The 56,717-nt window shown below is 65.9% G+C and carries 52 protein-coding genes (2 of these 52 only partly in view); 31 read left to right on the forward strand and 21 right to left on the reverse strand.

Annotated elements, in window-relative coordinates; translation table 11 throughout:
* The 5 genes from KZO25_RS14470 to KZO25_RS14490 form a co-directional block, all read right to left on the reverse strand.
* Window positions 1–556, reverse strand: partial view of an ABC transporter ATP-binding protein gene (locus KZO25_RS14470; protein WP_066445840.1) — the 5' portion only. It extends 191 nt beyond the left edge of the window; 556 of the gene's 747 nt are visible here — the first part of the coding sequence; it begins with the start codon at window positions 554–556; the stop codon falls past the left edge of the window.
* The gene (locus tag KZO25_RS14475; protein ID WP_066445838.1) at window positions 549–1,304 is read right to left on the reverse strand and encodes an ABC transporter ATP-binding protein; all 756 of its coding nucleotides are present in this window, start codon (window positions 1,302–1,304) and stop codon (window positions 549–551) included. Before KZO25_RS14475 ends, KZO25_RS14470 begins: the two co-directional genes overlap by 8 nt.
* A 264-nt stretch (window positions 1,305–1,568) precedes the next feature.
* Window positions 1,569–2,216: a hypothetical protein gene (locus KZO25_RS14480; RefSeq protein WP_223137495.1), complete on the reverse strand. Its 648-nt coding sequence runs from the start codon at window positions 2,214–2,216 to the stop codon at window positions 1,569–1,571.
* A gap of 217 nt (window positions 2,217–2,433) precedes the next feature.
* Window positions 2,434–3,465, reverse strand: a complete 1,032-nt coding sequence (gene pyrB, locus KZO25_RS14485) for an aspartate carbamoyltransferase (protein WP_066445833.1) — start codon at window positions 3,463–3,465, stop codon at window positions 2,434–2,436.
* Window positions 3,466–3,552: 87 nt separating this feature from the next.
* A complete protein-coding gene (locus KZO25_RS14490) occupies window positions 3,553–4,230 on the reverse strand; it encodes an IclR family transcriptional regulator (RefSeq protein WP_223137496.1) in 678 nt (225 codons plus the stop codon).
* 233 nt (window positions 4,231–4,463) lie between these two features.
* Between KZO25_RS14490 and KZO25_RS14495 the strand changes: the two genes are divergently transcribed.
* The 3 genes from KZO25_RS14495 to KZO25_RS14505 all read left to right on the forward strand — a co-directional run bounded on the left by KZO25_RS14495 (window position 4,464) and on the right by KZO25_RS14505 (window position 8,541).
* Window positions 4,464–6,812, forward strand: a complete 2,349-nt coding sequence (locus KZO25_RS14495) for a cytochrome P450/oxidoreductase (protein WP_223137497.1) — start codon at window positions 4,464–4,466, stop codon at window positions 6,810–6,812.
* A gap of 73 nt (window positions 6,813–6,885) precedes the next feature.
* Complete coding sequence (locus KZO25_RS14500) at window positions 6,886–7,941, forward strand: TRAP transporter substrate-binding protein (RefSeq protein WP_223137537.1); 1,056 nt, start codon at window positions 6,886–6,888, stop codon at window positions 7,939–7,941.
* Between the two features lie 165 nt (window positions 7,942–8,106).
* On the forward strand, window positions 8,107–8,541 hold the full coding sequence (locus KZO25_RS14505; RefSeq protein ID WP_066445830.1) for a hypothetical protein: 435 nt from the start codon (window positions 8,107–8,109) through the stop codon (window positions 8,539–8,541).
* A gap of 57 nt (window positions 8,542–8,598) precedes the next feature.
* Here KZO25_RS14505 and KZO25_RS14510 read toward each other — a convergent pair whose 3' ends face one another.
* Window positions 8,599–9,528: a LysR family transcriptional regulator gene (locus tag KZO25_RS14510; protein ID WP_223137498.1), complete on the reverse strand. Its 930-nt coding sequence runs from the start codon at window positions 9,526–9,528 to the stop codon at window positions 8,599–8,601.
* Between the two features lie 123 nt (window positions 9,529–9,651).
* On the opposite strand from KZO25_RS14510, the gene KZO25_RS14515 reads away from it, so the two are divergent.
* Both KZO25_RS14515 and KZO25_RS14520 read left to right on the forward strand, forming a co-directional pair.
* A complete protein-coding gene (locus tag KZO25_RS14515) occupies window positions 9,652–11,145 on the forward strand; it encodes an aldehyde dehydrogenase family protein (protein ID WP_223137499.1) in 1,494 nt (497 codons plus the stop codon).
* A gap of 39 nt (window positions 11,146–11,184) precedes the next feature.
* Entirely contained in the window at window positions 11,185–12,465 is a 1,281-nt protein-coding gene (locus KZO25_RS14520; RefSeq protein ID WP_223137500.1) for an NAD(P)/FAD-dependent oxidoreductase, read from the forward strand.
* A gap of 11 nt (window positions 12,466–12,476) precedes the next feature.
* Here KZO25_RS14520 and KZO25_RS14525 read toward each other — a convergent pair whose 3' ends face one another.
* Window positions 12,477–13,277, reverse strand: coding sequence for a helix-turn-helix transcriptional regulator (locus KZO25_RS14525; protein ID WP_262489034.1), 801 nt, complete (start codon window positions 13,275–13,277; stop codon window positions 12,477–12,479).
* A gap of 97 nt (window positions 13,278–13,374) precedes the next feature.
* On the opposite strand from KZO25_RS14525, the gene KZO25_RS14530 reads away from it, so the two are divergent.
* Both KZO25_RS14530 and KZO25_RS14535 read left to right on the forward strand, forming a co-directional pair.
* Window positions 13,375–15,096, forward strand: coding sequence for an FAD-dependent monooxygenase (locus KZO25_RS14530; RefSeq protein WP_223137501.1), 1,722 nt, complete (start codon window positions 13,375–13,377; stop codon window positions 15,094–15,096).
* Between the two features lie 2 nt (window positions 15,097–15,098).
* Complete coding sequence (locus KZO25_RS14535) at window positions 15,099–15,302, forward strand: DUF2783 domain-containing protein (RefSeq protein ID WP_223137502.1); 204 nt, start codon at window positions 15,099–15,101, stop codon at window positions 15,300–15,302.
* On the opposite strand, the gene KZO25_RS14540 is transcribed toward KZO25_RS14535, so the two are convergent.
* Window positions 15,295–15,750 (reverse strand): hypothetical protein, encoded by a 456-nt coding sequence (locus KZO25_RS14540; protein WP_223137503.1) that lies wholly within the window; start codon window positions 15,748–15,750, stop codon window positions 15,295–15,297. The genes KZO25_RS14535 and KZO25_RS14540 overlap by 8 nt on opposite strands.
* Window positions 15,751–16,139: 389 nt before the next feature.
* On the opposite strand from KZO25_RS14540, the gene KZO25_RS14545 reads away from it, so the two are divergent.
* Entirely contained in the window at window positions 16,140–17,027 is an 888-nt protein-coding gene (locus KZO25_RS14545) for a DMT family transporter (RefSeq protein ID WP_223137504.1), read from the forward strand.
* Between the two features lie 51 nt (window positions 17,028–17,078).
* Here KZO25_RS14545 and KZO25_RS14550 read toward each other — a convergent pair whose 3' ends face one another.
* The 8 genes from KZO25_RS14550 to KZO25_RS14585 form a co-directional block, all read right to left on the reverse strand.
* Window positions 17,079–18,299, reverse strand: a complete 1,221-nt coding sequence (locus KZO25_RS14550) for an MFS transporter (protein ID WP_262489035.1) — start codon at window positions 18,297–18,299, stop codon at window positions 17,079–17,081.
* Window positions 18,300–18,301: 2 nt separating this feature from the next.
* Window positions 18,302–19,519, reverse strand: a complete 1,218-nt coding sequence (locus KZO25_RS14555; protein WP_223137505.1) for a multidrug effflux MFS transporter — start codon at window positions 19,517–19,519, stop codon at window positions 18,302–18,304.
* A gap of 140 nt (window positions 19,520–19,659) precedes the next feature.
* Complete coding sequence (gene maiA, locus KZO25_RS14560; protein ID WP_223137506.1) at window positions 19,660–20,304, reverse strand: maleylacetoacetate isomerase; 645 nt, start codon at window positions 20,302–20,304, stop codon at window positions 19,660–19,662.
* Between the two features lie 19 nt (window positions 20,305–20,323).
* A complete protein-coding gene (locus KZO25_RS14565) occupies window positions 20,324–21,343 on the reverse strand; it encodes a fumarylacetoacetate hydrolase family protein (protein WP_223137507.1) in 1,020 nt (339 codons plus the stop codon).
* Window positions 21,344–21,448: 105 nt separating this feature from the next.
* A complete protein-coding gene (gene hmgA, locus KZO25_RS14570) occupies window positions 21,449–22,759 on the reverse strand; it encodes a homogentisate 1,2-dioxygenase (RefSeq protein WP_223137508.1) in 1,311 nt (436 codons plus the stop codon).
* A gap of 26 nt (window positions 22,760–22,785) precedes the next feature.
* Window positions 22,786–23,016, reverse strand: a complete 231-nt coding sequence (locus KZO25_RS14575; protein WP_114479251.1) for a DUF2783 domain-containing protein — start codon at window positions 23,014–23,016, stop codon at window positions 22,786–22,788.
* Complete coding sequence (locus tag KZO25_RS14580; protein ID WP_223137509.1) at window positions 23,003–24,739, reverse strand: FAD-dependent oxidoreductase; 1,737 nt, start codon at window positions 24,737–24,739, stop codon at window positions 23,003–23,005. The genes KZO25_RS14575 and KZO25_RS14580 overlap by 14 nt, the downstream gene beginning before the upstream one ends.
* A gap of 150 nt (window positions 24,740–24,889) precedes the next feature.
* Window positions 24,890–25,858, reverse strand: a complete 969-nt coding sequence (locus tag KZO25_RS14585) for an MBL fold metallo-hydrolase (RefSeq protein ID WP_066445797.1) — start codon at window positions 25,856–25,858, stop codon at window positions 24,890–24,892.
* Between the two features lie 373 nt (window positions 25,859–26,231).
* Between KZO25_RS14585 and KZO25_RS14590 the strand changes: the two genes are divergently transcribed.
* From KZO25_RS14590 to KZO25_RS14605, 4 genes are read left to right on the forward strand one after another with little or no spacing between them, the layout of a single operon-like run.
* Window positions 26,232–27,287, forward strand: a complete 1,056-nt coding sequence (locus tag KZO25_RS14590) for a TRAP transporter substrate-binding protein (protein ID WP_223137510.1) — start codon at window positions 26,232–26,234, stop codon at window positions 27,285–27,287.
* A gap of 24 nt (window positions 27,288–27,311) precedes the next feature.
* Window positions 27,312–27,863: a TRAP transporter small permease gene (locus tag KZO25_RS14595; RefSeq protein ID WP_066445788.1), complete on the forward strand. Its 552-nt coding sequence runs from the start codon at window positions 27,312–27,314 to the stop codon at window positions 27,861–27,863.
* Window positions 27,860–29,155 carry a TRAP transporter large permease gene (locus KZO25_RS14600; RefSeq protein WP_066445786.1) on the forward strand — a complete coding sequence of 432 codons (1,296 nt, stop codon included), beginning with the start codon at window positions 27,860–27,862 and terminating at the stop codon, window positions 29,153–29,155. The genes KZO25_RS14595 and KZO25_RS14600 overlap by 4 nt, the downstream gene beginning before the upstream one ends.
* A gap of 51 nt (window positions 29,156–29,206) precedes the next feature.
* Window positions 29,207–29,710 carry a MarR family winged helix-turn-helix transcriptional regulator gene (locus KZO25_RS14605; protein WP_410505413.1) on the forward strand — a complete coding sequence of 168 codons (504 nt, stop codon included), beginning with the start codon at window positions 29,207–29,209 and terminating at the stop codon, window positions 29,708–29,710.
* An 18-nt stretch (window positions 29,711–29,728) separates the two neighbouring features.
* Here the strand turns inward: KZO25_RS14605 and KZO25_RS14610 are convergent, their stop codons facing one another.
* From KZO25_RS14610 to KZO25_RS14620, 3 genes are all read right to left on the reverse strand, one after another.
* Window positions 29,729–30,253, reverse strand: a complete 525-nt coding sequence (locus KZO25_RS14610) for a DUF1566 domain-containing protein (RefSeq protein ID WP_223137511.1) — start codon at window positions 30,251–30,253, stop codon at window positions 29,729–29,731.
* Window positions 30,250–31,089 (reverse strand): IclR family transcriptional regulator, encoded by an 840-nt coding sequence (locus KZO25_RS14615; RefSeq protein WP_223137512.1) that lies wholly within the window; start codon window positions 31,087–31,089, stop codon window positions 30,250–30,252. Before KZO25_RS14615 ends, KZO25_RS14610 begins: the two co-directional genes overlap by 4 nt.
* Window positions 31,090–31,248: 159 nt before the next feature.
* On the reverse strand, window positions 31,249–32,040 hold the full coding sequence (locus tag KZO25_RS14620) for an enoyl-CoA hydratase (RefSeq protein WP_223137513.1): 792 nt from the start codon (window positions 32,038–32,040) through the stop codon (window positions 31,249–31,251).
* A gap of 95 nt (window positions 32,041–32,135) precedes the next feature.
* Here KZO25_RS14620 and KZO25_RS14625 point away from each other — a divergent pair, with 95 nt between their 5' ends.
* A complete protein-coding gene (locus KZO25_RS14625; RefSeq protein WP_223137514.1) occupies window positions 32,136–33,380 on the forward strand; it encodes an amino acid deaminase in 1,245 nt (414 codons plus the stop codon).
* Here KZO25_RS14625 and KZO25_RS14630 read toward each other — a convergent pair.
* Together KZO25_RS14630 and serA are read right to left on the reverse strand one after the other, a co-directional pair.
* Window positions 33,377–34,279 carry a DMT family transporter gene (locus KZO25_RS14630; RefSeq protein WP_066445767.1) on the reverse strand — a complete coding sequence of 301 codons (903 nt, stop codon included), beginning with the start codon at window positions 34,277–34,279 and terminating at the stop codon, window positions 33,377–33,379. The two genes, KZO25_RS14625 and KZO25_RS14630, sit on opposite strands and share 4 nt — an antisense overlap.
* Before the next feature lie 159 nt (window positions 34,280–34,438).
* Complete coding sequence (gene serA, locus KZO25_RS14635) at window positions 34,439–35,689, reverse strand: phosphoglycerate dehydrogenase (RefSeq protein ID WP_066445763.1); 1,251 nt, start codon at window positions 35,687–35,689, stop codon at window positions 34,439–34,441.
* A 277-nt stretch (window positions 35,690–35,966) separates the two neighbouring features.
* Here serA and KZO25_RS14640 point away from each other — a divergent pair, with 277 nt between their 5' ends.
* From KZO25_RS14640 to tssM, 18 genes are all read left to right on the forward strand, one after another.
* Window positions 35,967–36,266, forward strand: a complete 300-nt coding sequence (locus KZO25_RS14640) for an exodeoxyribonuclease VII small subunit (RefSeq protein WP_066445761.1) — start codon at window positions 35,967–35,969, stop codon at window positions 36,264–36,266.
* Window positions 36,253–37,140, forward strand: a complete 888-nt coding sequence (locus KZO25_RS14645; RefSeq protein WP_223137540.1) for a farnesyl diphosphate synthase — start codon at window positions 36,253–36,255, stop codon at window positions 37,138–37,140. Before KZO25_RS14640 ends, KZO25_RS14645 begins: the two co-directional genes overlap by 14 nt.
* Before the next feature lie 51 nt (window positions 37,141–37,191).
* Window positions 37,192–39,096, forward strand: coding sequence for a 1-deoxy-D-xylulose-5-phosphate synthase (dxs, locus tag KZO25_RS14650; protein ID WP_223137515.1), 1,905 nt, complete (start codon window positions 37,192–37,194; stop codon window positions 39,094–39,096).
* A gap of 641 nt (window positions 39,097–39,737) precedes the next feature.
* Window positions 39,738–40,247, forward strand: coding sequence for a type VI secretion system contractile sheath small subunit (gene tssB, locus KZO25_RS14655; RefSeq protein WP_223137516.1), 510 nt, complete (start codon window positions 39,738–39,740; stop codon window positions 40,245–40,247).
* Window positions 40,248–40,324: 77 nt separating this feature from the next.
* Window positions 40,325–41,806 (forward strand): type VI secretion system contractile sheath large subunit, encoded by a 1,482-nt coding sequence (tssC, locus tag KZO25_RS14660; protein ID WP_223137517.1) that lies wholly within the window; start codon window positions 40,325–40,327, stop codon window positions 41,804–41,806.
* A 15-nt stretch (window positions 41,807–41,821) separates the two neighbouring features.
* Window positions 41,822–42,253: a type VI secretion system baseplate subunit TssE gene (tssE, locus tag KZO25_RS14665; protein ID WP_114479268.1), complete on the forward strand. Its 432-nt coding sequence runs from the start codon at window positions 41,822–41,824 to the stop codon at window positions 42,251–42,253.
* 74 nt (window positions 42,254–42,327) lie between these two features.
* Window positions 42,328–44,091: a type VI secretion system baseplate subunit TssF gene (gene tssF, locus KZO25_RS14670; RefSeq protein ID WP_223137518.1), complete on the forward strand. Its 1,764-nt coding sequence runs from the start codon at window positions 42,328–42,330 to the stop codon at window positions 44,089–44,091.
* Window positions 44,055–45,077, forward strand: a complete 1,023-nt coding sequence (gene tssG, locus KZO25_RS14675) for a type VI secretion system baseplate subunit TssG (protein WP_223137519.1) — start codon at window positions 44,055–44,057, stop codon at window positions 45,075–45,077. The genes tssF and tssG overlap by 37 nt, the downstream gene beginning before the upstream one ends.
* Before the next feature lie 6 nt (window positions 45,078–45,083).
* Entirely contained in the window at window positions 45,084–46,490 is a 1,407-nt protein-coding gene (tagH, locus tag KZO25_RS14680; protein ID WP_223137520.1) for a type VI secretion system-associated FHA domain protein TagH, read from the forward strand.
* Between the two features lie 56 nt (window positions 46,491–46,546).
* Window positions 46,547–47,086 (forward strand): type VI secretion system lipoprotein TssJ, encoded by a 540-nt coding sequence (gene tssJ, locus KZO25_RS14685; RefSeq protein WP_223137521.1) that lies wholly within the window; start codon window positions 46,547–46,549, stop codon window positions 47,084–47,086.
* Complete coding sequence (gene tssK / locus KZO25_RS14690) at window positions 47,086–48,420, forward strand: type VI secretion system baseplate subunit TssK (RefSeq protein ID WP_223137522.1); 1,335 nt, start codon at window positions 47,086–47,088, stop codon at window positions 48,418–48,420. Before tssJ ends, tssK begins: the two co-directional genes overlap by 1 nt.
* A gap of 3 nt (window positions 48,421–48,423) precedes the next feature.
* Window positions 48,424–49,266 carry a type IVB secretion system protein IcmH/DotU gene (gene icmH / locus KZO25_RS14695; RefSeq protein ID WP_223137523.1) on the forward strand — a complete coding sequence of 281 codons (843 nt, stop codon included), beginning with the start codon at window positions 48,424–48,426 and terminating at the stop codon, window positions 49,264–49,266.
* A gap of 8 nt (window positions 49,267–49,274) precedes the next feature.
* Entirely contained in the window at window positions 49,275–51,887 is a 2,613-nt protein-coding gene (tssH, locus tag KZO25_RS14700; protein WP_223137524.1) for a type VI secretion system ATPase TssH, read from the forward strand.
* Window positions 51,888–51,890: 3 nt separating this feature from the next.
* A complete protein-coding gene (locus KZO25_RS14705) occupies window positions 51,891–53,498 on the forward strand; it encodes a sigma-54-dependent transcriptional regulator (protein WP_223137525.1) in 1,608 nt (535 codons plus the stop codon).
* Window positions 53,495–54,166 (forward strand): type VI secretion system-associated protein VasI, encoded by a 672-nt coding sequence (gene vasI, locus KZO25_RS14710; protein ID WP_262489036.1) that lies wholly within the window; start codon window positions 53,495–53,497, stop codon window positions 54,164–54,166. The genes KZO25_RS14705 and vasI overlap by 4 nt, the downstream gene beginning before the upstream one ends.
* An 11-nt stretch (window positions 54,167–54,177) precedes the next feature.
* The gene (tssA, locus tag KZO25_RS14715) at window positions 54,178–55,608 is read left to right on the forward strand and encodes a type VI secretion system protein TssA (protein WP_223137526.1); all 1,431 of its coding nucleotides are present in this window, start codon (window positions 54,178–54,180) and stop codon (window positions 55,606–55,608) included.
* Window positions 55,605–55,736, forward strand: a complete 132-nt coding sequence (locus tag KZO25_RS20050) for a hypothetical protein (protein ID WP_262489037.1) — start codon at window positions 55,605–55,607, stop codon at window positions 55,734–55,736. Before tssA ends, KZO25_RS20050 begins: the two co-directional genes overlap by 4 nt.
* Window positions 55,721–56,717: the start of a type VI secretion system membrane subunit TssM gene (gene tssM, locus KZO25_RS14720; protein WP_223137527.1), read on the forward strand. 2,666 nt of this gene lie beyond the right edge of the window; the window shows 997 of its 3,663 coding nt (coding positions 1–997); the start codon lies at window positions 55,721–55,723; its stop codon lies off the right edge, out of view. The genes KZO25_RS20050 and tssM overlap by 16 nt, the downstream gene beginning before the upstream one ends.

Here is a 56,717-nt window from a genome sequence, read left to right on the forward strand (position 1 = left end):
GCTCGACGATGCTGGGCGCCAACCCTTCGGTGGGCTCGTCGAGCAGCAGCAGCGGGGCACCGGTGCGCAGAGAACGAGCGATGGCAAGCATCTGCTGTTCGCCGCCGGAAAGCTTGGTGCCGGGGCTGTGCAACCGTTCACGCAGGTTGGGAAAAAGGTCCAGAGCCTGTTCCGTACTGAAGCCTCCATCATCGACTTGCTTCGGCAGTTCCAGATGCTCCTTGACGTCCAGGGTGGCGTAGATGCCGCGATCCTCGGGGCAGAAGGCCACACCGTGTCGAGCGATATGGAAAGGACGCAGGCCAATGGTCTCGGTGCCCTGCAGGCATATGCTGCCGCGACGACGTGGCACGATGCCCATGATCGATTTCAACGTCGTCGACTTGCCGGCACCGTTACGGCCCAGAAGGGTGACGACCTGCCCCGGCGGCACCTCCAGGTCGATACCATGCAGCACGTGGCTTTCGCCGTACCAGGCATGAAGATCGCGAATGGCCAGCATGGGCTCGGGAGTCAGCATGGGTTCGGAAGAGTGGATAGCGGCGGCATCAGTCATGGCGGGCGCCTCCGATATAGGACTCGATGACACGCGCATCCTGCGAGACCGTGGCGTAATCGCCCTCCACCAATACCTCGCCGCGGGCCAGTACGGTGATGCGGTCGCAGAGATCGGCCACCACACCCAGGTTGTGTTCCACCATCAGTACGGTTCTGCCCTTGGCAACGCTGCGTATCAGCTCGGCGGTTCGCCCCACGTCTTCGGTGCCCATGCCGGCGAGCGGCTCATCGAGCAGCATCACCTTGGGGTCCAGTGCCAGGGTGGTGGCGAGTTCCAGCGCACGCTTGCGCCCATAGGGGAGCTCGGCGGCGGGCGTATCGGCCCACTCCTCGAGACCGACATCTTCAAGCAATGCCATGGCACGCTGCCCTTGATGATCCAGGCGGTGGTGTGAGCCCCAGAAATCGTAGGATTCGCCGCGCTGTCGCTGCAGTGCCAGCTTGACGTTGTCCAGGGTTGTCAGCTTGCCGAAGACGGCGGATATCTGAAACGAGCGGACCATGCCCCGTCGGGCGATCTGGTCCGGCTTGAGCCGGGTGATGTCCTGGCCCTGGTAACGGATAGTCCCCGACGTAGGTACCAGGAACTTGCTGAGCAGATTGAAGCAGGTGGTCTTGCCTGCTCCATTGGCCCCGATCATGGCATGAATGGTGCCGGCCTCGACGCGCATGGATATGTCATTGACCGCCGTGAAACCCTTGAAGCTCTTGGTCAGGTTGGCGGTCTCGACGATTGCTTCTGCCATGGAGTGCTCCGCTTGGCATTGTTATTGGAGTCGGATCTCTGGGCGGAGTCGTGCTGCCCTGTCTCTAGTCTTGTTCTTCATGGGGAATAGGGCCATGGCTGCAGGGCACTTTAGCCTGTCCAAAAACCACATGCTGCCGTCCAGGTTCTACCTGATTTGATTAAAGCAGACCGGTAGGCGGGTGGGTAGCCGACAAAAGCGAATCCCGCCGATAAGCGTTGCTTATCGGCGGGATGGAAGGAAAGAAGCCTGGGCGTGCCGGGCTCAGGTCGTCAGCACCCGCTCCTCATCGTAGTGGGCGGCAATATCGCTGACCGAGATACAGGTGTACTTGATGACGAAGAAGGCCAGGGTGGCGGGGCAGGTGAAACTCTCCTCGAACTGCTCCACCCGGGCGCCGCGGCCACGGGTGACGCTGGCCCGGTAGGTGTCGCCGGCCTTGGTCAGCTTGACCTTGGCCTGGCTGTCGGCCTCCTGCTTCTCGAGCACCAGCTCCTGCTGCTTTGCCAGCAGTTCGTCCAGCATCTTGCCGCCCTCGCGCTCCTCCGGCGTGGCCCAGACCTCCTGGTCCCGGTTGCCATACTGGTAGAGCATAATGATCGGCAGAACGGAGAAGATGGCCCCGCTCAGTACCCAGGTCAGCTCTCCGCTGGAGAGTCCGCCGGTGAATACCGCGAGCAGCTGTACGACGATGCCGACGGCGAGCAGGCCGGCCAGCGGCCGCCACATGCGCGGATTGAGGAAGGGCTTGCCCAGAGTGTGGCCCCAGAGTCCCGTTGCCACCAGGACGCCCACCCCGGTGGAAATAAGGGCCCAGAGCGGTCCGCCGCCCACGAGCAGGGCAATAGCTCCCAACAGCACCAGCAGGCTGTAGAAAACCGCCAGTAAAATGTACGCGCGATGCAGATTCATGCGTAACGTCTCCTTGTTGCGGGTTGCCGGCCGGCAACGCCTGTTATTGTCGTCGAACGCTTATCGGATAGCTGGACCTGGCGCCAGCCGTTTCGTCATGGGGGTGGCTGCTCATAGCTTCGCATATTACTCGGCTGCGAACAGCATAGCGCTGACCAACGCTATATGCATGGTTGGGAGCCAGCCGATAACCTGGCCTCTCAACCCGACAGGCTCCCTAGCTGTGGGGGTCGTCCACACCGGTCCGCTCGGGCACGAACCAGCGCACCGGTCGCAGGTCCTTCTCGATCAGTTCCTCGACCTGAAGCAAGGTGGCAAAAATTGCCATGCGCATGGGAATGCCGTTGTCGGTCTGGCGAAAGATCGCCAGCCGCGGGTCGCCATTGAGGTCGACGTTGAGATCATTGGCGCCAGGCCGGCTGTCACGGGGCAGCGGGTGCATGACGATGGTGGTGTCGTTGCAGCGTGTATCGAGGAAGTCGCGGCCGACGCTGAAGTCCTGCGAGACCCCGGCGAAGCTTTCGCTCATCTCTTCGGTGAAGCGCTCCTTCTGGATCCTGGTGGTGTAGACCACGTCCAGGTCGGAGAAGTCGCCAGCCAGGCTGTCGCGCTGTTCCACCCGGTGGCCCCGGGAGACGGCACGGTCGATCACTTGGCCCGGCATCTCCAGACCCGGTGGCGAAACCAGGGTGATGCGCATCGGCTCAAAGAGCGAGAGCAGCTTGATCAGCGAATGGACGGTACGCCCGTACTTCAGGTCGCCGGTCAGCAGGATGTGTGCCCCCGCCAGCTTCTTGCCCAGGCGTGCGAACTCCTTGTCGATGGTGTAGAGGTCGAGTAGTGCCTGGCTGGGGTGTTCGCCGGGGCCATCGCCGCCGTTGATCACCGGCACATGGGTGGCGGCGGCGAACTCGGCCACCGAACCCTGATCCGGATGGCGCATGACGATGGCGTCGCAGTAACCGCTCATCACCCGGCTGGTATCGTAGAGCGACTCCCCCTTGGCCATGGAGGAAAAGGTGAAGCCGGTAGTGTCGCAGACACTGCCGCCCAGCCGGCAGAAGGCCGCATTGAAGCTGACCCGGGTCCGGGTGCTGGCCTCGAAGAAGAGGTTGCCGAGCACGGCGCCCTCCAGCACCCGGGTGACCTGGCGCCGGCTCGCGATGGGCTCCATGCGTGCGGCGACACGCAGCAAGTGATCGACATGGTCTCGGGAGAGGGAATCGACGGACAGCAGGTGTGAGCTCATTGCGGGCCTCGGGTTAGCGACGGGAATGGCCGTAGTGTACTCCCCCCTGCGGCCCGCTTCACGGAGGATGTCGTTGAATATCAGTGGTTACTGGCCGATCAGCTCGGCGAGGTGGCGTGCATGACTTATCACCTCGTGGCTGGCACGCTCGGTATCCAGATCGTCCATGGCCACCACGCCGATGCATGCCTCCACGCCGGCGCGGAACTGGGGGGTGGCGATGGCGCTGGCCACGCCTACGGCGCCGCGCTGCAACTGGCCACGAGTCAGGCTGTAACCGTCGGCGCGGGCCTGGCGCACCGCCTCGCTGTCATCCTTGCGGGGTGGGCGCGCGGCGAGAATGGCAATCCCCGCCGCACCCTGGGACAGCGGGTGGCGGCTGCCCACCCGGTAGCCGACCCGCAGCAGCCCCTCGTCGGGCTCGGCCACCAGTATCACCACGCACTCCTCCCCCTGGGCAACCGAAATGAACGCCGTGGCTCGCGTTGCCTTGGCCAGCGCCTGCAGCAGCGGCTGGGCCACCGCGCGCAGCTGCGGTTCGAAGCGTGAAGCGAGAAGGGCGATGCCCGCCCCCAGTCGAATTGGCCCCTCGTCGGTACGCGTGATCAGGGCATGACTCTCCAGTGTGGCAACGAGGCGATAGGCGATGGCGCGATGCACATCCAGCTGCCTGGCGAGCTCGGCAATCGTGATGCCCTCGCTGTGCTCGGCGATCAGCTCGAGGGCGCTCAGGCCTCGATCCAGGGTTTGCAGGGTAGTGGACATCGGTGGCGATACCTCGGGTAGCAGTGGGTGAGCCTGACCCCTGCCATGTTAGCGCAGCCGGTTGACGTTTGACGGTGTCGGTAAAAGGGCCTATTTTCCCAATCGTGTTCGTTAAAAGATATTAAGTGTGCGTTAAAAGTAAATGAATGGAAAGGTGTTCGCTGGAACGTCAACGGCAGTCAACCTGCCCTGCACGCACAGTCGCGAAGCCAGACCGTTCACACGGAGCCACCATGACGACAAATTCACGACGGGCCGGGGCTGAAGCGGGCGGTTGCCCCATCCACCAGCCAGGTCGACAACAGGACCTGGCGCCCAATGGCTGCCCGATCTCCCCTCGTGCCGCGGCGTTCGATCCCTTCGATCGCCCTTACCAGCTCGACCCCGCCGAAGCGCTGCGCTGGTCCCGCGAGCAGGAGCCGGTGTTCTACAGCCCGAGGCTGGGCTACTGGGTCGTGAGCCGCTACGACGACATCAAGGCGATCTTCCGCGACAACATCACCTTTTCGCCGTCGATTGCCCTGGAGAAGATCACTCCCGCAAGCAAAGAGGCCCAGGCGGTTCTCGAGCGCTACGACTACGGCATGAACCGTACCCTGGTGAACGAGGACGAGCCCGCCCACATGGCGCGGCGGCGCGAGCTGCTCGAGGCCTTCTCGCCCGAGGCACTGGAAGCCCATGCGCCCATGGTGCGCCGCCTGGTGCGCGAGAAGCTCGACGCCATTGTCGACCGCGGCCGCGCCGACCTGGTCGACGAAATGTTCTGGGAGGTGCCCCTCACGGTGGCGCTGCACTTCCTCGGCGTGCCCGAAGAGGACATGGAGCAGCTGCGCCGCTTCTCGGTGGCCCATACCCTCAATACCTGGGGGCGGCCTTCACCCGAGCAGCAGGTCGAGGTAGCCGAGGGCGTCGGCAAGTTCTGGCAGTACTCCGGTGAGGTGCTCGTGAAGATGCAGCGCCAGACCCGGGGGAAGGGCTGGATGTACGACATGATCGAGAAGAATCGGCAGAAGCCCGATGTCGTCACCGACAACTACCTGCACTCGATGATGATGGCGATCATCGTCGCCGCGCATGAGACCACGGCGCTGGCCACCGCCAACGCCTTCCGCCAGCTGCTCTCGCGCCCGGCGGTGTGGGACGAGCTGTGCGACAACCCCGAGCTGATCCCCGCGGCGGCCGAGGAGTGCCTGCGCCACTCCGGTTCGGTGGTGGCCTGGCGGCGGCGCGCTACCCGGGAGGTGGCGGTGGGTGGTGTGACCATTCCCGAGGACGGCAAGATCCTGATGGTCACGGCCTCGGGCAATCACGACCCAAGCCACTTCGAGAACCCTGACGAGCTCGACATCTACCGCGACAATGCCGTCGACCATCTTACCTTCGGCTACGGCAGCCACCAGTGCATGGGCAAGAACCTGGGGCGCATGGAGATGCGTATCTTCCTCGAGGAGTTCACCCGGCGGCTGCCGCACCTGGAGCTCGAGGAGCAGGAATTCACCTTCCTGCCCAATACCTCGTTTCGTGGCCCCGAGGCGCTGTGGGTGCGCTGGGACCCGGCAAAGAACCCCGAGCGGCAAGATCCCGCCGTGCGCACTGCCCAGCGCGACTTTGCGGTGGGCGCGCCGTCGCGTCAGGACATCGCCCGGACAATGGTCGTCGCCAAGGTGCAGGCGGCTGCCGACGGCGTGCTGCAGATCGCTCTGGAAGACCCTCGTGGACGTCGCGTGCCGGCGTGGAGCCCCGGCTCCCACGTCGACCTGATCATGGGGGACTACGTGCGCAAGTACTCGCTGTGTGGCGAGACGGACGACCCCTACTGGCTGCAGGTCGCCGTGCTGCGTGAGGAGGCGGGGCGAGGCGGCTCGGCCTGGATCCATGAGCACTTCGAGCCGGGGATGACGCTGCGCCTGCGCGGGCCCAAGAACCACTTTCGCCTCGACGAATCGGCGCAGCACTACGTGCTGATTGCCGGCGGCATCGGCATCACCCCGATCATCGCCATGGCCGACCGTCTCAGGCGGCTGGGCAAGTCCTATGAGCTGCACTACGCGGGGCGCTCCCGTTCCAGCATGGCCTTTATCGAACGGCTCGAGCGCGACCACGGCGAGTCGCTGCAGCTCTACCCCAAGGACGAGGGGCGGCGTCTCGATCTGGCCGGGCTGCTCGCCGAACCGCGCGAGGCGACCCTGCTCTACGCCTGCGGCCCGGAGCGGTTGCTCACGGCGCTGGAAGGCGGCACTGCACACTGGCCGGAGGGCAGCCTTCACGTTGAGCATTTCACTGCCGAGGGCGCGCTGCTCGACCCGGAAAATGAGCACGCCTTCGAGGTCGAGCTTACTGACTCCGAGCTCACCGTGGAGGTGCCACCGGAGCGGACGCTGCTCCAGGTTCTGCGCACCGCCGGCATCGACGTGCCCAGCGACTGCGAGGAGGGCCTGTGCGGCTCCTGCCAGGTCGAGGTGGTCGAGGGCGAAGTCGACCACCGCGACAAGGTCCTCACCGCCGCCGAGCGGGCCAGCCAGGATCGGCTGATGAGCTGTTGCTCTCGCGCCAGGGGCAGGAAGCTGGTACTGGCCCTTTGACCCAGAAAAACCATAACGCAGAGAAACGTACGCCAACCCTGACAATCGGGACTCACGAGGAACCATAATGAAAATGCACAAGCTCGCGACACTGACGACACTCACCGCGCTCTCTCTCGGGGCCTTCCAGGGCGCCTCCGCCACCGAGCTCACGGTCAGCACCTGGGCCGGGCCCAACCACGGCGTCAACACCATCGTCTGGCCGACCTGGGCCAGCTGGGTCGAGGAGGCCACCGAAGGCCGGGTCAGCGTCAACGTGGTGCATGACATGGGTCCGCCGGGAGCGCAGATGGAGCTGATTGCCGATGGCGTGGCCGACGTCACCTGGCTGTTCCACGGCCTGATGCCGGGGCGCTTCGAACTGACCAAGCTGCCCGAGCTGCCCACCTTCGAGGACTTCCCTTCCGAGCACGCCTCGGTGGCCTACTGGCGCACCCATAACGAGTACTTCATTGAGGCGGGCGAACATCGCGGCGTCGAGGTGATCGGCGTGGGCGTACATGGCCCGGGCGCGCTCTTCCTTGCCGAGCCGATTGAAAGCCTCGACGATCTCGACGGCAAGCGGGTGCGTATCGGCGGCGGGGTCATGGCCGATATCTCCAACGCGCTGGATCTCACTGGCGTCGCACTGCCGCCGGCGGGCACCTACGAGGCGGCCACCCAGGGCGTTGTCGATGGCGCCATGCTGACGCTGGAGGGCCTCAGGAGCTTCCGCCTCGCCGAGGTGCTGCCCAATACGGTGCAGATGCCCGGCGGCTTCTATCGCGGTAGCTTCTCGCTGGTGATGAACCCTGACACCTGGGCCTCGCTCTCGGAGGAAGACCGCGAGGCGATCGAGAGCGTCTCCGGCGAGCGTCTCTCGCGGCTGTTCGGCTACATGATGGATGTGGTCGACGTGCGCGGCATCGCGTTTGCCGAAGAGCGGGGCAATACCTTCATCGAGCTGCCGGCCGAGGAGGTGGAGCGCTTCCAGCAGATGGCAGCGGAACTGCCGGGCAAGTGGAAGGCAGAGGCAGAACAGAAGGGCGTTGACGGGGAGGCCGCCCGTGCCTATTTCCTCGAGCAGCTCGAGGTGGCCGGCGAGGAAGAAGGGCTCTCGGCCGATGAAGTGATCGATCCCGAGGCCTGAACCGGCTAGCCAGCAACCGACCTGCGAGCACGGCCAAGGCCGTGCTCGCAATCGTTCAGCTAATGGCAGGCATTCGTTTCATTTGAAACTATTTTGATCCGTGTCAATGTCGGGAAGGGGGGTGGGGACGATACTGTCGAAAATGTACCTGACGGGAGTATCCTCATGAACCACACCCCGAATGCGTCGCGTAACTCATGGTGGGATCGTCTCTGTGAGCGAACCTATCGTGCCACCACCCCTCGGCTGGTGCGCGAGATCGAGGCGGAATCGCCCGGCGCCTATAGCGAGATGCTCCAGGATCTGAAGATGCCTCTCGAGCCAGCTTTCGAACGTGAAGTCGCAAGGCATCTCGACCGTGGCGGCTATCGCGCCTTCGTTCCCGCCGATACCCTGATGCCGGCCATGCTGCAGCGTTTCGGCCTGGACAAGGCGACCGTTGCCGCGCATGTCAGCTATCCGAGCCTGCGTGGCAACTGCAACGCCTGTCCGGTGGCCGGCTACTGCTGGCACGCCATGCGCCGCGACGCCGACGTCGATGAGTGCCGCGCCTTCTGCCCCAACGCCGCGGCCTTCGATCGCCAGGCCGAGCTGACCTGAAGGCCAGGCCGATTCAACGATTCCATTCCAAATATTCCTGTTAAGTGGCTGCTGGCGCTACGCGCCGGCAGACCATTTGCCATCGGTCTCCTTGGCCTGCGCGTCGAGGTGCTCGAGGATCCACTCGATGAACCCCTTCACCTTGGCCTGTTCCGCCTTGTACTCGGGGTAGGCCAGGTAGTAGGCATCGCGACTGGTCAGCGAGAACGCCCAGGGAATGATCAACTGTCCTGCCTTCAGTTCCTCCTCTGCCAGGAAGCGTGGCACCAGCGCCACGCCGCAACCCGCCCGGGCTGCCCGTAGCGACATGGAAAACGTATCGAATCGCGGGCCGTGATAGCTGTGCTCGGTATAGGCCCCCTGGGCGGCAAACCAGTCGTGCCAGGCCTCCGGGCGGGTCGCGCTCTGCAGCAGCACCAGTTCGGTCAGCGCCAGGGGATCCCCGATCCCGCCCTCCGGCACCACCGATGGGGCGCAGACAGCCACGACTTCCTCATCGAGCAGCTTGATGCACTCGGCCTTCGGCCAGGCACCATGGCCGAAGAAGAAAGCGACATCGACGCGCTCTTCCTCGAGGTCGAAGGGCTCCATCCGGTTGCCGATGTTCAGGTAGACATTGGGATGGCGAAAACGAAAGCCATTGAGCCGGGGGATCAGCCAGCGGGCGCCAAAGGTCGGCAGCGTGGTGACGTTGAGCACCTCGCTCTGGCCGCCGTAGGACTGCATGTAGCGGGTCGACATCTCGACCTGGGCGAGGATCTTGCGCACCTCGGTCAGGTAGAGCGAGCCCTCGGGAGTAACCTGCAGGCGCTTGCGGACGCGGCGGAACAGGGGATGTTCGAGCACCGACTCGAGCTGGGCCACCTGCTTGCTGATCGCGCTCTGGGTCAGGCTCAGTTCATCGGCGGCGCGGGTGAAGCTGAGGTGGCGGGCCGAAGCCTCGAAGCACTGCATGGCGGTGAGGGTCGGCAGGTGGCGGCGGCTCATTTCAGTACCCAATCGGAAAAAAAGGAATGACCTTCGTATAAAACGTCGTTTGAGGCGGGTCAATCACGACGGCAATACTGCTTGCGATCATCATGTTCATAACGAGTCGCAGGAGGAGGAAGAATGATCGATGCCGTCATGGGGCGCCTCGGTGTGCCCGAGGCCCTGTACCGCCAAGGCGACTTCCCCGTCACCTCACCCACCGACGGCGCCGAGATCGGCCGCATCGCGCTCGAGGGCGCGGACGCGGTCGAGTCCCGTATCGCCCGAGCCCAGCAGGCCTTCGAGCAGTGGAGCCGGGTGCCGGCGCCCCGCCGCGGCGAGCTGGTCCGCCTGTTCGGCGAGCAGCTGCGTTGCCACAAGGAGGACCTCGGTACCCTGGTGACCCTGGAGTGCGGCAAGATCCTGCAGGAAGGCCTCGGCGAGGTGCAGGAGATGATCGACATCTGCGACCTGGCGGTCGGTCAGTCGCGTCAGCTCTACGGCTTGACCATCGCCTCCGAGCGCCCCGGCCACCATATGCGTGAGAGCTGGCATCCGCTGGGCCCGGTCGGCCTGATCACCGCCTTCAACTTCCCGGCCGCCCCCTGGGCCTGGAACGCTGCCCTGGCCCTGGTGTGCGGCAACAGCCTGCTGTGGAAGCCCTCCGAGAAGACCCCGCTCAGCGCCCTGGCCTGCCAGGCCCTGCTCGAGCGCGCCATGGCCGAGTTCGGCGACGAGGCCCCGGCGGATCTCAGCCAGGTCATTCTCGGCGACCGCGAGGCCGGTGAGCGCCTGGCCGACGACCCCCGCGTGCCGTTGATCAGCGCCACCGGCAGTACCCGCATGGGCCGCGAGGTCGCGCCGCGGGTTGCCGCCCGCTTCGGGCGCAGCATCCTGGAGCTCGGCGGCAATAACGCCATGATACTGGCGCCCAGCGCCGACCTGGATATGGCGGTGCGCGCGATTCTCTTCTCGGCAGTGGGTACCGCCGGCCAGCGCTGCACCACCCTGCGCCGCCTGATCGTCCATGAATCCATTCGCGACGAGGTGCTCGAGCGGGTGAAGACGGCCTATACGGGCATCAGCATCGGCGACCCCATGACGGGGAACCTCGTTGGACCGCTGATCGACGCCCAGGCCTATGACCAGATGCAGTCCGCCCTGGATCGGGCTCGTCAGCAGGGGGCCCGGGTATTCGGCGGCGATCGCCAGCTGGCCGAGACCTACCCCAACGGCTACTACGTGGCCCCGGCCATCGTCGAGGTCCCAGGCCAGGACGAGCTGGTCAAGAACGAGACCTTCGCCCCGATTCTCTACGTCATGGGCTATCGCGACTTCGACGAGGCGCTGGCGCTGAACAACGGCGTGCCCCAGGGCCTGTCGTCGTGCGTCTTCACCACCGACGTACGCGAAGCCGAGGCCTTCGTCTCCGACCAGGGCAGCGACTGCGGGATCGCCAACGTCAATATCGGCCCCAGCGGCGCCGAGATCGGCGGCGCCTTCGGCGGCGAGAAGGAGACCGGCGGTGGTCGTGAGTCGGGCTCGGATGTGTGGAAGAGCTACATGCGCCGTCAGACCAACACCGTCAACTACTCCCGCGAGCTGCCCCTGGCCCAGGGCATCCGGTTCGACTGACCCGGGCGGCGTCCACCCGGCCCAAGCATGGGAGGCACCATGAAGGAGCGCTGTCTCTGGCAATCCACCTCGCTGGAACCGCCCTTGAGCCTGGATGTGCTGCAGGGCGACCACAGCGCCGATGTGGTGGTCATCGGCGGTGGTATCACCGGGCTCAGCACCGCGCTGCACCTCGCCGAGGGCGGTGTCGACGTGGCCCTGGTCGAGTCTGGGGATATCCCCAGCGGTGGTTCGGGACGCAGCGTCGGCCTGGTCAATGCGGGGCTGTGGATTCCACCGGATGACATCATGGCGGCGCTGGGCGAGGAGGATGGCGAGCGTGCCAACGCCATTCTGGGTGCCGCCCCCGCGGACGTCTTTTCGCTGATCGAGCGACACGGCATCGACTGCCAGGCGACCCGCACGGGCACCCTGCACCTGGCCCACAATGGCAGGGGCGAGCAGGAGCTGGTGCGTCGCGCGGAACAGTTCCAGCGGCGTGGCGCTCCCGTGGAGCTACTCGAGGCAGACGCCTGCCGGGAGCGCGTGGGTACCCGGCGCATTCGCCGGGCACTGCTCGACCGGCGCGCCGGCACCCTGAACCCCACCGCCTATACCCGGGGCCTGGCGCGCGCCGCCAAGGCGGCCGGCGCTCGCCTGCATACCCACAGCGCCGTGGTTGGCGTCGCCAGGGCGGGGGATGACTGGCGGGTGACCACCGACCGCGGCAGCGTCACGGCCCCGCGGCTGGTGCTCGCCACCAACGCCTACACCGAGGATCGCTGGAACGAAGTCCGCCATCACTTCTTTCCCGGCCACTTCTTCCAGGTCGCCTCCCGGCCGCTACCCGCGGCACTCGCCGGCGACATCCTGCCCGAGCGTCAGGGCGCCTGGGATACCCGCATGGTATTGAGCAGCATGCGCTGCGACCCGGAGGGCCGGCTGATTCTCGGTAGCCTGGGCAAGGGGGAGGGGAAGCCTGCGGCGTTCCTGCGCTGCTGGGCCAACCGCATTCAGCGTCACTACTTTCCCCAGCTGGGGACTGTGGAATGGGAGTGTACCTGGACGGGACGAATCGCCTTCACGCCGGACCATACGCTGCGGCTCTTCGAACTCGCCCCCGGCGTGCTGGGGGTTTCGGGCTACAACGGCCGCGGCATCACCACCGGCACCGTGGTGGGCAAGGGCTTTGCCAGGTACCTGATCTCGGGCGATGACGCCCTGTTGCCTCTGCCGATCCGAGCCCCCCAGCCGATACGTGCCAGGTCGCTTCGAAGCGCAGGCTATGAGGGGGGCTTCACGCTCTACCACACGGGGCAGTGCCTGCGGATACTGAGCTGAGCCAGGCCCGCTCAACTCGGCCGACACAGCGCCACCAGCCGCGCCTTGGAAGGCACGCCGAGCTTGGCGTAGGCGCGCTTGCGGTAGGTCTCGGCGGTGGACAGCGCGATATCGAGTTCGGCGGCGGCGGTTTTGAGGGTGTGGCCACGCAGCAGATAGAGGCAGAGCTGGCGTTCCCGCTCGGAGAGAGGAGTCAGCACGGCGGTTTCCTGGGCGCTGGGTCGCTGGGAGAGGGAGCGGGTGCTGCCGTAGTGTCGTCGGATCAGGCTGGCCAGCAGCGGCGCAAGGCCGTCCAGGCAGGCCAGGTCATCCTCGGTGAAGGGACCCGCCGTCACGCCACAGTAGAGGTTGAGATAGTAGATGCTGTCCTGCCCCGGGATGGTCAAGGAGACCTTGTCGACCAGGTCGGGAAAGGCGAATAGATGGCTCTGATAGGCCGGCGGCATGGCCTCGGGCTGCATCGTCGTCAGCTCGGCGGCGGCGAGCTTGCCTTTATCATCGATCAGCTGCCGCAAGCGCTGGTAGTTGGGGTCCTGGCGGAACAGGCCGTCGGCGTAGAGCTGGGCCAGGCGGCCGGCGACCCGAGGCTGGCGCTCGTTGGCGGCCAGCAGGCAGTCGATCTCGTCGCTGCTGTCATAGGCGAAGATCATGCACTGCTCGATACGCACCGCCCGGCGCAGCAGGTCGAGCAGGGCCTCATCGAAGCCTTCGCTGCCCATGGCATCGACGCAGGCGGCCATCGCCGGAACCAGCGATGGCCAGCTGGATGCGTGCCTGTCTTCGCGCTTATCTGCCATGCTGGCCTCGATCATGGTTATTTCCTGTCCCCTCTTTTGCAGGACAGTGCCCCTGTCTGCTTCAGGATAGGCTGTCGTCAGGCTCGATAATAACCCTGACAGGAGAGTGAGCATGCGCCCCGCCGGAAGAGACGAACACGATTCGCTGTACTTCGATTATCCCCGTTTCCCCTTCGTGCGTCCTGCCGAGCTGGAGGGCCGCGAGGTTCGTCATCGCGTGGCCATCGTCGGCGCCGGTCCGGTGGGGGTGACCGCCGCCCTGGAACTGGCACGCCATGGCATCGCCTCGGTGGTGCTCGACGACAAGGAGAGTGTCAACGACGGCTCCCGGGCGATCTGCATCTCCCGCCACAGCCAGGAGATCCTCCAGCAGCTAGGTGTGGATAAGCGCTTCACCGACAAGGGGCTCGGCTGGACCCGCGGGCGTACCTACTTTCGCGACCGCGAGATCTACCGCTTCGAGATGCCCCACTCCGAGCAGGAGCGCTTCCTGCCCATGGTCAACCTGCAGCAGCAGTACATCGAGCAGTTCCTGATCGACAAGGCGATGGCGTCGTCGCTGATCGAGCTGCGCTGGCAGCAGGCGGTCACCGGGGTGAGCCAGGATGGCAGCGGCGTGACCCTGGAGGTCGCGACCCCCGAGGGCGACTATCGCCTGCAGAGCGACTACCTGCTGGCCGCCGACGGTGCCCGCAGCGTGGTGCGCAAGGCCTTCGGCCTCCCACTGCACGGCGAGGCCTACGAAGGGCGCTACGTGATCGCCGACGTGCGGCTGAGCTCCGACTTTCCCACCGAACGGCGCGCCTTCTTCAGCCCCTCGGTAATGCCCGATTCCACCCTGCTGGTGCACAAGCAGCCCGACGATATCTGGCGGATCGATTACCAGCTGCTGCCGGATGAGGACCCCGACAAGGCGGTGGAGGAGGCCAGTATCCGTGAGCGGGTCTGCACCATCATCGACATGCTCGGCGAAGGCGATGACTGGGAGCTGGAGTGGTGGAGTCTCTACAAGGCCTACACCCTGGCGCTGGACGACTACCGTCACGGCCGGGTGCTGTTCATCGGCGACAGCGCCCACCTGGTGCCGATCTTCGGTGTGCGCGGGCTCAACAACGGTATCGCCGATGCCGCGAATGCGGCCTGGAAACTGGCCTGGGTATTGAACGGAAGGGCACCGGATCGGCTGCTCGACAGCTACAGCCCGGAGCGGCGTGGCGCCACCCTGGACGTGTTCGCCAACGCCGGCAAGAGCACCCGCTTCATGACGCCGCCGACCCGTGGCTATCGGTTGATGCGCGATGCCGCCCTGTCGCTGGCGGTGGATAACGACTATGCCAGCGACTTCGCCGATCCCCGTCAGGTCACGCCCTACACCTACGCCGAGAGCCCCCTGACCCTGGCCGATGGCGACGACTTCGCCGCCGGGCCGATCCCCGGGGCGCCGCTGATCAACCGTCGCCTGGGCGAGGATGACTTCCTGCTCGACCATCTCGGCCGGGGCTTCACGCTGCTGCTGTTCAGCGACGATGGTTCTCTGGCGCCGGCGCGGCAGGAGCAAGTGGCCAGCCTGCAAACCTGGGAGCCTGGCCTCGACGTGCTGATCATCGGCCGTGAGGCGTCAGCCCAGGGGCTCAGCAAGACCTTGGGGGGCAGCCGGGTGGATAGCGTGGTGGATAGCCGGGCCGATAGAGAGAGCGGCGTGTTCGAGGCCTATGGCGCCGTCGATGGCACGGCCTACCTGGTACGCCCCGACCGCCATGTGGTGGCGCGCTGGAAAACCCTCGACGCCGCCGACCTCGATGCCGCACTCACGACCGCCCTGGGAGGAGAATGATCATGACCGCACCGACACTGCCTTTTGCCGACCTGGAGCAGGTCTACGAGACGTTGGCGACCACTCTGGATGCCTTGCCCGAGGAGCAGGAACGGCTGTTTCTCGCCCAGCTGGCACTGGCGCTGGCGCATCGAGTAACCGATGTGGCCCTGGTAAGGGAAGCGATCGAGGAAGCCCGGCGGGGGCTGGCGGTTGCGGCTAGTTAGCGGAGCCGCGGCTATCCGGCTCTGCTCCCCGCGCCTCGAGGGCCTCGGCATTGGGGCAGAAACGCCGGCACTCCTCCCGCGGTGCCTGGTGACGCAGGGCCAGCCAGCAGGTACCCACCTTCGAGCAGGAATTACAGGTGGTGCGCAAGGCGTGGATGATGGGGTCCTGATCAAGGTCCTCCCGGGCAAGCCCCAGGGCGCGCATCATCGCCGGCATCAGGGTATCGGTAGGCTGAAAACCCGGGATATCGCCCGCGGCCAGGCTGCGCGCCAGCGCCTGCTCCAGGGACCGGCTCATCGGTTGTGACAGGTTATGGATCAGGACACTCAGCGCTTTCGGCGCACAGCACTTGAGCTCGAGCAGGGCGCGCTGCCCCTCGAGGTAGTCACTGATGGGCTCCTGACCGGCTGACGGGCTGTCGTCGGCGGGGTGCTTGGGTGAGCTCATAGTCGCTGTTCTCTGCCGGACCAACTTTCACTATGGTCGACACGATCCATCGCCGCCTTGATCGATATCATGTTCTCGGGCAAGCGGCCGACAGGGTCGGCGGATCACCCCGAACCCACCACTCAGGCCGGGCTTGGCAGCAGTTCGGCTACCGCCTCACCGACGCGCCGGAGTCGGCCGGTGTGCTGTACGTAATAGCCCGAGCGGGACGATCTGATCAGCGTCGGGCCATCAGAGTGCGGTAGCCGTTGTCTGCTCGCCGTTTCGTCTGGTGATCCCAGGTTCCTCGGCCAGCGAATCTGGCAGATCGGCTTGGGAGAAGCGATTAATTTGCTGCCTTTTAGTTAGCCTGCTACGCTTGACGGCTCCAAGCGAGAGTCTCGCGCGACATGCCTTCACCCACTGCCACTACCTCCACTGTCGATCGGCCACTGAAAGGCATTGCCTTCATTCTCGGCGCTGGCTTGTTGTTCACCCTGCTCGACACGGGGGTCAAATGGCTAACCCAGAGCTACTCTCCCGTGCAGGTAGTCTGGGCCCGATATGCTGGCCATATGCTGGTACTGGGCGGCTATCTTCTGATGCTCGGCTGGCCGCGTTGCCGGGCCATCATGGCGTCCGTGGAGTCGTTACCCGGGCAGCTCGTGCGTGGCTTGTTGCTGCTCGCCGCCAGCACCTTCGCTTTCCTGGCTTTTCGTGAGCTGCCACTGCTTCAGGTGTATGTCATCAACTTCAGTTCACCGCTGCTGGTGACGCTGCTGGCGATCCCCTTGCTTAAGGAGCGAGTGACTCTGGCAAGCGGTGGGGCTGTCGTCGTCGGCTTCATCGGCGTAGTGATCGCGGTGGGCCCGTTGGACTGGCGTGCTCAACCAGCTGCCCTGCTGCCCTTCGGGATGGCTTTTTGCTTTGCCCTCTATCAGTTGGCCACGCGACGCTTCGGCCGTAATGATCACCCTCTCGCTTCACTCTTCTATGCAGGCCTTGCAGGCGCCTTGGCCAGCTCCCTGATCGTGCCCTTCTTCTGGACCCCTATCGCAGCCGGCCACATCCCTCTCTTCCTGTTAGTTGGGGCATTAGGCGCCGTCAGTCAGTTGATGCTTATCTTGGCCATGCGCTGTGCGCCTGCTTCTCTTGTATCGCCTTTCTTGTATCTGCAGATCGTCTGGGCGACGCTTTCCGGCTATCTGGTTTTCGGTGATATTCCACTGATCGAGACGTATCTAGGTGGAGCGCTGATCATCATGGCAGGTATTTTTCTTGCCACGCGGAAGCGATGAGCTGAGCGTCCAGGCTCGGCTGCTGGATTCCGGTGTGATGACGGCATGGCGTTATTGGTATCTTGGGGTTGAGGGGGATTCAGGCTTGGCTTGCCGCCACTGACGCAGCAGCCAGGCGAAGGCCATGCCCAACAGCAGCAGCCATACGCCGGCACCGGCCAGCAGCCACAGGCTATCGGCCAGGCGCAGTATCACCCCACCCAGGCTGACGCCCACCGACTGGCCCAGGAACAGGCAGCCGGCGAACACCGCCATGGCGGTGCCGCGGGCGGCGGGTGCCATCTGGGTGGCGTTGATCTGCAGGGTGCTGTGCATCATGTAGAAGCCCAGGCCAGCAGCGAAGGCGGCGGCTGCGGCCGCCATCGGCTGCTGGGCCATCGCCAGCCCGACGAAGCCCACCCCCATCAGCACACCGCCCCCGGCGGCCAGGCCCGGTTCGCCCAGGCGCCTGACCAGCGGCCTGGCCAGGGCGGCGAAGATCAGCCCCCCCACCCCGAACAGCGCCACCATCAGCCCGGCACGGGTCAGCGAGACCCCGAGACGCTCATAGAGGTGGCTGGCGACGAAGGCCAGGGCGCCGAAGGCGGCAATCCCCTCGAGAAACACCAGCACCAGGATGCGACGGGCCCGGGCGATCAACAGGATCTCGCGCAGCCGCGACACGAAGGCGACCCCACCCTGTTCCGACCTGGGTGGGGAGAGGCCGGGGCGGCGATGGAGCATCGTCAGCAGCAGCCCCCCGGCCAGCAGGAAGAGTAGCGTCAGCAGGAAGAACGCGGCCTGCCAGCCCAGCGTGTCGGCAAGAAAGCCGCCCGCCACCTGGCCGGTGATCAGGCCCATTACCGCGCCTGATAGCATGTGGGCCAGGGTTACCTGGCGGCTCTCATAGGGCACGTTGTCACCCACCCAGGCCATGGAGAGTGGAATGATGGCGGCGGCGGTGGCGCCGGTCAGGGTGCGAAACAGCAGCAGCATCGATAGCGACCCGGAAAGCGCCGAGCCCAGTGCACCCAGTGCGCAGGCCACCGTGGCCAGGCCGATGACCCGAAGGGTGCCGTGACGGTCGCCCAGAGGGCCGTAGGCAAGCTGCATGACGCCATAGGCGATGGCGAAGAAGGTGATGTTCTGCGCCACGTCGGCCACCGGGCGCTCGAAGGCGTACGACAGTGCCGGCAACATGGCATCGGTGACCCGCATCGACGCCATGCTGGCGAAGCCGGCCAGGGCCAGCAGCAGGATGACGAGACGGGAAGGCGGGGAGGTGTTGCTCAATGCTACAACTCCTGTGTCTGCTGCAATGCCATGGCCCGTTCGGCGGGCCGTACCAACCCCAGGAAACTGGCGACAGCGAGCAGTCCACCCAGCGCTACCACGATCGCCATGGTCAGCGAGGTGCCGTCATGCAGCTGGGCCACTGCGCCGCCGACCACGGCAGCAATTGTCATCTGTAGAAAACCGAAGAGTGAAGAGGCCGCGCCGGCGCAGTGTGGATTGGGCGCCAGTGCCCCCGACATGGTCTGTGGCATCAGAACGCCGACGCCGACCATGAACAGCACATGGGGGCCGACCACGGCCCAGGCGGCGAACACTCCTGACAGCGCCAGCGCTGCCATCAGGCACCCTCCCGCAGCGCAGACCAGCGTGGCCAGGCCGACCAGGCGCTCGCGTCCCAGACGATGGCTATAGCGGCCGCTGAGCAGGGTCCCGACGAAAAAGCCAGCGACGATCAAACTGAAGAACAGTCCATACTGGAACGGGGAGACGCCGAGGAACTCGATCAACACGAAGGACGAACCCGAGAGGTAGGCGAACAGGCCCGAGAAAGCCGCCGCGTTGGTCAGGGTATAGCCCATGAAGGTGCGTTGGCCGAGCAGCCTGCGAAAGTTGGCCAGGATGGCTTGCGGGTGGATCGACTGGCGTCGTTCCGGTGGCAGTGTTTCAGGCAGCGCCAGGATCAGCAGCGGCAGCATTGCCGCGGCATAGAACGCCAGCAGCACGAAGATCGACTGCCAGCCGAAGAACACCAGCAGCCCGGCACCGACAATAGGAGCCAGCGCCGGGGCCAGCGACATGGTGCTGGCCATGTAGGAGAGGATACGCCCGGCCTCGATGGGCCCGTAGATGTCGCGCACCGCGGCGCGGCCCAGCACCGGCCCGGTGGCGCCGCCCAGGGCCTGCAGGAAGCGCCCTGCCAGCAGCCATTCGATGCTGGGGGCGAAGGCGCAGAGCAGGCTCGCCACCAGGAACAGACTGAAGCCGAAGATCATTACCGGCTTGCGTCCGAAACGGTCGGAGAAAGGACCGCAGAACAGCTGTGCAGCGGCGAAGCCGGCCATGTAGAGGCTCAGAGTCAGCTGCACCTGGTCGGGGCCGGTATCGAGCGCCGCGGCCATGGCAGGCATGGCGGGCAGGTACATGTCGGTTGCCAGCGGGCCCAGCGCGGTCAGGGCCGCCAGGGTCACCACCGTGGCGGGGGACGTCAGCCTCAGCACATTGACCTCTTCTCGAAGGGCGCCTCGGGAGGCGAACAACGACCAGCGGGCGCCACCCTTCCCGGCTCGGCCTGAGCGGAATAGAGCGGCGCCCGTGTGTCGTTAGCCTGCTTATTGTAGCCGAAACGATCCGCGATTGCTCAGCCGGCGTCCGGCTGCTCTTCCGGGGAGGCCTGGTGGAAAGCATCGAGTGCGCGGCAGTTGGCGACGATGCGCTGGATCCGCGGGTAGGCGGAGAGGTCGCACTCGAAGCGCTCGGCGTTGAACACCTGTGGCACCAGGCAGACATCGGCGAGCGTCGGGGTGTCGCCGTGGCAGAAGTCGCCGCTGCCCGCCTCCCGGGAGAGCATCGCCTCCAGGGCGTCGAAGCCGCCGGTCACCCAGTGGCGGTACCAGGCCAGCTTGGCCTCGTCGTCCAATTTCAGTTCGCTGACCAGGTACTTGAGCACCCGCAGGTTGTTGAGCGGGTGGATCTCGCAGGCCACCAGTTGGGCCAGTGCCCGCACACGGGCCCGCTCAGCCGGCTCGAGCGGGAGCAGCGCGGGGCTGGGGTGGAGCTCGTCCAGGTACTCGCAGATCGCCAGCGACTGGGTCAGGGTGGTGCCGTCGTCGGTAACCAGCGCCGGCACCAGCCCCTGGGGGTTATGGGCACGGAAGGTCTCGCTGCGCTGTTCGCCCTTCACCAGGTTGACCGGGACCTGCTCAAAGGCCAGGCCCTTGAGGTTGAGGACGATGCGCACCCGGTAGGCTGCCGACGAGCGAAAATAGCCGTATAGCGTGGTCATGGTTGCCTCTCCCTGCCATTTACTTGGGCTGGTACTTGACCACCTGCTGGTCGATGGCGCCGAAGATGCTCTTGCCCTCGCGGTCGAACATCTCGATGCGCACCCGGTCGCCGAAGCGCATGAAGGAGGTCTTGGCCTGGCCGTGCAGGATCTGCTCCACCATGCGTACCTCGGCCAGGCAGCTGTAGCCCACGCCACCATCGGCGATCGGCTTTCCGGGGCCGCCATCGGGGTCGGGGTTGGAGACGGTGCCCGAGCCCACCACCGCGCCGGCGCCCAGGTAGCGGGTCTTGGCCGCGTGAGCGACCAGCTGCGGGAAGCTGAAGATCATGTCGGGGCCGGCTTCCGGTTCGCCGAACTTTTCGCCGTTGAAGTGTACGGTGAGCGGCAGGTGCACCTTGCCGTCCTGCCAGGCGTCGCCGAGTTCGTCAGGGGTCACCGCGATGGGCGAGAAGCTCGAGGCCGGCTTGGCCTGGAAGAAGCCGAAGCCCTTGGCCAGCTCGCCGGGGATCAGGCCGCGCAGGCTGACGTCGTTGACCAGCATGACCAGCTTGATGTGTCCGGCGGCCTGCTCGGGGGTCACCGCCATGGGCACGTCGTCGGTGATCACCGCGATCTCGCCCTCGAAGTCGATGCCGTGCTCCTCGCTGACCGCCTCGATGTCCTCTGTCGGGGCCAGGAAGCGGTCGCCGCCGCCCTGGTACATCAGCGGGTCGGTCCAGAAGGTCTCGGGCATCTCGGCATTGCGCGCCTGGCGTACCAGCTTGACGTGGTTGAGGTAGGCGGAGCCGTCGGCCCAGTGGTAGCTGCGCGGCAGCGGCGAGTGCAGCTTGCTTTGGTCGAGGTCAAAAGCGCCCTCGGCCTGGCCGTCGTTGAGCTGGACATAGCGTTGCTCCAGCTTGGGAGCGAGGCTGTCCCAGCTCTCCACCGCCTGCTGCAGGGTGGCGGCAATGTCGCTGGCACGCACGGCGCGGGTCAGGTTGCGGGAGACCACGATCAGTTCGCCGTCGCGGCCGTTCTTCAAAGTAGCGAGTTTCATCGTCGTTGGGTCCTTTCGTCAGAGGCGAGGCCCTGTGGGCCTCGTCCGTTCATTCGTCTTGTCGCTCAGGGCGCTTTTATCGCGCTCAGGGCTGTCTATATCCGCTCAAGGCTGTTCCGGATCGAAGTGCGAACGCAGGGTCGACCAGACATCGACGTAGTCGCGCTGACGGATCTCGGCATCCAGTGCCGCCTCGGTCGGATGGTAGACGTAGCGGCTCTCGAACATGAAGGCCAGGGTATCGCCCTGATGCTGGGGCGCAAGCTCGGCGTTCGATGCCTTCTCGAAGGTATCGGCGTCGGGGCCGTGGGGCGACATGCAGTTGTGCAGGCTGGCGCCGCCGGGCAGGAAGCCCTCGGCCTTGGCGTCGTACTCGCCGTGGATCAGGCCCATGAACTCGCTCATCAGGTTGCGATGGAAGTAGGGCGGGCGGAAGGTGTTCTCGGCCACCATCCAGCGCGGCGGGAAGATCACGAAGTCCAGGTTGGCCATTCCCGGGGTGTCGGAGGCCGAGGTCAGCACGGTGAAGATCGACGGGTCCGGGTGGTCGAAGCTCACCGTGTTGATGGTGTTGAAGTGGGCCAGGTCGTACTTGTAGGGCGCGTAGTTGCCGTGCCAGGCCACCACGTCCAGCGGCGAGTGGTCGAGCCGGGTCGCCCAGAAACGACCGGAGAACTTGGCCACCAGCTCGTACTCGCCTTCGAGATCTTCGTAGCTCGCCACGGGGCTCTGGAAGTCGCGGGGGTTGGCCAGGCCGTTGGCGCCGATGGGGCCGAGGCCGGGCAGTTCCAGCGGGCTGCCGTAGTTCTCGCAGATGTAGCCGCGGGCGGCGTCTGAGCCTTCCGCCAGGCGCACCTGGAACTTGATGCCGCGGGGAATCACCGCGATCTCGCCGCCCTTGACCTGAAGCTCGCCCAGCTCGGTGCGCAGGCGCAGGGTGCCCAGCTGCGGAACGATCAGCAGCTCGCCGTCGGCGTTGTAGAAGAAGCGCTCGGTCATGTCCCGGTTGAAGGCGTAGACATGCACGCCGCAGCCGGCCTGGGTGCCGGCATCGCCGTTGACTGCGATGCTCAACAGGCCGTCGACAAAATCGGTGGGCTCGGCGGGCACGGGCAACGGGTCCCAGCGCATCTGATTGGGATCGGCGGCGGGCTTGGCCAGCGGTGCCGTGGCCACGCCTTCTACGGTGAGCGGGCGGTAGGCGCTCTGTACCACCGAGGGACGGATGCGATAGAGCCAGCTGCGCAGGTTCTGGTGGCGCGGGGCGGTGAAGGCCGAGCCGGTGTACTGCTCGGCGTAGAGCCCATAGGCACAGCGCTGGGGCGAGTTCTGGCCGATTGGCAGGGCGCCGGGCAGCGCCTCGGTGGAGAAATGGTTGCGAAAGCCGCTCTGGTACTCAAGCGTCTCGGTCGTCATGGGGAGTATCCTCGTCATCCGTGCTGTTATTGTTGCCGGGCTTCGGTCTCGGTGGCTCTGGGCTCGGCGGCCTGGGTGGCGATCTCCAGTGCCTCTTCGAGCACCTGCTGGTCGCCGATATGGTTGGCCAGCAGCAGGATCAGCCGGGCGTTGATGCGTTCGCTCTGCGCCTCGTCGCGTTCACGGTGCGCCTCGGTCAGCGCGGCGTAGAAGGCGTCCGGGTCGGTGAAGTTGGGGTTGAGTTCAAGCCGTGGCATGGCGGCCTCCCTGATGGTCGGGGCGATCTTCGGAAACGGCGGCAAGGTTGGCGCCCAGGGCGCGGTCCATCGCGGCACCCACCGCCCTGGCCGAGACCTCGGGCCAGCGGGCGGTCACGTGCTGGTCGGGCCGCAGCAGGTAGCCGGCGCCGGCCGTGAGGCCATAGCGCTCCCCGATCAGGTTCTCGGCGTCCTCGACCGTCACGCTGCGGGGCAGCTCGGAGAGGGCGTGAGGCGTGGGTCCGACGATGACCAGGTCGAGGTCGTCGCGCTCATCCAGCAGCGACTGCAGTTCGGCCTTCAGGCTCTCGGCCCGGGCGCTGTCGACGCGACCATCGAGCAGCAGCACGAAGCGGTTGCCCAGCTGGTTGAGCAGCCAGGCGCTCTGCCCGGCGAGTCGGATCGGCGCATCCTTGGCCGGGCTGCCGGGGCGCAGCTCAAGCGGGAAACCTTCGCCGCCGGTGTCGTTGAGCGGCGAACCGTCGTAGCGGCAGGGCACCGACAGCCGGCCGCTGTTCACCAGGCTGCGGGCGAAGGGGTAGTGCTCGGCCAGTTCCAGGGTGGTGTCGCGGAACACGCGGCTGATGCGGCTCTTGGGCGTGATGAAGTCGGTGGCGCGGGTCGAGTTGAGGATGTTCTCGGCGGCACCGTGCTGGCGCTCGTCGTTGTAGGTCTCAAGCAGCGCCTCGGGGGCCCGGCCCCTGAGTACCCGGGCCAGTTTCCAGGCCAGGTTCTCGGTGCTCTGCAGCGCACCGTTGGCGCCACGGGCGCCGAAGGGCGAGACCTGGTGGGCGGCATCGCCCATGAAGAACACCCGGTTGTGAATATAGTCGTCCATCTTGCGGCAGCGGAAGGTGTAGACGCTGGCCCACTCCAGTTCGAACTCCACGTCCTCGCCGAGCATCGCCTGCACGCGGGGGCGGATGTTCTCCTCCTTCTTCTCCTCTTCCGGGTCGGCGTCCCAGCCCAGCTGGAAGTCGATGCGCCAGACGTTGTCCGGCTGCTTGTGCAGCAGCACCGACTGGTTGGGGTGGAAGGGCGGGTCGAACCAGAACCAGCGCTCGGTGGGGAAGTCCGCCTTCATGATCACGTCGGCGATCAGGAAGTGGTCCTGGAAGATCTGGCCGCGGCTCTCCAGGCCCAGCATGTCGCGGATCTTGCTGTTGGCACCGTCGGCCACCAGCAGGTAGTCGCAGGAGAGGCGGTAGTCGCCGTCCTCGGTGCTGACCACGATTTCGCTGCGCTCGGGTCGGCTGTCTACCTCGATGACCTTGTGCTTCCAGCGCAGTTCGATGAGGTCGGAGAGTTCGTCTGCCCGGTCGACCAGGTACTCCTCGAAGTAGTACTGCTGCAGGTTGATGAAGGCCGGCATGCGGTGGCCCTCCTCCGGCAGCAGGTTGAAGTCATATACCTCGCGTTCCTGGAAGAACACGCGGCCATGCTGCCAGGTCACGCCCTTGTCGATCATCGGCTGGCCGCAGCCCAGGCGATCGAGGATCTCCAGGGTACGCTTGGCGAAGCAGATCGCCCGGGAGCCGACGCTGACGGTATTGTTGTCGTCCAGCACGACGCTGGCGATGCCCTGCTGGGCCAGGTCGATGGCCATGGCCAGGCCGGTGGGGCCGGCGCCCACGATCACTACCGGGCAGTGGCGTACGTCATCGCGGTCGAGTTCCGGTGGGCGTCGATACGGGTAGACGGGATTCTTGTAGGTGGTTGGCATGGCTCCTCCGACCGCGACTGTTTCCGGCGGCAGGCCTGTGCGAGGGCGCGGTGGACCCTCCCTGGGCGCTACCGATTCCTTCCCTGGAATCGGGCCCTCGTCAGGCCTGTCGCCGGCGACGCGCATCTTGAACGTTGGGAAAGCAGAGCGTTACTGGTTCTCGACCACTTCCTGCAGCGAGTGCCACATGGCGGTATCGCGCTCGGCGGTCCAGATCCGCGGATCCGGATACTCGCCGCCCGCCTCGTCATAGCAGCGGGTGATGTCGAAGGGCACGCAGTGATCGAAGATCACCCAGTGGCCGTACTTCGGCTTGAGCAGGGCGTAGGTCTCGGCATAGCACTCGGAGAGCGTCTTGCCGGCGGCCTTGCCCGCCTTGACGCTTTCATACATGTCATTGAGGAAGTCGCGGGTACCTTGGATGGCTTCCTGGCACTGCTCGGGGGTCTGCAGCGCCTCACCGCGGCCCGGCACCAGCTTCTGCGGGGCCATTGCCTGAAGGCGGTCGAGGGTGGCCGGCCAGTATTCGTGATAAGCGTCGCCGGTGTAGGGCGTGGCGCCATATTCGACCAGGTCGCCGGAGAACATCACCTTCTCCTCGGGCAGCCAGACGATGGTATCGCCTTTGGTGTGGCCGCGGCCCAGATGAATGATGCGCACCTCGCGCTTGCCCATGTACACCGTCAGTTCCTCCTGGAAGACGATGTTCGGCCAGGTCAGGCCGGGCACGGAGTCCACCCCCTTGAACAGGCGCGGGAAGCGGCCGACCTCGGATTCATAGTCCTGCTGGCCGCGCTCGACGATCAGGTCGTAGGTATGCTGGCTGGCGTAGATGTTCTCGGCGTCGTAGGCGGAGGCGCCCAGCACTCGCACGGCGTGGTAGTGGGTCAGAACCACGTGCTTGATCGGCAGGTCCGTGATTTCGCGGATCCGGCGGATCACGTCCTGGGCCATGATCGGAGTGGCCTGGGTATCGATCACCATCACGCTGTCGTCGCCGATGATGACACCGCTATTGGGGTCGCCCTCGGCGGTATAGGCGTAAAGGCCTTCGGCCAGCTTGGTAAAGCTGATCTGCTTCTCTTCAGTATCGGCGTGCGAGGCGAATTTCTTGCTCATGGTTCCTCTCCAATGTCTCGTCGGGGGCGCCTGATCAGGGGATAGATGACAGCAGCTCTCGACCCGATCGGCGTGTCAGGTTGAACCGAGCATAGTTGCTTTTGAAACTATATGTCCAGTTGTCCTGACATTGGTTTCAGACACTGTCGCCGTGAAAATGGGAAATACTTGCCTAAGATCATGGATTTCTTTAGTTTTTAATACCTAAGTCTAATACGAATTTTCGCCAAATTAGTTGCAGGGGAGAGTAACTGCGGTCATGGTGACAGCGGAGAATACGAAGACTGAAAGCTCTTGGCCGATGGCTTCCAGAGCCCAGTCGACAAGACCGTAATTCGGCGCATGTCGCCCCGTGACGACGTAGGAGCACAACATGAACAAGACAACTCGCCTGATTGCCGGCGCCCTGGCGACGCTCGGCCTGGGTCTCGGTACCCCGGCTCTGGCCCAGACAACTATTACCGTAAGTACCTGGGGTGGCCCCAACCATGGTGTCAACACCATCGTCTGGCCGTCCTGGAAAGCATGGATCGAAGAGGCCACCGAAGGTCGCGTGACCGTTGAAGTCGTGCACGACATGGGGCCCCCGGCGGCACAGATGGAGATCGTTGCCGACGGCATCGCCGATGCCAGCTGGATTTTCCACGCCCACATGGCAGGACGTTTCCTGGCCACGCAGCTGCCGGAATTCCCCACCTTCGAGGAGTTCTCCTCCGAGGACGCCGCTGCTGCCTACTGGCACACTCATCAGGAGCACCTGGCCCAGGCCAATGAGCACCGCGGGATCGACGTGATGGCCATGGGCGTGCATGGCCCCGGTCAGATATTCACCCGTGATCAGGTCGACGACCTGGACGGCCTGGCCGGCAAGCGGCTACGTGTCGGCGGCGGTGTAATGAGCGGCCTGGCCGATGCCATGGGCGTGACCGGCGTGGCACTGCCGCCCACCGGCGTCTACGAAGCCGCCTCCCAGGGCGTGGTCGACGGCGCCATGCTGACCCTGGAAAGCCTGCGCAGCTTCCGGGTCGCCGAAGTGGCCCCCCATGCCCTGACCGTGGACGGCGGCTTCTATCGCGGCAGCTTCGCCATCATCATGAACCCGATGGTCTGGAACCAGATATCCGACGAGGATCGCGAGGCGATCGAGTCGGTTTCCGGCGAGCACCTGTCGCGCCTGTTCGGCTACATGATGGATGTCTCCGACGAGAGCGGCGTCGAGTTCGCCAATGAGCGTGGCCAGACCTTTACCCAGGTGCCCGAGGAGGATATCGAGCGGCTGCGTGGCGTGACCGAGGAGCTGATCGCCGCATGGGCCGCCGATGTGGAAGATCGCGGTGTCGACGCCGATGCCGCGCTTGAGCACTTCCGTGAGCAGCTTGCCCTGGCCGCCGAGAGCGAAGGCATCGCCGACCGCGTGGTACGCCAGTAACGTTCCGGCTAGCGGAGACTTTTCATGCCGACCCTGTCGACATTCTGGTTACGGGCCGGCCGTATCATGCAGCTGGGGCTGGAGGGGGTGGCGGGAGCCACCCTCTTCGCCATGATGCTGCTGACCACGGCGGACGTGATCGGTCGCTATTTCTTCAATTCGCCGATTCTCGGCACCGTCGAACTGACCCAGCTGATGCTGGCGGCCGTGGTGTTCCTGTCGCTGCCGGTGGTGTGCTGGCGCCAGGAGCACGTCAGCGTCGACCTGCTCGATGCCATCTTTCCCGCACGGCTGGTGTGGGTGCGTGAGGTGATCGTCAACCTGATCGTCACCGGCGCGCTGTGGGTCATGGCCCGCCGGGTCTGGGCGCTGGGCGAGCGTGCCATGGAATGGGGAGACGTCACCGAGTTCCTGCGTATCCCCAACGGTTACCTGATCTATCTGATTTCCATCATGCTGGCAGCGTCGGCGCTGCTGACGCTGCTGCGAGCCGTGCTCTACTTCCTCGAGGGTATCAAGGTACTCGAGCGTGGCGGCCCGCTCAGTCCTGAGAAAGGCAAGGGAGGCGATACATGATTGAAGCACTCTACGGGTTCGCCGCCCTGCTGCTGCTGGCGTTCCTGCGCGTGCCGCTGGCCTTTGCCATGGGCATCGTTGGTTTCGGAGGCTTCTACTACCTGACCGGCAACTGGAACGCCGCCGAGGCCATGGCCGCGCGCCGGGTGGTGGACACCGCCATGGACTATGGGCTGTCGGTGATCCCGCTGTTCATCCTGATGGGCAACTTTGTCTCCCACGCCGGGCTGTCGGATGCCCTGTTCCGTGCCTCCAACGGTTTTCTGGGTCACCGCAAGGGTGGCCAGGCGATGGCCACCATCGTTGCCTGCGGCGGCTTCAGCGCCATCTGCGGCTCGAGTCTCGCCACCTGCGCCACCATGGGGCGCGTGGCAATGCCGCAGATGCGCAAGTATGGCTACAAGGACTCGCTGGCCGCGGCCTCCATTGCCGCCGGCGGCACCCTGGGGATACTGATCCCGCCAAGCGTGATGCTGGTGATCTACGGCATTCTCACCGAGACCAGCATTCGCGAGCTGTTCGCTGCCGGCTTCATTCCCGGCGTGCTGGGGATATTTCTCTACCTGGGGGCGGTGAAATGGGTCATGTGGCGCGACCCGGACGCGGGCCCTGCCGGCGAGAGGGTGCCCTGGCCCGAGCGCATGAAGGCACTCAAGAGCGTGGGCAGTACCCTGGCGCTGTTCGTGCTGGTGATCGGTGGCATCTACCTGGGCGTGTTCACCCCCACCGAGGCGGCCGGCATCGGTGCCATGGGCGCCTTCCTCATCGCCCTGGCGCGGCGAGCACTGACGCCCCAGGTACTGATGAACGTGCTGATGGACACCGTGCGCACCACTGCCATGTTGTTCGCCGTGATTCTTACCGCCCTCATCTTTGCCAACTTCATCAACCGGGCGGGCCTGCCCAGCGATCTGCTGGCCTTTGTCAATGCGCTGGATATCGCGCCCTTCATGGTGATCCTGGTGATACTCGCCATCTATATCCTGCTGGGCTGCGTGTTCGAGAGCATGTCGATGCTGCTGCTCACCGTGCCGGTCTTCTTCCCGGTGGTGGCGGGCCTGGGTTACGACCTGGTGTGGTTCGGCATCCTGGTGGTGATCGTGATCGAGATCAGCCTGATCACGCCGCCAGTGGGGATGAACGTCTTCGTGCTGCGGGCGGTGCTGCCGGATGTCTCCACGGGAACGATCTTCCGCGGCGTGACGCCGTTCTGGGTGGCCGGCATGGTTCGTGCGTTGCTGGTGCTGCTGTTCCCGGCTATTGTGCTGTTCCTGCCGCAACTGCTCTATTGATTTCGCTATTGATGTCAGACCGGGCGTGGGATGAGGAGAGCCGCGATGAACATGGAAGACACCCAAGCCGATAGCGCCAGGGATGGCGCCGTCGGTACCGAAGGGCCGTCGACAAAGCCTGAGCTGGATCTCAACCAGTTCCTGCCCTATCGACTCAATAGCCTGGCCGACCGCATCAGCCAGGCGTTGGCCGAGCTCTATGCGGAGCGCTACCAGCTCAATATCGCCCAGTGGCGTGTATTGGCCTGGCTCAGCCACTGCGACGAGCTGACGGCGAAGAAGGTATGCGCCTACACCAACATGGACAAGGCCCGCGTCTCTCGGGCCATCCAGGCCCTGGAGGACCGGGGACTGATCAGCCGCACGCCGTCGCCCCGGGATCAGCGGCTGCACGACCTGCATCTCACCCCGGCGGGCCAGGCACTGCTGACCGAGCTGATTCCCGCGGCCCAGGCCTGGGAAGCCGAACTGGTCGCGACCCTCACCGCAGGCGAGTATCGCGACCTGCTCAACGTGATGCGCAAGCTGGAACGGCAGCTGGAGCGGATTGGCTAAAAGGGCTGGTCGTGTCGGTTATGGCGTGGCACAGGAGGGAGCCGCGTTTTCCAGCGGTATCACCGGCCGCAGGTAGAATTGTCCGCCCATGTTGCAGCGCGTGCGCCCCTCGCCGCTGAAGTCGACGAAGCAGTCCTGTTGGGAGTGCCCGCCGGCACTTGCCTGGTTCCAGAACCAGCCAGCCGGCGTGTCCGGGAAGGCGTCGAGGTCGATAGCCATGGGCGCCTGTCCCTGACGCTCTTCCGGAGGCTGCATCAGTCCACGCAGCTCATGGAAGCGGGGCAAGCGCCAAGGGCAGTTTGGGCTTGCCAGCGCCTGGATTCGTGACTGTGCCTCACTCCAGCTGAAGCGCTCGGCTTCGCCCAGGCATCGCCCGTCCTGGTATTGTTGACCCAGGCTGCAGCGCATCCAGGCGAGTTGCTGGCGCTTGTCGATGACCACGCCATGAGGTTCGCTTTCATCGCTGGCCGCGCTGCTGCCCCAGGCGACACCGCACGCTGCCAGAAGCACTCCCGCAACCATCACCCGAGTGAGCAGGCTCATGCCTCTACCGTCATCTCGGAAGGAACGCGCCCGCCAAGACGGGCGGTGATTTCCGCGGCGGTTTCACGCACCAGCTCGCCGAGCTCCACCAGGCGAGATTCGGGAATGCGCGCCACCGGGCCGGAAACCGAGATCGCCGCCAGCGGTGTGCCATGCTCGTTGTGTACGCAGGCCGCCACGCAGTGCAGGCCGATGGCGTGCTCCTCGCGGTCGCAGGCGTAGCCCTGCTGGCGGATCTCGGCCAGGCCGGCCCGCAGGGAGTCGGGCGTGTGCAGGGTGTTCTCGGTCACCCGGGACAGGCCCCGCTCGGCCAGCACGCGTTCGAACTCGTCATCGGGGAGCCAGGCCATGAGCGCCTTGCCGACTCCCGAGGCATGCAGAGGCGCCCGGGAGCCGAGGCGGGTGATCATGCGCATCATCTGTGGCGATTCGCTCTGGGCCAGGAATACCGCCGTGGCACCATCGCGGATGCCCAGGTTGGCGGTTTCGCCGGTCTGGGCGGTCAGGCGGCGCAGGAAGGGCCGGCTGGTGGCCACGAAGTCCCGGGCCTCCAGGAAGCTGTTGCCGATCCGGAAGGTCTTGACGTCGATCTTCCACACGCCGAGCTCGTTGTCCTGGGTGATGAAGCCCTGGCTCTGCAGGGCCTGGAGCAGCCGATGGGTGGTGGAGGGCGCCAGGTCGACCATCTCGGCCAGCTCGGACAAGGCGAGGCCCCCCGGGGTTGCCGCCAGCCGCTCGAGCAGGTTGAGCCCGCGCACCAGCGATTGGCTATGGCCACTGGTACTCTTGCCGGGACCTGGCGGCCGTCCCGCCGTTCTGCGTTTGACTTCACTCACCTGCATGGTCTCCAAATTCTCGGTGGGCCTTGTGTTGGCACACGTAGCAGCCAGGGTCAGGCCTTCTTGTCGAAATGAAAGCAGCTCTCAGGATACCCGCTCCGTTTCACCTTGTCGCGGCGACGGAAAAGCCTTCCATTCTCTCTTTCCCACGTCTTTTCAGCGATGCCGCCAGATCGGCGGGCGTTTCTTGATGAAGGCATCGATGCCCTCGGCCACATCTTCGGCCATCATGTTGCAGGCCATGGTGTCGCCGGCGAAGGCGTAGGCCTCATCCAGCGGCATCTGCAGCTGGCGCTGGAACATGGCCTTGCCGGTGCGCACCGCCACGGCACTCTTGGCGCAGATGCTGTCGGTCAGTTGGCCGAGCATCGCATCCAAGGCTTCCTCCTCTGCGACCCGGTTGATCAAGCCCCAGTCCAGGGCCTGGTCGGCGTCGATGAAGTCGCCGGTGAAGAGCATCTCCTGGGCGCGCTTGCGACCGACGCTGCGCGAGAGCGCCACTGCCGGGGTGGCGCAGAACAGCCCCACGTTGATACCCGATACGGCAAAGCGGGCCGAGCGGGCCGCCACGGCCAGGTCGCAGCTGGCCACCAGCTGGCAGCCGGCGGCGGTGGCGATGCCCTGGACCCGGGCGATCACCGGCACCGGCAGGCTGACGATGCGCTGCATGACCTCACCACAATGCGCGAACAGCGATCGGTAGTAGGCTTCGTCGGGGTTGGCGCGCATCTGCTTGAGATCGTGACCGGCACAGAAGGCCTTGCCGGTGGCGGCGATGACTACGCAGCGCACCGTGTCATCCTCGGCCAGACTGGAGAGTTCATTATCCAGTGCTGCCAGCATCTCCTCGGAAAGCGCATTGAACTGGCGCGGACGATTCATCGTCAGGGTGGCGACCCCGCCCTCGTCGCGGCGGATCAGCGGCATGTCGTCATCAGTCGTCTGCATTGATATATCCTAGAGTGGGCCCGCCACCAGCCTAGCCCGTCACGACCGTCTTTCGTCATGCCTGCGACCAAAGACGGTGCCGCCAGGAGACCATCATGATCGAACCGAACTCCCGCCATCCGGACGCTACCTCACTGCATAAAGGGCTGCCCGAGACCGGCAACCGTCTGCTGGCCGATGTGAGCTTGCCCGCTGCCGTCATTCATGAGGCGGCACTGGCCCACAACCTGGCCTGGATGCAGCGTTTCTGCGAGGCCCACGGGGCGCGGCTGGCTCCCCATGGCAAGACCACCATGATACCGGCGCTTTTTCATCGGCAGCTGCAAGCGGGAGCCTGGGGTATCACCCTGGCAACGGCCGCGCAGTGTCGAGCAGCCTTTGCCCACGGTGTCCGGCGTTTACTGATGGCCAACCAGCTCGTCGGTGAGGCCAACATGGCCATTGTTGCCGGATTGATCGAAGCCGGTGCCGACTTCTACTGCGTGGTCGACAGTGCCGAGAACGTTCGTCAACTGGGGCGCTATTTCGCGGCCCGTGGCCTGCGCCTGCAGGTGCTGATCGAGCTGGGTGTCGACGGGGCTCGCTGTGGCTGTCGTGGTCAGAACGAGGTGATGGCACTGGGCGAACTGGTGGAGAGCGAGCAGGCCCTGGTGCTGTCGGGACTGGAGGGCTTTGAGGGCGTGGTCCATGGCGACGACCAGGAGTCCCAGGTGCGCGGGTATGCCTGGCAGCTGGTAGAAGCCGCCCAGGCCCTGGACCACGATGGGCTGATTGAGAATCCCCATCCCTTGATCACGGCATCCGGGTCGGTCTGGTATGACCTGGTAGCCGAGGTCTTTCTGGAGGCTGGGCTAGGCAGCCACTTTGTCCCGGTCCTTCGCCCCGGCTGCTACGTGGTACACGACCACGGCATCTATCGCTCGGCCCAGCATGCGGTGCTGGGGCGGAGACCCGGTATCGATCAGGGCCTCCGGCCGGCACTGGAAGTCTATGCCCAGGTGGTGTCGCTACCCGAACCTGGCTTGGCCATTCTCGGTCTTGGCAAGCGTGATATCGGCCATGACCAGTTGCCCGAGCCGCTGCGCCGCCATCGAGAGGGTGGCAGCATCGGTGACATTCTCTCGGTGGCAGGGTGGCGTATCACCAAATTGATGGACCAGCATGCCTTTGTCACATTGCCCCATGACGAGCGGGATGAGCCGCGCCATGATCCGGTCAGGGTCGGTGACATCGTCGCCCTGGGGATTTCACACCCCTGTCTGACCTTCGACAAGTGGCGTCGGCTATGCCGGGTGGATGAGCGCCTCGAGGTTATCGAAGTGCTGGAAACCTGCTTCTAGGAGCCTGCCGCCTCACGCAGGGCCTTGAGCCGCGCCAGTCGGTCGCCGAACAGATAGGCGCCCAGGGCCAGCAGGATGATCAGTGCGCCCAGCAGCATGGTGGGCGAGGGCTGCTCTTGGTTCAGCGCCATGCCCAGGCCGAGCGCCAGGATCGGCGTGATCAGTGTCACCAGCGCCACGGTGGCAGCTGGCAGTCGCGAGAGAATCAGGAAGTAGCAGAGAAACCCCAGCAGCGAGCCGAACAGGGCGAGATAGAGGACCGACCACAGGCCGCGGGTGGTGAGCGGCACCGCAAGGGGCTCGCCGCTGGCAAGCCACAGCACGAAGAAGCACGGCAGGCTGAGCGCCAGGGCGCCGAGGGTCTGCTCCAGGGGACCTAGCCCGGCGGCAACGCGTTGAACGGCGATGCCGCTGCCGCTGAACAGCGTTACTGCCACCAGCATCAGTGCCAGCGCCAGGAACTGGTCCTGCCCCAGCGCCAGGCTATCGGCGAAGACCACCGCCAGGCCCACCACGCCCAGGGCGCAGCCCAGCCAGTGCCAGCGCTTCAGCTTTGTGGCCCCCGGCAGCACCTGCAGGATGAGTCCGGAAATCAGGGGCGCCATGCCGAACATCACCGACATCAGCCCCGACGGCAGCGTCATGGAGGCGTGATAGCTCAACGCCATGGCCCCGAATACCCCGGGGACGGCGGCGGCATAGCTGGTCATGGCCCGGCGGTCCAGCCGCAGCCGCTCACGGCGCAGGAACAGTACCACCGCCAGCCCCGCCAGCAGGGCGATCAGCATGCGAAGCAGTACGCTGCCGACCGGCGCGCCCGCTTCGGCGCTCCATTTGATGGTCAGTGGCGTGGTGGCCCACACCAGCACTACGATCAGGTAAGCGACTCCGGTCGGCATGCAATCATCCTTGCTGCTGCCCATGGGCAGGATATTATTCGGATAGTAACCATTAGCACAAAAAACACCGCTGCGTCATACGACGCAGCGGTGTTGTCGGTCTGGAGCCTGTCGGACTTAACGCTGAGCTACTGCCTGGGCTTGCGGCGCTAGCCGGCCTCAATCCTGGAAGTTGGTCTCGGAGTAGAGCACCCGTACCTTGAGCGTGTGCTCTACCTGGCGCAGGGCTTCCAGTGCCTGGGGGCCATAGGCCTTGTCCACGTCGATGACCACGTAGCCGACCTTCTCGTTGGTCTGCAGGTACTGGCCGGAGATGTTGATATTGCTCTCGGAGAGGACGCGGTTGATCTCGGAGAGCACCCCCGGCACGTTTTCGTGGATATGCAGCACGCGATGCTTGTCCGGGTGCGCCGGCAGGGCCACCTCGGGGAAGTTGACCGAAGTGACGGTGGTGCCGTTGTCGGAATAAGTGATCAGCTTCTCGGAGACCTCGATGCCGATGTTCTCCTGGGCCTCCAGCGTGGAGCCGCCCACGTGTGGCGTGAGAATCACGTTGTCCAGGCCACGCAGGGGGCTGACGAACTCCTCGTCGTTACCCTTGGGTTCCACCGGGAAGACGTCGATGGCGGCGCCGTAGAGCCGGCCCTCCTTCAGTGCCTCGGCCAGATCCTCGATCACCACCACGCTGCCGCGGGAAGCGTTGATCAGGATGCCACTGCGCTTCATCAGCGCCAGCTGCTCCCTGGCGATCATCCACTTGGTGGAGGGCAGTTCCGGCACGTGCAGGCTGACCACGTCGGCACGGGCCAGCAGCTCTTCCAGGCTGGCCACCTGGTTGGCGTTACCCATGCCGAGCTTGGTCACCACATCGTAGAAGATGACGTTGAAGCCCAGCGATTCCGCCAGCACCGAGAGCTGGGCACCGATATTGCCGTAGCCGACGATACCCAGGGTCTTGCCGCGGGCCTCATGGGAATTCTTGGCGCTCTTCAGCCAGCCGCCCTGATGGGCATGGGCGTTCTTCTGGGGAATGCCGCGAAGCAGCATGATCGCCTCGGCCAGCACCAGCTCCGCCACTGAACGCGTGTTGGAGTAGGGCGCATTGAACACCGGGATACCACGGATCAGCGCCGAGGTCAGGTCGACCTGATTGGTGCCGATGCAGAAACAGCCCACGGCCGCGAGCTTCTCGGCCGCCTCGAACACGCGCGAGTTGAGCTGGGTGCGCGAGCGAATGCCGATGAAGTGAACGTCCCGTACCTTCTCGACCAGCGTCGCCTCGTCCAGCGAGGTCGCCACGTGTTCGATGTTGGTGTAACCGGCGTTCAGGAAATTGTCCACCGCGCTCTGGTGGACGCCCTCGAGCAGCAGGATTTTGATCTTGCTCTTGTCCAGGGACGTTTTGGCCATGGTCGAATCAACCCCTTCTTCGGTGCGAGCCGCATGCGGTGACGGGACAGCCGTGCCGCGACAGTAGTGAGCCTGAAGGCCTGCCGAACAGCGAGGAAAGGGCATTGGCAGGCTTGAAACAGGGCGCTTATGGTAGCACAGCCGCTTCGGGTGAAGATGAAAATGCTGCGCCGCGAAGATGAGCGGGCTGCAGGTTGTTGCGGGCGGCAGACGAACACCGGGGGAGAGCGTGTATACTGTGGCCCCTATAGATAGCGGTGATGGGCTGGGACTTTCCATGGCAGAGCGAGACAAGCAACCGTCGTCAGAGACGATGGCGAGCGATGAGGCCGGTGCCGACTTCGCCACCACCGTCGAGCGACTGGAACAGTTGGTGGAGCGGCTGGAGTCCGGCGAGCTGTCGCTGGAGGGCTCGCTTGCTGCCTTCGAGCAGGGAGTGCGCCTGACCCGCGACGCCCAGCGTCGCCTCGACGAGGCCGAACTGCGGGTGCGAACCCTGGTCGAGGGCCCGGAAGGCGGCGTCGACTTCGACAGTTTCAGTGCGCCATCCGAGGAGGAGGCCGATAGTGAACGCTGACCCCTTCGCGGTGCGTCTGGCCGCCGATCGTGCCCGGGTGGATGCCTTCCTGGCGCGCGCCTTCGATGCGCGCCAGACCGCCGCCCCTCGCCTGGATGAGGCCATGCGGCATGGGCTGCTGGTGGGCGGCAAGCGGCTGCGTCCGGTGCTGGTCTACCTGGCCGGCCGTGCGCTGGGTGCCTCCGACGCTGACCTGGATCCCTCGGCCGCTGCGGTGGAGCTGGTTCATGCTTACTCGCTGGTACATGACGACCTGCCCGCCATGGACGACGATGACTTGCGCCGCGGCCAGCCCACGGTGCATCGCGCCTATGACGAGGCCACGGCGATATTGGCCGGCGATGCCCTGCAGACCCTCGCCTTCGAGGTGCTGGCCAGTGCCGCCCATCCGCGGCTGCCCGCACTGATGCTGACACTCGCCCGGGCCGCCGGCCGCGACGGCATGGTGGGCGGACAGGCGCTGGACCTGGCGGCCGTTGGCGGCCACCCTGACGTCGAGGCCCTGGCCACCATGCACGCCCACAAGACCGGCGCGCTGATTCGTGCCGCGGTGCGCATGGGAGCGCTGACGGCGGTGGTCGAGAGCGACCCCAGGGTGGCGGCGCTGGAACACTACGCCCAAGCCCTTGGCCTGGCCTTCCAGATACACGATGACGTCCTCGACGTGACCGGTGATACCCGCACACTGGGCAAGGCCTCCGGCGCCGATGCGGCCCGCGACAAGCCCACCTACCCGGCACTGCTGGGGTTGGATGGCGCCCGGGCCCGGGCCTTGGAGCTGACCGAGGAGGCCCTGGTGGCCCTGGCGCCGCTGGGCGAGGCGAGTGCACCGCTGGCCGAGCTGGCCCGCTACATGATCGAACGAGACCACTGAGGAGGCGTTGAAAGCAGTGATTCAGCGATTCCCTGACAGACAGAAGCCTACATGAAGCTCTACGACGAAATTCCCGGCGAGCGCCCGGTGACACCGCTGCTCGACACGCTGGATACCCCGGCGGCGCTGCGGGCGATGAACGCCGGCCAACTGGTACAGCTGGCCGATGAGCTGCGTGCCTACCTGCTCTACAGCGTCGGGGCTTCCGGTGGCCATTTTGGCGCCGGCCTGGGCGTGGTGGAACTCACCGTGGCGCTGCATCACGCCCTGGAGACCCCCCACGACCGGCTGGTGTGGGACGTGGGGCACCAGGCCTACCCGCACAAGATCCTCACCGGCCGGCGCGAGGCCATGGCCTCCATACGCCAGTACGGCGGCCTGGCCGCCTTCCCGCGCCGTGCCGAGTCGAAGTACGATACCTTCGGCGTGGGCCACTCCAGCACCTCGATCTCGGCGGCGCTGGGCATGGCCCTGGCGGCGCGCACCCGGGGCGAGAAGCGGCGTATCTGTGCGGTGATCGGCGACGGCGCCCTGACCGCCGGCATGGCCTTCGAGGCACTGGCCCATGCCGGTCATGTGGACGCCAACCTGTTGGTGGTGCTCAACGACAACGAGATGTCGATCTCCGAGAACGTCGGCGGCATCGCCAGCTACCTGGCGAGCATCCTCTCCAGCAAGCCCTACCTGGCCATCCGCGAAGAGGGCAAGCGGGTGCTGTCGCATCTGCCGGGGGCGCTGGAGCTGGCGCGGCGCACCGAAGAGCACATGAAGGGCATGGTCAGCCCGGCCACGCTGTTCGAGGAGATGGGCTTCAACTATATCGGCCCCCTCGACGGCCACGACCTGCCCACCCTGGTCCAGACCCTGCGCAACATCCGTGACCTGGACGGCCCCCAGTTCCTCCACGTCAAGACGCGCAAGGGCCGCGGCTTCCTGCCCGCCGAGGCCGACCCCATCGGCTACCACGCCATCACCAAGCTGGAAAAAAACGGTGACGAGCCGACCAGCGCACCCGCTGCCCCCGCCAGGAAGGCACCCAAGTATTGCAACGTCTTCGGCGACTGGCTGTGCGACATGGCGGCCAGCGACGAGCGCCTGATCGGCATCACCCCGGCGATGCGCGAAGGCTCCGACCTGATTCGCTTCTCCAAGGAGTACCCCGAGCGCTACTACGACGTGGCCATCGCCGAGCAGCATGCGGTGACGCTGGCCGCCGGCATGGCCTGCGAGGCGATGAAGCCGGTGGTGGCGATCTACTCCACCTTCCTGCAGCGCGGCTACGATCAGCTGATTCACGACGTGGCGGTGCAGGGGCTCGATGTCACCTTCGCCATCGACCGGGCGGGCCTGGTCGGCGAGGACGGCCCCACCCATCACGGCAGCATGGATCTCTCCTACCTGCGCTGCGTGCCGGGCCTGGTGGTGCTGGCGCCCGCCGACGAGGCCGAGTGCCGCGCCATGCTCAGCGCCGCCTATCACTACCCCGGCCCCGCCGCGGTGCGCTACCCCCGCGGCAGCGGCCCCGGCGTGGCGATCCCGGCGAACCTGGTGCCGCTGGAGATCGGCAAGGCGGAGCATCGGCGCGAGGCCGGCAGCGACGGCAGTCGTATCGCACTGCTGGCCTTCGGCAGTCTCAACGGCCCCGCCGCTGCGGTGGCCGAAGCGCTGAACGCCACCCATATCAACATGCGCTCCATCAAGCCGCTGGACCGGGAGGCCATCCTGGCCGCCGCCGACGAGCACGACCTGCTGGTAACCCTGGAAGAGAACGTCGTGGCAGGCGGTGCCGGCAGCGCCGTCAACGAACTGCTTGCCGCCGAGGGGGTGCAGGTGGAACTCCTCAACCTCGGCCTGCCCGACGCCTTCGTCGAGCATGGCAAGCCGGCAGAACTGCTCGCCGAATGCGGGCTGGATGCACCGGGTATCGAAGCGGCCATTCGCGCGCGAATGGAGTAAATGTAGAGGCAATCGATAAACGAAACAGCGTGTGTTTCCAACCGGCCATGAACCTGGGTTCATGGCCGGTTTTTTCATATGGGGCTTTGGATTAACTCCCTGTTCCCCACGTCTTGACGGCTGGCATACCCGCTTCCACGCACGGTCGCGTAGCAGTCGTACGCAGAAAACCGCAGCGTCCACTGAGCGCATTGCGGAGTGATGGCGGCGTACATCGCTTATATTCGTGTAAGCCATTTCCTACAACGTCTGTAAGCAAAGGTGTATGTCGCATCAGCTGCTTCAAGATGCCTGGTTCAAATCCGACAAGATCCCAGCAACTTCCCGGAAGTTGGTGCTATTTGTTCTGTTTTCGTGCTCGTAAGTAACGTCCGCGTAAACTTGCCAGTCGTCCATGGCGTCGTTTGGCACATTCTCACTTCCTGTTTACCCTCTCGCGTCATCAGCTACAGCGGCTAACGCTTCTCCGTGTCCGCCGGCCTGTGCCTGGATCATCTCGCAACGGCGTGTTGTCCCGGCCAATCCGGCCGGCCCCGGCGTGGATTGCGTAACCTGTTCCTGGCTCGTTCAACGGGCCGGTATCAAGATGCAGCACTTAATCGTTCCAAAAAAACCAGCGGTTCGTCAGGGAGCTCCAGACAATGGCAAAGGAAGGGACCGTTGCGCCGAAAGAGCGCATCAATATCAAGTATGTACCGGCCACCGGTGACCAGCAGGCGGAAACCGAGCTACCGCTCAAGCTGCTGGTGGTAGGGGACTTCAAGGGTGGCGCGGAAGAGACGCCCATCGAGGAGCGCGACAAGGTCTCGGTGGACAAGAACAACTTCCAGTCGGTCATGCGCGAAGCGGGCCTTGGCCTGCAGGCTGCCGTGCCCAACCGCCTCGAAGAGGGCGAAGAGCCCACCGACCTGGCGGTGAACCTCTCATTCAAGTCACTGGAAGACTTCGCCCCCGACAGCGTGGCTCGGCAGGTGCCGGAGCTGCGCAAGCTGGTCGAGCTGCGTGAGGCGCTGGTTGCGCTCAAGGGGCCGCTGGGCAATGTGCCGGCCTTCCGCGATCAGCTGCAGAAGCTGATGGAGAGCGACGAGGCGCGTCAGCAGCTGCTCTCGGAGCTCGAGCTGCTCGATACGAACAACAAGGGCGACGCCTGATTCCTGTCGGACCAGGTGCAGGCAGATCAGATGCAGGAAGGCGATTCAACGCCAGGTAAAGGATTCGAGGCAACCCCATGACCGATTCGGTACAAACCCAGGGCCAGGCCGCTGGGGCCCAGGCTGAAGACTCCCTTCTCGACCAGGTGATGGCGCAGACGCGCATGGCACCGGCCGATGAAGGCTACGACATCGCCAAACAGGGTGTGGCGGCGTTCATCGCCGAGCTGCTGCAGAGCACCAGCGATGCGCCTCAGGTCAACAAGTCGGTCGTCGATCGCATGATCGTCGAGCTCGATCGCAAGATCGGCAGCCAGGTGGACGAGATCCTGCACGACCGGGGCTTCCAGGAGCTGGAATCGGCCTGGCGCGGCCTCAAGCTGCTGGTCGATCGCACCGACTTCCGCGAGAACATCAAGCTGGACGTGCTGCACGCCACCAAGGCAGAGCTGCTCGAGGACTTCGAGTTCGCTCCCGAGCTCAGCCAGAGCGGGCTCTACCAGCACGTCTATGCGGCGGAATACGGCCAGTTTGGCGGCGAGCCGGTCGCCGGCATCATCGGCCACTACGATTTCTCGCCCTCGACGCCGGACATCAAGCTGCTGCAGTTCACCGCCGCGGTGGGCGCCATGGCCCACGCCCCCTTCCTCTCCTCGGTGGCGCCGAGCTTCTTCGGTATCGACAGCTTCGAGGAGCTGCCTAATATCAAGGACTTCAAGGCGATCTTCGAAGGGCCGAAGTACGCCCGCTGGCGCAGCCTGCGTGAATCCGAGGATGCCCGCTACCTGGGCCTGACCGCGCCACGCTTCCTGCTGCGCATGCCCTACGACCCGGTGGAAAACCCGGTCAAGAGCTTCAATTACCGTGAAACGGTAAATGAGAACCACGAGCACTACCTTTGGGGCAACACCGCCTACCTGCTCGCCGAGCGCCTGACCGACAGCTTCGCCAAGTACCGCTGGTGCCCGAACATCATCGGCCCCCAGAGCGGCGGCGCCGTCGAGAACCTGCCGGTGCACACCTATGAGGCGCTGGGCCAGCTGCAGGCCAAGATTCCCACCGAGGTGCTGGTCACCGACCGGCGTGAATTCGAGATGGCCGAAGAGGGCTTCATCTCGCTGACCATGCGCAAGGGCAGCGACAACGCCGCCTTCTTCTCCGCCAACTCGGTGCAGAAGCCCAAGGTATTCCCCAACACGGCCGAAGGCAAGGCCGCCGAGACCAATTTCAAGCTCGGCACCCAGCTGCCCTACATGTTCATCATCAATCGCCTGGCGCACTACATCAAGGTGCTGCAGCGCGAGCAGATCGGTTCATGGAAGGAGCGTCAGGACCTCGAGCGCGAGCTCAACGCCTGGATTCGCCAGTACGTCGCCGACCAGGAAAATCCGCCGGCCGAGGTGCGTAGCCGCCGGCCGCTGCGGGCCGCCTCGATCCAGGTCTCCGACGTCGAGGGCGATCCGGGCTGGTATCAGGTCTCCATGGCGGTGCGTCCGCACTTCAAGTACATGGGCGCCAACTTCGAGCTGTCGCTGGTGGGTCGCCTCGACAAGGAGTAAGGGAGTGTCGCTGCCATGAGCCTTTACCGTGGTGGCGTGCTCGGCAACCGGCTGTTCGAGCGCCTGGCGGCGACCGGGCAGCCGGTCGAGGCAGGGGGCGAGGCCAGCCTCGCTGACACCGTGGAGTCCATCAAGCGACATCTCGTCGATCTGCTCAACAGCCACCCGGGACACAGCGAATGTGCGCCTGAGCTGGGGCTGCTCGACTTCAATGACGCGACCATCGGTGTGCTCGACCTGGAACTCAATATCCAGCGTGCCATTCGGCAGTGCATCGAACGCTTCGAGCCTCGAGTACAGCGAGTGGAAGTGGAGTCGTTGCCCCATGGCGGCGACCCCCTGCAGCTGCGGTTCCAGGTTCACGCAACCCTGGATCTTGGCCGGGACAACGCCCAGACCACCATCGATCTGCTGCTGAACGACAAACGCTATCAGTGCCTGAATTGAGAACCTGAATTGAGAACGAAGCGGCGCCGGAACGGAGCGTCCGTTTAGCCAAGCACCTGGGGAACGAGACTCGCATGCTGAATCGCTATTACCGGGACGAGCTCGACTTTCTGAAGTTGCAGGGGAAGGAGTTTGCCGAGGCCAATCCCGGTCTCAGCCGCTTCCTCTCCGAGCGCAGCACCGACCCGGACGTCGAGCGCCTGCTGGAAGGCTTTGCCTTCCTGACCGGGCGCATGCGGGAGAAGGTCGAGGACGAGTTCCCCGAGCTGACCCATTCGCTGATCAGCATGCTGTGGCCCAACTATCTGCGCCCGGTGCCGAGCATGACCGTCATGCAGTTCACTCCGAAATGGCATGCCCTGAGCGCGTCCCAGTCCGTGGCGGCGGGCACCGCGGTGGGGAGCCGGCCGGTGGACGGCACGGCCTGTCGCTTTCGCACCTGCCACGAGGTGGCGCTCTATCCGCTGCAGCATGCCGGCGTCGAAGCGCGACACTCCCGCGAGGCTTCGGTCGTCGAGCTGAATCTCGACGTTCGCAGCGATCAGCCCCTCGATGCCCTGGGCATCGACACGCTGCGGCTCCACCTGGGGGGCAATGGCTACACGGCGCGCAGCCTCTACCTGTGGCTGAACCACTACCTGTCGCGTATCGAGCTGGAGATCGACGGCGAACGTCGCCGCTTGCCCAACAGCCTGCTGCAGCCGGTGGGCTTCGCGCGGGAGGACGCCCTGCTGCCCTACCCGCGCAATGCCTACCAGGGCTATCGCATCCTGCAGGAGTATCTCTGCTTTCCCGAGGCCTTCCACTTCGTCGACCTGGCCTCCCTGGGGCGCCACCTGCCTTCCGTGCAGGCTCAGCGGCTGACGCTGCGCTTCGTATTTACCCGCACGCTGCCTGCAGATGCCAGGGTGCGTGACGAGCACCTGGCGCTCTACTGCACGCCTGCCATCAACCTGTTCACCCACGATGCCGACCCCATCGACCTGAGCGGCGAGCGCAGCGAGTACCACATTCGTCCCAGCAGCCGGTCGCCGGCCAACTACGAGGTGTTCAGCGTCGACGGGGTGCATGGCTGGCTGGAGAGCGAATCCGGCAAGGTCCGCGGCGAACCGCGCAACTATGTGCCCTTCGAGAGCTTCCAGCACCAGATCGAGCGTGACCGGAATCGCCAGGCGCTCTACTACCGGGTGCGGGTTCGCGACAGCCTGCGTGGCGATGGCTTCGATCACGACATCGCCTTCGTGCGCGGCGACGAGCGGGCGTGCCTGGGCATGCGCGAGACCATCTCGCTGCGGCTCACCTGCAGCAACCGCGAGCTACCCGAGAAGCTGACCGTGGGCGATATCTGCGTGTCCACCGAAAACAGCCCAGTGTATGCCGACTTTCGCAATATCACCCGGCCGACGCCGGCGCTTCGGCCGACCCTCGACGGCAGCCTGATGTGGACCTTGATCTCCAATCTATCGCTCAACTACCTGTCGCTGCTGCAGCGGGATGCGCTGTGTTCGGTGCTGCGCGCCTACGACTTCCGGGCGCTGGTCGACCGCCAGGCGGAGCGTGTCTCCCAGAAGCGCCTGGCGGGCATCACCGATATCGAGACCCAGTCCATCGACCGGCTCCAGCGCGGCTTGCCGGTGCGCGGGCTGCGTTCGGTCATGACCCTGGACCAGGAGGCCTTCGGCGACGAGGGCAGTCTTTACCTGTTCGGTAGCGTGCTGGCGCGGTTCTTCTCGCTCTACGCCAGCATCAACTCGTTCCATGAGCTGCATGTCATCAACCGACACAACCGCGAGCGCTACACATGGACCTTACAGTCGGGCCAGCAGCCGTTGATGTAGCGCCGGCTGCCCTGATCGAGGGGGCTCGACGCTACGATTTCTTCCAGCTCGTTGAGCTGTTGCACCGCCACCATGAGGATGATCTCGAAGGTGGTGGTGGCGGTAGCGTGCCTGTATTTGAACGGGTGCGCTACAGCGCCTCGGCGTCACTGGGCTTCCCCGGTAGCGACGTCTTGGCGCTTGCGCCCGGCGCCGATGGCGGCTACCGGCTGGAGGTCAGCTTCTTCGGGCTGCAGGGCTCCCAGTCGCCGCTGCCCGGCTACTACCTGGAGAGCCTGGCCCATGGCGCGGCCCACCACGAGGGTAGCGCCGGCGATTTCCTCGACTTCTTCAACCATCGCCTGCTGACCCTGGTTCATCGCGCCTGGCGCAAGTACCGCCACTATGTGCGCTACCAGGACAATGCCAGCGACGGCTTCTCCGCGGCCGTCTTTGCCCTGGTGGGCCTGGCCGATGCCGAGCTGCGCGGCGAGACGCCGATCAACTGGAGCAAGATGCTCGCCTATGCGGGCCTTCTCGCGGGGCGTTCGCGCTCCCCCGAGGTAGTGTGCAGCATCGTCGGCCACTGCTTCGACCTCGACGACGTGCATCTCGAGGAGTGGGTGCACCGCTGGGTGGTGATTCCCGAGGACCAGCGCAGCCGGTCGGGGCTTTCCGCCATGACGCTGGGGGAGGACATGATCGCCGGCGAGCGGGTCGCCGACATCGGCGGCAAGTTCGCCCTCTGCCTGAGGGGCCTGAGCCTCGCGCGCTTCCGCGATTTTCTGCCCGACGGCTGTGAGCACGCGCCGCTCAAGACCCTGGTGAACTTCGTGCTGCGCGAACCCCTGGCCTACGACCTCGAGCTCGAACTGCTGCCCAGTGCCGTCAAGCCGATGCGCCTGGGCGAGGCCGGCAGCTGCCAGCTCGGCTGGACCACCTTCGTCAACCCCGAATCCGGCGATGCTTCCAGGCGTCGCCGGGTACGCATACAGATGACAGGCTAACCGCCCATGCAAGCCTCCTACCAGCAAACCACCGAGCGTCACGCCGCTGCCCATACGGCCATCACCCTGGTGGTCATCAACAGCGAGCGGCTGGAAGGCCGCTCCACCAGCAGCCATGTCTTCCATGAGCCCGGCGGTACCCTGGGCAGCGGCCACAGCGACGACTGGCTGCTGCAGGACCATGCCGGCCGCATTCGTCCCGGGCATGCCGAGATACAGCGCCAGGACGGCCGCTTCTGTCTGGTTGACCGCAGCGGGCACACCTTCATCAATCACGCCACGCTGCCTCTCGGCCGCGACCGGCGGGTTGCCCTGCGCGACGGCGACGAACTGCGGCTCGGCGACTACCACCTGCGGGTCCATCTCGGCGACCGCCAGGCCGGCTTGCCAGGCGCCCAGCCGCTGACCGCGTTGATCGACGAGGAGCAGGAGGCGCTGGCGGGGCAAGGCATGCCCCTGGTTCATTCCATGGCGCCGGAGAGTATGGCGCCGCCGCGGCAGGACGACCCCCTCGAGGCCCTTGGCGAGGCGACCCCTGGTGCCAGCCATCAGGACCCCATGACGGCGCTGAAGCACCCCGGTGATGCAGCCATCGACGTCACCGCCCCGCTGCTCGACGAGCTGGACGTGCCGAGTTCGAGCGGGGCGACTTACCACCAACGGGAGCGGCGCGAAGCCGCGCCGGCCAAGCCGACGATTCAAACATACGAGGGCAATAACGCGATGAACAGGGACATGGACGAACGGCTGTTGAACGACCTGGAACGCTCGGTCGGCGAGCAGCTCGAGGACCGCTGGCAGGAGTCCTCGCCGGCGGTGGCGGGGCATATGGGGGCCGATCCGCTGATGCGCGCCTTGGGGACCAACCTGCGCTTTCACGACAGTGAAGAGCAGCAGGCCTTTCTCATGGAGGCCGGCAACACCCTGCGGGCCGCCATCGAAGGGCTTCAGGCGCTGCACCAGGCCCAGGATGACAGCCGCTATCCGCTGCGAGATCGCCGCCTTCAGCCCATCGAGGACAACCCCCTACGGCTGGGCCAGCCCTATGGCGAAACCGTGGAGACCCTGTTCTCCGCCCGTCGCAGCCCGGTGCATCTCTCGGCGCCGGCGGCGGTGGCCGAATGCCTGGCTCACCAGGGCCAGCACCAGGCGGCAGTGGAAGAGGCCATCGGCCAGGCGCTGCAGTCGATTCTGGATGCCTTTGCACCCGATGCCCTGCTCAAGCGCTTCCACGCCTATCGCGGTGCCGGCAATCGCCTGGATGACGAGGGCGGCTGGGCCTGGGAAATGTACCGCCACTACTACCAGGAGCTGAACTCCGGTCGCCAGCAAGGCTTCGCCAAGCTGTTCTGGGAGGTCTTCGAGCAGGCCTATGACCAGTCGGTGCGCCGCCAGCAGCGGGAGGAAGCATGAGCGCGATAATGACAGGCACAAGAAAAAAGCCAGCAAGCAATTGGCGCACGAGCTATATGTCGTTGCGCGGCCCGCTCGCCTGGCTGACCGTTGCCATGCTGGCGCTGCTGCTCAGCGGCTGCGCCTCGACCCGTGAGGCCGCGGGCAAGACCTGGCAGGTCATGAAGGACCCATCGATTCCGGTGGGCTATCCCGAGGAGCGCCTTTCCCGGGTCGACCTGGCCATGGTTGCCGAGCCTGACGTCAACCGCAATTTCGACGGCGAAGGGACTCCATTGCGCTTTCAGATCCTGCAGCTCAAGGACGACTCCATGCTGATGGCCGCCGATCACTACCAGCTGCGCAACGACCTCGAGGATGCCCTGGGCACCAACTATCTGACCCATGACGACTTCACGTTGCTGCCCGGTCAGTGGAAGTTCTACGAGCCCTTCGAGGTCGACGAAGAGACGCGCTATATCGGCCTTATCGCCTTCTACAACACCCCGGACGAAGCCGAGTGGAAGAAGGTGGTGAAGGTCAACTCCCAGGGCGGTGACTACCATCTGCTGGTTCACCTGCGCGCGGACGAAGCCGAGCTGAGGGACCAGGACTGATGGCTAGTCGCAACCGTGTAGTCTGGAGCGAAGGGCTGTTCATCAAGCCGCAGCATTTCCAGCAGCAGCAGCGCAGCCTGGAAGGGTTGGTCGAGGCCCGCCTGCGAGGCGTCAGCCACAATCTCTACGGTTTTCACCTGCTGGAACTCAACGCGGAGTTTCTCAGCTTCGGGCGTATCGCCATCAGCCGCGCCAGCGGCGTGATGCCGGATGGCACCGCCTTTCAGCTGCCCGACGACGACATCGAGCCGCAGCCGCTGGAGATCGACGACGCCGGTATTACCAACCAGGTGGTCTACCTGGGACTGCCGCTGTCTACCGATGCGGTGGGCGAGGTGCGCTGGCCCGGCGACGACCTGCCGGCCCGCTACCGGCTCACACAGCGTGGCGTGCGCGACCTGCACTCCCGCGATGGTGACACCACCGAGCTCGACGTGGCGAGGGTCGCCCCTCGCCTGCTGCTGGAGCGTGACGACCGCAGCGCCTACGCCTGCCTGGCGGTGGCGCGCATCGTCGAGCGTCGGCCCGACGGCAGCCTGGTGCTCGACGAGCAGTTCCTGCCGACCCTGCTCAACGTCCAGGCCGCTCCGCTGCTGCAGCGCTTCGTCGGTGAGATGGCGGGCCTGATGCGCGAACGTGCCCGCAACCTCGCCCAGCGCCTCTCCACGCCGCATCAGACCGGGGTGGCCGACGTCTCCGACTTCATGCTGCTGCAGCTACTCAATCGTGCCCAGCCTCGCTTCCAACACCTGGCGCGCCTGGGCCATCTGCACCCGGAGCGGCTCTTCGACACCATGCTCGAGACCGCCAGTGAGCTGGTCACTTTCACCGACGAGTCGCGGTTGCCGCCGGAATACCCGGCCTACGACCACGACCACCCCGAGCGCGCCTTCCGCATGCTGATGCAGGGGCTCCGCCAGGCGCTCTCCACGGTGTTGGAGCCGCGGGCGCTGGCGATCCAGCTGCAGCCGCGTCGCTACGGCCTGCTGGTGGCGCCGCTGTCGGATCCGGGGCTGCTCGAGGACGCCGACTTCATTCTCGCCGTGCGGGCCGACATGCCCCACGAGCGGCTCCGCAAGCTGTTCCTGCAGCAGACCAAGGTCGCCAGCGTCGAGCGCATCCGCGATCTCATCAGCCTGCAGCTGCCGGGGGTGCCGCTGGAACCGCTGCCGGTGGCCCCGCGGGAACTGCCCTATCACGCCGGCTACAGCTACTTCCGGCTCGACCGCCAGAGCCAGGCCTGGAGCATGCTCGACGGCGCCAGTGGCTTTGCCTTCCACGTGGCGGGCGAGTTTCCCGGTTTGGAAATGCAGTTCTGGGCGATCAGGAGTTAAGCCATGCAAGATCTTGCTACGCAACTCGACATGGAATCCGGTGCCGTCTCGCGCTACTCACCCACGCGCCACGAGGACCGCATCAACGAGGGAGGGCTGGAGCGGCTGATTCATAGCCATGCCGAGCAGCTCGACGCCGACGAGGATTACTGGTTTCGCCTGCGGGGGCACAACCTTAACCCCCTGGTGGACGCGGCCAGTTCGCTGCTGGGCATGGTGGTGCGGGTGCGCCAGCTCGACAGCATGGACGACATCGAGCGGCTCTACCGGCAGGTGGTCGACGAGATCTCGGCGATCGAGGTCGAGCTGACCGAACAGGGCTACGACCGCCCGACCCTGCTGGCCTACCGCTACGTGCTCTGCTCCTTCATCGACGAGGCGGTCATGGGTACTGACTGGGGCCGGCAGAGCAAGTGGGCCGAGCACTCGCTGCTGACGCGCTTTCACAACGAGACCTGGGGCGGCGAGAAGGTCTTCTCGATTCTCGGCCGCCTGCAGCAGGAGCCACAGCGCTATCGCGACATGCTGGCCTTCATCTACCTGTGCCTGTGCCTGGGCTTCGAGGGGCGCTATCGGGTCATGACCCATGGCCGCGAGGAGTACGAGCACGTGGTTCGGGCCCTGGGCGACCAGCTTGCCGCCCTGGGCGATGCCCCCGACGACATGCTGACCTCGCCCCTGGACAACGTGGTGCAGGGCAGTCGTCGTGGTGGGCGTGGCCTGCCGGTATGGGGGGTCTTTGCCCTGTTCGGCGTGGCCATGACATGCGCCTACCTGGGCTTCGCCTGGCCCCTGGACCAGCAAGCGGTCCAGGTCAGCATCCTTCTCGATCAGATCTTCCGTTAGGAGACACCATGCTCAGGGTAGAGCTTCCGGCACTCATCGGCCGACTCAACGCCATCGCCCGCCAAGGGCTCGAACAGGCTGCGGTACTGTGCGCCGAGCAGCAGGCACCGGAGGTCACCGCCGGGCATCTGCTCCAGGCGCTGATCGACCAGCCGCTGTGCGACATGCGCTGTCTGCTGGAAGGGCAGGGCATCGACGCCTTCGAACTGCGCGCCCGGCTTGCCGACGAGTCGCGCCCACCCCGTGACCTCACGGTGGCCACGCCGAGCTTCTCGCCGCTGCTGGTGGAGTTGCTCCAGGACGCCTGGCTGCTGGCGACCACGGAATTTGCCCACGACTCGCTGCGCAGCGGCATGATCTTCACCGCGCTGCTGCACAACGTCGGCCGCTACCTCGGCCCCAGGAGCGCCGCGCTGCTGGCCGACATCAACCGTGAGAGCCTGCGCCGTGACTTCGAACGCCTGACCCGGGATTCCGCCGAGGCGCCGCGGGCGGACGCGGGTGTTACCGGACACCGGAAGCCGGATGCCGGCCAGGGCGACAGCGCCCTGGCGCGCTTCGCCACCTCGCTGACCGACCAGGCGCGTCGTGGCGAGCTCGACCCGGTGCTGTGCCGCGATCCCGAGATCGACCAGATGCTCGACATCCTCGGTCGCCGACGCAAGAACAACCCCATCGTCATCGGCGATGCCGGGGTGGGCAAGAGCGCGGTGGTCGAAGGGCTGGCATCGCGCATCGTGGCCGGCGAGGTGCCGGCGGCGCTGGCCGACGTGGACCTGCTGGCGCTGGATCTCGGCGCGCTGCAGGCTGGTGCCGCGGTCAAGGGCGAGTTCGAGAAGCGCCTCAAGGCGGTGATCGAGGAGGTCAAGGCGGCACCCAAGCCGATCCTGCTGTTCATCGACGAGGCCCATACCCTGATCGGCGCCGGCAATGCGGAAGGGGGCGGCGATGCCGCCAACCTGCTCAAGCCGGCCCTGGCCCGGGGCGAGCTGCGCACCATCGCCGCCACCACCTGGCGCGAGTACAAGAAGTACTTCGAGAAGGACCCGGCGCTGTCGCGTCGCTTCCAGCCGGTGTCGCTGTCCGAGCCCAGCGTCGATCAGGCGCTGGTGATCCTGCGCGGCCTGCGCGACGTCTACGAGCGGGCCCACGGCGTGCTGGTGGGCGACAGCGGCCTGCGTGCCGCCGCCGAACTCTCGGCACGCTACCTGGCCGGCCGCAAGCTGCCGGACAAGGCCATCGACGTGCTCGATACCGCCTGTGCCCGGCTCTCCCAGGCCCTGGATACCCCGCCGCGCCGGCTCAGCCACCTCAAGAGCGACCACGTGGCCACGCTGCGCGAGCGCGACCAGCTCGACCGCGAGACACAGCTCGGTCGCCTGCCGGACGCAGCCCTGCTGGTGGAGCTCGACGAGCGCCTGACGCGACTCGATGATGAACTGGCCACGCTGGAGGATGCCTGGCAGGCCCAGCGCGACTGCGTCGACGCCATCCTGTCGCTGCATACGCGGCTGCTCGACGACGAGACCGACGCCGCCGACCACGCCGGCCTGCGGGAGGCGCTCGTCGAACAGGAAACCCGCCTGACCGAGCTGCAGCAGGAGTTCTCGCTGGTCAATGCCAGCGTGGAGGAGGCGCAGATCGCCCAGGTCATCGGCGACTGGACCGGCGTGCCGGTGGAGCGCATGACCAGCGACGAGCTGACCCGCCTCACCGAGCTGCCCGGCTACCTGGGCCAGCTGGTGCAGGGCCAGGACGTGGCCATCGAGCGGGTTCACCGTCATCTGCTCACCGCCCGCGCCGACCTGCGGCGCCCCGGCCGTCCGCTGGGCGCCTTCCTGCTGGTCGGCCCCAGCGGCGTAGGCAAGACCGAAACCGTGGTGCAGATCGCCGAGCGGCTCTACGGCGGTCGCCAGTTCCTGACCACCATCAACATGTCCGAGTACCAGGAGAAGCACACCGTCTCGCGGCTGATCGGCTCGCCGCCGGGCTACGTGGGCTTCGGCGAGGGTGGCCTGCTGACCGAGGCGATTCGCCAGCGCCCCTACTCGGTGGTGCTGCTCGACGAGGTGGAGAAGGCCCACCCGGACGTGCTCAACCTCTTCTATCAGGCCTTCGACAAGGGCGAGCTGGCCGACGGCGAAGGGCGGCTGATCGACTGCAAGAACGTGGTGTTCTTCCTCACCTCCAACCTGGGCTATGAGGCCATCGTGGCCCATGCCGACGAACCCGCCGGGCTGGACGATGCGCTCTATCCGGTGCTGGCCGGTTTCTTCAAGCCGGCGCTGCTGGCGCGCATGGAGGTGGTGCCCTACTTCCCGCTGGGCGCCGAGACCCTGCGTGACATCGTGGCGGCCAAGCTCGACACCCTGGCCGAGCGAATCCGTTCGCGCCACCGCCAGGCCGACGTGGTTCTCGACCCGGCCCTGGCCGAGGCCATCTGCCTGCGGGCCACCCGCAGCGAAAATGGCGCGCGGATGCTCGAGTCGGTCATCGACGGTGAACTGCTGCCGCCGGTCTCCCGGGCGCTGCTCGACCGCCTGGCACGGCGCGAGCCGGTCACCCGCGTCGCCCTGGGCGTCGATGCCGACAGCGGCGCTTTTACCGCGGAGGTGGTGTAGGCGATGACGGCGAAGGCGATCGACATGCGCTGGCGCGGGGGTGACTTGCCGACGGGGCCCGGCCTCGACGGCATGGCCCGTGCGCTGGCGCTGGTCGAGAGCGCTTCGCCCGCCGAGCTGCGCGAGTGCGCAGGCGGCATCCTCCAGGCCAGCCACGGCCTGGCCTGGGTCAGCTGCCTCTACCTCGATGGCAGCGGCCGCTGGCTGGGCAGCGATGGCGACGACATTCGCTTCGACTGCGATGACTTCCGTCACCCCTACGCCCACGCCATCCGCCAAGGCAAGCCGCTGCGCCTCGGCCTGGCTGAGGCGCGCTCGCGGCTCGACCACCCGGCCTTCCAGGCCCAGGTGGCCGCGCTGTCGGGGGACGTGCACCTCGAAGTCCGCCCGCTGCGTGCCCGGGACGGTGAGAGGGAGTGGCTCGGCGCCATGGGGGTGGCCGGCAAGGCCGCCGTGCTGGAAGGACTCGGGGAGGACCCCGAATTCGCCGCCTTCGAATCGCTGCTGTGTCGGCTATGGGCCGGCTTGTCGCGCCACCAGGGTGATCGTCACCGGGAAGCACGGCTGCGCCAGTCCCTGGCGCAGCTCAACGACGGCGCCCGGCGCCAGGCCCTGGCCCAGCGCCTGGCGGAAGACCTGCTGGGTACCTCGCCCGCCATGCAGACGCTGCGCAGTCAGGTCATCCGCGCCGCCGAAACCGGCCTGGCCGTGCTGCTCCAGGGCGAGACCGGCACCGGCAAGGATCGCGTGGCTCGGGCGATCCACCAGTTTTCCGCCCGGGCCGAGGGGCCGTTCATGGCAATCAACTGTGCAGCCATTCCCGAATCGCTGCTCGAGTCGGAGCTGTTCGGCCACGCCAAGGGGGCCTTCTCCGGTGCCGACCAGGCCCGCGAAGGCCTGATCAGCCAGGCCGATGGCGGCACCCTGTTTCTCGACGAGATCGGCGACATGCCGCTGCCGCTGCAGGCAAAGCTGCTGCGGGTGCTGGAAAGTGGGCGCTACCGCCCGCTGGGGGCCAGCGAGGAGCGCCAGGCCGACCTGCGCCTGGTGGCGGCGACGCATCAGCCGCTGCAGGAGCGGATTCGGGATCAGCGCTTCCGTGCCGACCTCTACTACCGGCTGGGCCAGTTTCCGCTGAGCCTGCCGCCGCTGCGGGAGCGGCGTGAAGACATCGCCCAGCTTGCCGAAGCCTTCGCGGTCGACTTCTGCTCGCGGGAAGGGCGCGACGAACTCGGCATCACTCCGGCGGCCCTGCGACAGCTGCGTGAGCGTGATTACCCCGGCAACGTGCGGGAGCTGAAGAACCTGATCGACTATGCCTGCGCCATGACACGGCCGGGCGACGATATCGAACCCATGGCCCTCCCCGGGCTGACGGAAGCGGAAGATTCCGACCGGCAGGAGGGCACGGACGGCAGCGGCGGTCAGTCGGCCGAGAGCGCGAGCCAGGTCCACGACCTGCGCAGCGCCCTGCGCGACTACGAGGCGGAGCTGATCCGCCAGCGGCTGCTGCTGTTCGGCGGCAATCGCGCCCTGGCCGCCGAGAGTCTCGGCGTGCCCAAGCGGACCCTGGCACACAAGTGCCGACAGCTGGAATTGGATGCCAAATGAGAGAGAGCTTCATGATTCGCCCGGCGTTGTATCTGTGCCTGCGGCTGGGGCTGGCCGTGGCGCTGCTCCACAGCACTGCAGCACTGGGGGCTGCGGACCCCGATGCGCTGCTGGATAACGCTCGGGAGTGCGCGGCACTGGAGTCACGGCTGGACAGGCTGGGCTGCTACGACGCCCTGTTCCTGGCCGTCGAGTCCTCTTCGGCCAGTAGCGACGATCCCCGGCCGGCGCTATGGCATGCCATCAACGCCCAGGAGGCCGGGCGTAACGGCGATGAGATGGGCCTTCTGGTGAGCGAGGCCGGCGGTGATGTGCTGATGAGTGCGCCGGCGCTGGGCGCCATGCCGCCCCGGCCACAGCTGGTGATTGCCTGCGAGAAGTCGATCACCCGCTTTCAGTTGCATCTTCCAACGGCCCTGAATGAGCCGCGAACGGCGCTGCGTCTGAGGGCCGGTGGGCGGGAGCAGCAGCAGGAGTGGCGGGTTCTCAACGGCGGCTACGTGGTCAGCGGCGGCCGGGGGCTGCCGGCTATCGCCACCCTGCGCCAGCTGCTCGATGCCGAGGAGCTGGTACTGGGCAGCGAACTCGGCGTGCTGGATGGGCTTCGCTTCGACCTTTCGGGGCTGCGCCAGCACATTCAACCCCTGCGCGACGCCTGTCGCTGGTAAGGGAGGCTGGCATGCGAATCACCAGTGAAGCATACCTGACGCCCTTACTGGCTCCCCTGGAGCCCGAAGATGTGGGAGAGCCCCTCGACGAAAGCGGCGACTACACCTGGCTCGACGAGGAGATGATGAAGATCGGCTCGCTGCAGCACGGGGAGGTCGACTGGGAAGGTGCCGAGACCCGTGCGGTTCGGCTGCTGAGCACCACGGGCAAGGATCTCAAGGTGCTCGGCCACCTGCTGCACTGCCTGCAGCGTGGCGGCGACGGCGTTCGCTTCGCCCTGTCGCTGCACCTGCTGGCTGGCAGCCTGGAGCAGTGGTGGGACAAGGCTTACCCCTACCGGGGACCGAGGGGGGCGAAGCTGCGGCCGAGGCTGTTCGCCCAGTTCACCCAGCGGGCCGCCAAGCTGGCCGAAACCCTCGATTTCAGCAATGCGGAAGACGAGCATCAGGCCTGCCAGGCCGCCCTCGATGCCCTGCTGGCCGTGGCGCGGGACCGGGAGCTGCCGGATGACGCCCTGGTGGAGCTGCGCCGCCAGCTGCAGCAGGCGCAGCCTCGCCAGGGCGCGTCACAGGTCAGTGCCAGCCCTGGCGGTGGTTCCACGGCTGCGTCGACTGGCAACGGCGGTAACGGTGGTTCGGCCCCGGCGGCGAAGATGCCGGAGATGCGCCTAGAAGCCGGCAATGAGCGGGTCAATCGCCAGGCGCTGTTGAAGATGGCGGACTTCCTCAACGAACAGTCGCCGGGGGAGGCGCTGATCTATCGGCTTCGCCGCCATGCGGTCTGGGGGGGCATTCAGGCGCTGCCGGCCTCCCGCGACGGCGGGCGCACCGAGCTGGCGCCGGTGGCCGCCGACCGCGCCGCGGACTATCGCGAGGCGCTCTCCCGCGGCGGCGACAACGCCCTGTGGCAGCGCATCGAGAACAGCCTGGCGGTCAGCCCCTACTGGCTGGAGGGGCATCGCATGAGCGCCACCCTGGCCGAGCGGCTGGGCCATTCGCGCTGCGGCGAGGCGATCCGCGACGAGGCGGCGCGCTTCGTCGCGCGCCTGCCCGGCCTGGAAGCACTGAGCTTCAACGACGGCACCCCCTTCGTCGATGAAGAGACGCTGCGCTGGCTGCAGAGCGTGCCCGGCGGTGGGGGGGCACCTGCCCAGGGCGATGGCAGCGGCGACCCCTGGCAGGCCGGGCTGGAGCAGGCCCGGGAGTGCCTGGCTGCGGAGGGGCTGGAAGCGGCCCTGACGATTCTCGACCAGGGCCTGGCCCAGGCGCACTCCCCGCGCGAGACCGCCTACTGGCGGCTGGCCAGCGCCGACCTGCTGCGCGAGGCCGGCCTGGCATCGCTGGCCGCCCACCACTATCGGGCGGTGCAACAGTCGGTGGCGGGGATCGGCCTGGATGCGTGGGAGCCGGGCCTGCTCAAGCGGCTGGAGGCATCCCCATGACTATCACCCTGATCACCACCATGCTCCTGCAGACCGAAACGAATGGCATCCGGCCAATGAGCAACGACGACACACGACATAACATCACCGACAGGGACGAGGGCCAAGGCTCATGTGGAAAGGTTTGAAGTCAGGGCTGAGCCGCTGGGTACCCGGCGCCTCACGCGCCCAAAGCAATCTCAATCGTGCCAAGGGGCATGGCAACAAGGCTCGGGGTATCGGCAAGAAGGCGAGCAAGCTGACCACGGTGCTGTGGTGCCTGGTGCTGGCGGCGCTGGTTGTGGCGATCTGGTGGCTCGGGCCGATGTGGGAGGTGCGTGGCAGCTACCCACTGGGCCCCTGGCTCAATCGCCTGCTGGCCACGCTGGCGCTGGCCACCCTGGTGGCGCTGGTGTGGGGCATCCGCCTGGCCCGGCGGCTGCGAGAGATGGACGAGGAGCGCCGCCATGCCGAGAGCCTACAATCCGATCCTGCCCAACTGCAGGTCGAACAACAGGAAGAGACACTCAACGCCACTCTGGGTGAGCTGGTCGATAACCTGGGTGCCGGCCCGGGGGCGCGCTACAAGCTGCCCTGGTATCTCGTCATGGGGGTCGAGAATGCCGGCAAGACCAGCCTGATCAACCGTTCCGGCCAGAACTTCGCGCTCACCCATGTGATGAAGGCCTCCGGCCAGGGCAAGAAGGGGCAGTTCGGCTTCGACTGGTGGATCGGCGACAAGGCCGTGCTGATCGACCCGGACGGCGAGCTGCTGACCCAGGGTGCCATGGAGGGCGGTGAACCCCAGGAGCTGGAGAGCCGTCTGTGGGATCACTTCACCGGCTGGCTGGAGCACAACCGCTCCCAGCGTCCCCTCGATGGTGTCGTGCTGGTGCTCGACCTGGCCCGACTGAGCGACGCCAAGGTGGCGGTGCGCAAGGCCTATGCCTCGCTGCTGCGCGCCCGCCTGCGCGAACTGATGGAGCGCCACGGCGCCCGGTTGCCGGTTTATGTGACCTTCAGCAAGATGGACTTGCTCCACGGCTTCGACGACTTCTTCCGCCACTACTCCCGGGCGGCGCGTCGTGCGCCGCTGGGCTTCACCTTCAGCGCCGACAGCATTGAAAAGC

This window comes from Halomonas sp. ANAO-440 (assembly GCF_019915905.1).
GTDB lineage: Bacteria > Pseudomonadota > Gammaproteobacteria > Pseudomonadales > Halomonadaceae > Halomonas > Halomonas chromatireducens.

Coding starts and splice junctions, on each gene's coding strand:
- KZO25_RS14475 (WP_066445838.1), bottom strand. CDS start 1,304: ATGGCAGAAGCAATCGTCGAGACCGCCAACCTGACCAAGAGCTTCAAG.
- KZO25_RS14480 (WP_223137495.1), bottom strand. CDS start 2,216: ATGAATCTGCATCGCGCGTACATTTTACTGGCGGTTTTCTACAGCCTG.
- pyrB (WP_066445833.1), bottom strand. CDS start 3,465: ATGAGCTCACACCTGCTGTCCGTCGATTCCCTCTCCCGAGACCATGTC.
- KZO25_RS14490 (WP_223137496.1), bottom strand. CDS start 4,230: ATGTCCACTACCCTGCAAACCCTGGATCGAGGCCTGAGCGCCCTCGAG.
- KZO25_RS14495 (WP_223137497.1), top strand. CDS start 4,464: ATGACGACAAATTCACGACGGGCCGGGGCTGAAGCGGGCGGTTGCCCC.
- KZO25_RS14500 (WP_223137537.1), top strand. CDS start 6,886: ATGCACAAGCTCGCGACACTGACGACACTCACCGCGCTCTCTCTCGGG.
- KZO25_RS14505 (WP_066445830.1), top strand. CDS start 8,107: ATGAACCACACCCCGAATGCGTCGCGTAACTCATGGTGGGATCGTCTC.
- KZO25_RS14510 (WP_223137498.1), bottom strand. CDS start 9,528: ATGAGCCGCCGCCACCTGCCGACCCTCACCGCCATGCAGTGCTTCGAG.
- KZO25_RS14515 (WP_223137499.1), top strand. CDS start 9,652: ATGATCGATGCCGTCATGGGGCGCCTCGGTGTGCCCGAGGCCCTGTAC.
- KZO25_RS14520 (WP_223137500.1), top strand. CDS start 11,185: ATGAAGGAGCGCTGTCTCTGGCAATCCACCTCGCTGGAACCGCCCTTG.
- KZO25_RS14525 (WP_262489034.1), bottom strand. CDS start 13,277: ATGATCGAGGCCAGCATGGCAGATAAGCGCGAAGACAGGCACGCATCC.
- KZO25_RS14530 (WP_223137501.1), top strand. CDS start 13,375: ATGCGCCCCGCCGGAAGAGACGAACACGATTCGCTGTACTTCGATTAT.
- KZO25_RS14535 (WP_223137502.1), top strand. CDS start 15,099: ATGACCGCACCGACACTGCCTTTTGCCGACCTGGAGCAGGTCTACGAG.
- KZO25_RS14540 (WP_223137503.1), bottom strand. CDS start 15,750: ATGAGCTCACCCAAGCACCCCGCCGACGACAGCCCGTCAGCCGGTCAG.
- KZO25_RS14545 (WP_223137504.1), top strand. CDS start 16,140: ATGCCTTCACCCACTGCCACTACCTCCACTGTCGATCGGCCACTGAAA.
- maiA (WP_223137506.1), bottom strand. CDS start 20,304: ATGACCACGCTATACGGCTATTTTCGCTCGTCGGCAGCCTACCGGGTG.
- KZO25_RS14565 (WP_223137507.1), bottom strand. CDS start 21,343: ATGAAACTCGCTACTTTGAAGAACGGCCGCGACGGCGAACTGATCGTG.
- hmgA (WP_223137508.1), bottom strand. CDS start 22,759: ATGACGACCGAGACGCTTGAGTACCAGAGCGGCTTTCGCAACCATTTC.
- KZO25_RS14575 (WP_114479251.1), bottom strand. CDS start 23,016: ATGCCACGGCTTGAACTCAACCCCAACTTCACCGACCCGGACGCCTTC.
- KZO25_RS14580 (WP_223137509.1), bottom strand. CDS start 24,739: ATGCCAACCACCTACAAGAATCCCGTCTACCCGTATCGACGCCCACCG.
- KZO25_RS14585 (WP_066445797.1), bottom strand. CDS start 25,858: ATGAGCAAGAAATTCGCCTCGCACGCCGATACTGAAGAGAAGCAGATC.
- KZO25_RS14590 (WP_223137510.1), top strand. CDS start 26,232: ATGAACAAGACAACTCGCCTGATTGCCGGCGCCCTGGCGACGCTCGGC.
- KZO25_RS14595 (WP_066445788.1), top strand. CDS start 27,312: ATGCCGACCCTGTCGACATTCTGGTTACGGGCCGGCCGTATCATGCAG.
- KZO25_RS14600 (WP_066445786.1), top strand. CDS start 27,860: ATGATTGAAGCACTCTACGGGTTCGCCGCCCTGCTGCTGCTGGCGTTC.
- KZO25_RS14605 (WP_410505413.1), top strand. CDS start 29,207: ATGGAAGACACCCAAGCCGATAGCGCCAGGGATGGCGCCGTCGGTACC.
- KZO25_RS14610 (WP_223137511.1), bottom strand. CDS start 30,253: ATGAGCCTGCTCACTCGGGTGATGGTTGCGGGAGTGCTTCTGGCAGCG.
- KZO25_RS14620 (WP_223137513.1), bottom strand. CDS start 32,040: ATGCAGACGACTGATGACGACATGCCGCTGATCCGCCGCGACGAGGGC.
- KZO25_RS14625 (WP_223137514.1), top strand. CDS start 32,136: ATGATCGAACCGAACTCCCGCCATCCGGACGCTACCTCACTGCATAAA.
- KZO25_RS14630 (WP_066445767.1), bottom strand. CDS start 34,279: ATGCCGACCGGAGTCGCTTACCTGATCGTAGTGCTGGTGTGGGCCACC.
- serA (WP_066445763.1), bottom strand. CDS start 35,689: ATGGCCAAAACGTCCCTGGACAAGAGCAAGATCAAAATCCTGCTGCTC.
- KZO25_RS14640 (WP_066445761.1), top strand. CDS start 35,967: ATGGCAGAGCGAGACAAGCAACCGTCGTCAGAGACGATGGCGAGCGAT.
- dxs (WP_223137515.1), top strand. CDS start 37,192: ATGAAGCTCTACGACGAAATTCCCGGCGAGCGCCCGGTGACACCGCTG.
- tssB (WP_223137516.1), top strand. CDS start 39,738: ATGGCAAAGGAAGGGACCGTTGCGCCGAAAGAGCGCATCAATATCAAG.
- tssC (WP_223137517.1), top strand. CDS start 40,325: ATGACCGATTCGGTACAAACCCAGGGCCAGGCCGCTGGGGCCCAGGCT.
- tssE (WP_114479268.1), top strand. CDS start 41,822: ATGAGCCTTTACCGTGGTGGCGTGCTCGGCAACCGGCTGTTCGAGCGC.
- tssF (WP_223137518.1), top strand. CDS start 42,328: ATGCTGAATCGCTATTACCGGGACGAGCTCGACTTTCTGAAGTTGCAG.
- tssG (WP_223137519.1), top strand. CDS start 44,055: ATGGACCTTACAGTCGGGCCAGCAGCCGTTGATGTAGCGCCGGCTGCC.
- tagH (WP_223137520.1), top strand. CDS start 45,084: ATGCAAGCCTCCTACCAGCAAACCACCGAGCGTCACGCCGCTGCCCAT.
- tssJ (WP_223137521.1), top strand. CDS start 46,547: ATGTCGTTGCGCGGCCCGCTCGCCTGGCTGACCGTTGCCATGCTGGCG.
- tssK (WP_223137522.1), top strand. CDS start 47,086: ATGGCTAGTCGCAACCGTGTAGTCTGGAGCGAAGGGCTGTTCATCAAG.
- icmH (WP_223137523.1), top strand. CDS start 48,424: ATGCAAGATCTTGCTACGCAACTCGACATGGAATCCGGTGCCGTCTCG.
- tssH (WP_223137524.1), top strand. CDS start 49,275: ATGCTCAGGGTAGAGCTTCCGGCACTCATCGGCCGACTCAACGCCATC.
- KZO25_RS14705 (WP_223137525.1), top strand. CDS start 51,891: ATGACGGCGAAGGCGATCGACATGCGCTGGCGCGGGGGTGACTTGCCG.
- vasI (WP_262489036.1), top strand. CDS start 53,495: ATGAGAGAGAGCTTCATGATTCGCCCGGCGTTGTATCTGTGCCTGCGG.
- tssA (WP_223137526.1), top strand. CDS start 54,178: ATGCGAATCACCAGTGAAGCATACCTGACGCCCTTACTGGCTCCCCTG.
- KZO25_RS20050 (WP_262489037.1), top strand. CDS start 55,605: ATGACTATCACCCTGATCACCACCATGCTCCTGCAGACCGAAACGAAT.